The 57671-nt window shown below is 52.0% G+C and carries 38 protein-coding genes, 2 rRNA genes and 1 pseudogene (2 of these 41 cut by a window edge); 24 read left to right on the top strand and 17 right to left on the bottom strand.

Annotated elements, in window-relative coordinates; genetic code table 11:
- From IMY23_RS16260 to mscL, 4 genes are all read left to right on the top strand, one after another.
- A protein-coding gene (locus IMY23_RS16260) for a glycosyl hydrolase (RefSeq protein ID WP_192823097.1) crosses the window boundary here: on the top strand, positions 1 to 3011 show its 3' portion. 178 nt of this gene lie to the left of the window's left edge; 3011 of the gene's 3189 nt are visible here — the last part of the coding sequence; its start codon lies beyond the left edge, outside the window; its stop codon occupies positions 3009 to 3011.
- A gap of 548 nt (positions 3012 to 3559) precedes the next feature.
- Positions 3560 to 5086, top strand: a complete 1527-nt coding sequence (locus tag IMY23_RS16255; RefSeq protein WP_192823096.1) for an N-acetylmuramoyl-L-alanine amidase — start codon at positions 3560 to 3562, stop codon at positions 5084 to 5086.
- 77 nt (positions 5087 to 5163) lie between these two features.
- Complete coding sequence (locus tag IMY23_RS16250; protein WP_225986527.1) at positions 5164 to 5661, top strand: RDD family protein; 498 nt, start codon at positions 5164 to 5166, stop codon at positions 5659 to 5661.
- Between the two features lie 76 nt (positions 5662 to 5737).
- A complete protein-coding gene (mscL, locus tag IMY23_RS16245) occupies positions 5738 to 6148 on the top strand; it encodes a large-conductance mechanosensitive channel protein MscL (protein ID WP_192823095.1) in 411 nt (136 codons plus the stop codon).
- Between the two features lie 161 nt (positions 6149 to 6309).
- Here the strand turns inward: mscL and rlmN are convergent, their stop codons facing one another.
- The 5 genes from rlmN to IMY23_RS16220 all read right to left on the bottom strand — a co-directional run bounded on the left by rlmN (position 6310) and on the right by IMY23_RS16220 (position 14494).
- Positions 6310 to 7395 (bottom strand): 23S rRNA (adenine(2503)-C(2))-methyltransferase RlmN, encoded by a 1086-nt coding sequence (gene rlmN, locus IMY23_RS16240; protein WP_192823094.1) that lies wholly within the window; start codon positions 7393 to 7395, stop codon positions 6310 to 6312.
- A gap of 21 nt (positions 7396 to 7416) precedes the next feature.
- Positions 7417 to 7845, bottom strand: coding sequence for a thioesterase family protein (locus IMY23_RS16235; RefSeq protein WP_192823093.1), 429 nt, complete (start codon positions 7843 to 7845; stop codon positions 7417 to 7419).
- Between the two features lie 212 nt (positions 7846 to 8057).
- Positions 8058 to 10994, bottom strand: coding sequence for an SBBP repeat-containing protein (locus IMY23_RS16230; RefSeq protein ID WP_192823092.1), 2937 nt, complete (start codon positions 10992 to 10994; stop codon positions 8058 to 8060).
- Between the two features lie 441 nt (positions 10995 to 11435).
- Positions 11436 to 12857, bottom strand: a complete 1422-nt coding sequence (locus tag IMY23_RS16225; protein WP_192823091.1) for a T9SS type A sorting domain-containing protein — start codon at positions 12855 to 12857, stop codon at positions 11436 to 11438.
- Between the two features lie 227 nt (positions 12858 to 13084).
- Complete coding sequence (locus IMY23_RS16220) at positions 13085 to 14494, bottom strand: T9SS type A sorting domain-containing protein (RefSeq protein WP_192823090.1); 1410 nt, start codon at positions 14492 to 14494, stop codon at positions 13085 to 13087.
- 327 nt (positions 14495 to 14821) lie between these two features.
- On the opposite strand from IMY23_RS16220, the gene IMY23_RS16215 reads away from it, so the two are divergent.
- Positions 14822 to 15760 (top strand): LD-carboxypeptidase, encoded by a 939-nt coding sequence (locus IMY23_RS16215; RefSeq protein ID WP_192823089.1) that lies wholly within the window; start codon positions 14822 to 14824, stop codon positions 15758 to 15760.
- Between the two features lie 98 nt (positions 15761 to 15858).
- Here IMY23_RS16215 and arsM read toward each other — a convergent pair whose 3' ends face one another.
- The 6 genes from arsM to IMY23_RS16185 all read right to left on the bottom strand — a co-directional run bounded on the left by arsM (position 15859) and on the right by IMY23_RS16185 (position 21394).
- On the bottom strand, positions 15859 to 16827 hold the full coding sequence (arsM, locus tag IMY23_RS16210) for an arsenosugar biosynthesis arsenite methyltransferase ArsM (protein WP_192823088.1): 969 nt from the start codon (positions 16825 to 16827) through the stop codon (positions 15859 to 15861).
- Positions 16828 to 16975: 148 nt separating this feature from the next.
- Entirely contained in the window at positions 16976 to 17317 is a 342-nt protein-coding gene (locus IMY23_RS16205; RefSeq protein ID WP_192823087.1) for a DUF5615 family PIN-like protein, read from the bottom strand.
- 6 nt (positions 17318 to 17323) lie between these two features.
- Positions 17324 to 17557: a DUF433 domain-containing protein gene (locus IMY23_RS16200; protein WP_192823086.1), complete on the bottom strand. Its 234-nt coding sequence runs from the start codon at positions 17555 to 17557 to the stop codon at positions 17324 to 17326.
- A gap of 122 nt (positions 17558 to 17679) precedes the next feature.
- A complete protein-coding gene (locus IMY23_RS16195; protein ID WP_192823085.1) occupies positions 17680 to 18666 on the bottom strand; it encodes a M28 family peptidase in 987 nt (328 codons plus the stop codon).
- Positions 18656 to 20149: a cysteine--tRNA ligase gene (gene cysS / locus IMY23_RS16190; protein WP_192823084.1), complete on the bottom strand. Its 1494-nt coding sequence runs from the start codon at positions 20147 to 20149 to the stop codon at positions 18656 to 18658. Before cysS ends, IMY23_RS16195 begins: the two co-directional genes overlap by 11 nt.
- Before the next feature lie 144 nt (positions 20150 to 20293).
- Entirely contained in the window at positions 20294 to 21394 is a 1101-nt protein-coding gene (locus IMY23_RS16185; RefSeq protein WP_192823083.1) for an endonuclease/exonuclease/phosphatase family protein, read from the bottom strand.
- Between the two features lie 223 nt (positions 21395 to 21617).
- On the opposite strand from IMY23_RS16185, the pseudogene IMY23_RS20055 reads away from it, so the two are divergent.
- The 10 genes and pseudogenes from IMY23_RS20055 to IMY23_RS16135 form a co-directional block, all read left to right on the top strand.
- Positions 21618 to 21806 (top strand): annotated as a pseudogene (locus IMY23_RS20055) (twin-arginine translocase TatA/TatE family subunit); the annotation flags it as partial.
- 150 nt (positions 21807 to 21956) lie between these two features.
- The gene (gene gatA / locus IMY23_RS16175; RefSeq protein ID WP_192823081.1) at positions 21957 to 23393 is read left to right on the top strand and encodes an Asp-tRNA(Asn)/Glu-tRNA(Gln) amidotransferase subunit GatA; all 1437 of its coding nucleotides are present in this window, start codon (positions 21957 to 21959) and stop codon (positions 23391 to 23393) included.
- Entirely contained in the window at positions 23394 to 24962 is a 1569-nt protein-coding gene (locus IMY23_RS16170) for a lytic transglycosylase domain-containing protein (protein WP_192823080.1), read from the top strand.
- A 265-nt stretch (positions 24963 to 25227) separates the two neighbouring features.
- Positions 25228 to 27498 (top strand): NADP-dependent malic enzyme, encoded by a 2271-nt coding sequence (locus tag IMY23_RS16165; RefSeq protein ID WP_192823079.1) that lies wholly within the window; start codon positions 25228 to 25230, stop codon positions 27496 to 27498.
- 138 nt (positions 27499 to 27636) lie between these two features.
- Complete coding sequence (gene ruvA / locus IMY23_RS16160) at positions 27637 to 28227, top strand: Holliday junction branch migration protein RuvA (protein ID WP_192823078.1); 591 nt, start codon at positions 27637 to 27639, stop codon at positions 28225 to 28227.
- A 21-nt stretch (positions 28228 to 28248) separates the two neighbouring features.
- Complete coding sequence (gene sprA, locus IMY23_RS16155; RefSeq protein ID WP_370589879.1) at positions 28249 to 35442, top strand: cell surface protein SprA; 7194 nt, start codon at positions 28249 to 28251, stop codon at positions 35440 to 35442.
- A 98-nt stretch (positions 35443 to 35540) separates the two neighbouring features.
- Positions 35541 to 35960 (top strand): hypothetical protein, encoded by a 420-nt coding sequence (locus tag IMY23_RS16150; protein WP_192823077.1) that lies wholly within the window; start codon positions 35541 to 35543, stop codon positions 35958 to 35960.
- A 261-nt stretch (positions 35961 to 36221) separates the two neighbouring features.
- Entirely contained in the window at positions 36222 to 36602 is a 381-nt protein-coding gene (gene gcvH / locus IMY23_RS16145; RefSeq protein WP_192823076.1) for a glycine cleavage system protein GcvH, read from the top strand.
- Positions 36603 to 36611: 9 nt separating this feature from the next.
- Positions 36612 to 36980 (top strand): VanZ family protein, encoded by a 369-nt coding sequence (locus IMY23_RS16140; RefSeq protein ID WP_192823075.1) that lies wholly within the window; start codon positions 36612 to 36614, stop codon positions 36978 to 36980.
- A gap of 131 nt (positions 36981 to 37111) precedes the next feature.
- Positions 37112 to 38317, top strand: coding sequence for a M28 family metallopeptidase (locus IMY23_RS16135; protein WP_192823074.1), 1206 nt, complete (start codon positions 37112 to 37114; stop codon positions 38315 to 38317).
- Positions 38318 to 38696: 379 nt separating this feature from the next.
- Here IMY23_RS16135 and IMY23_RS20050 read toward each other — a convergent pair whose 3' ends face one another.
- Both IMY23_RS20050 and IMY23_RS16125 read right to left on the bottom strand, forming a co-directional pair.
- Positions 38697 to 40802: a M43 family zinc metalloprotease gene (locus IMY23_RS20050; protein WP_192823073.1), complete on the bottom strand. Its 2106-nt coding sequence runs from the start codon at positions 40800 to 40802 to the stop codon at positions 38697 to 38699.
- A gap of 52 nt (positions 40803 to 40854) precedes the next feature.
- Positions 40855 to 41736 (bottom strand): YicC/YloC family endoribonuclease, encoded by an 882-nt coding sequence (locus tag IMY23_RS16125; protein WP_192823072.1) that lies wholly within the window; start codon positions 41734 to 41736, stop codon positions 40855 to 40857.
- 114 nt (positions 41737 to 41850) lie between these two features.
- On the opposite strand from IMY23_RS16125, the gene purQ reads away from it, so the two are divergent.
- Positions 41851 to 42543, top strand: coding sequence for a phosphoribosylformylglycinamidine synthase subunit PurQ (gene purQ / locus IMY23_RS16120; protein ID WP_192823071.1), 693 nt, complete (start codon positions 41851 to 41853; stop codon positions 42541 to 42543).
- A 403-nt stretch (positions 42544 to 42946) separates the two neighbouring features.
- On the opposite strand, the gene IMY23_RS16115 is transcribed toward purQ, so the two are convergent.
- Complete coding sequence (locus tag IMY23_RS16115) at positions 42947 to 46126, bottom strand: hypothetical protein (RefSeq protein WP_192823070.1); 3180 nt, start codon at positions 46124 to 46126, stop codon at positions 42947 to 42949.
- Positions 46127 to 46132: 6 nt separating this feature from the next.
- Positions 46133 to 47224, bottom strand: coding sequence for an FAD-binding oxidoreductase (locus IMY23_RS16110; protein ID WP_225986526.1), 1092 nt, complete (start codon positions 47222 to 47224; stop codon positions 46133 to 46135).
- Positions 47225 to 47268: 44 nt separating this feature from the next.
- Here IMY23_RS16110 and IMY23_RS16105 point away from each other — a divergent pair, with 44 nt between their 5' ends.
- The 8 genes from IMY23_RS16105 (at position 47269) to IMY23_RS16070 (ending at position 56629) form a co-directional block, all read left to right on the top strand.
- Entirely contained in the window at positions 47269 to 47919 is a 651-nt protein-coding gene (locus tag IMY23_RS16105; protein WP_192823069.1) for an MBL fold metallo-hydrolase, read from the top strand.
- Positions 47920 to 47956: 37 nt separating this feature from the next.
- The gene (gene pssA / locus IMY23_RS16100) at positions 47957 to 48664 is read left to right on the top strand and encodes a CDP-diacylglycerol--serine O-phosphatidyltransferase (protein WP_192823068.1); all 708 of its coding nucleotides are present in this window, start codon (positions 47957 to 47959) and stop codon (positions 48662 to 48664) included.
- Complete coding sequence (gene purS / locus IMY23_RS16095) at positions 48661 to 48912, top strand: phosphoribosylformylglycinamidine synthase subunit PurS (protein ID WP_192823067.1); 252 nt, start codon at positions 48661 to 48663, stop codon at positions 48910 to 48912. The genes pssA and purS overlap by 4 nt, the downstream gene beginning before the upstream one ends.
- Positions 48913 to 49007: 95 nt before the next feature.
- Positions 49008 to 52871 carry a type IX secretion system sortase PorU gene (gene porU, locus IMY23_RS16090; RefSeq protein ID WP_192823066.1) on the top strand — a complete coding sequence of 1288 codons (3864 nt, stop codon included), beginning with the start codon at positions 49008 to 49010 and terminating at the stop codon, positions 52869 to 52871.
- Positions 52872 to 52896: 25 nt separating this feature from the next.
- Complete coding sequence (porV, locus tag IMY23_RS16085; RefSeq protein WP_192823065.1) at positions 52897 to 54060, top strand: type IX secretion system outer membrane channel protein PorV; 1164 nt, start codon at positions 52897 to 52899, stop codon at positions 54058 to 54060.
- A 3-nt stretch (positions 54061 to 54063) separates the two neighbouring features.
- Positions 54064 to 55344, top strand: coding sequence for a pitrilysin family protein (locus tag IMY23_RS16080; protein ID WP_192823064.1), 1281 nt, complete (start codon positions 54064 to 54066; stop codon positions 55342 to 55344).
- Between the two features lie 341 nt (positions 55345 to 55685).
- Entirely contained in the window at positions 55686 to 55976 is a 291-nt protein-coding gene (locus tag IMY23_RS16075) for a transposase (RefSeq protein WP_192823063.1), read from the top strand.
- Positions 55977 to 55984: 8 nt separating this feature from the next.
- Positions 55985 to 56629 (top strand): IS3 family transposase, encoded by a 645-nt coding sequence (locus tag IMY23_RS16070; RefSeq protein ID WP_192823062.1) that lies wholly within the window; start codon positions 55985 to 55987, stop codon positions 56627 to 56629.
- Between the two features lie 50 nt (positions 56630 to 56679).
- On the opposite strand, the gene rrf is transcribed toward IMY23_RS16070, so the two are convergent.
- Positions 56680 to 56791 (bottom strand): 5S ribosomal RNA (rrf, locus tag IMY23_RS16065).
- Between the two features lie 89 nt (positions 56792 to 56880).
- Positions 56881 to 57671 (bottom strand): 23S ribosomal RNA (locus IMY23_RS16060) (it continues 2102 nt past the right edge of the window).

The raw sequence follows: 57671 nt of genomic DNA, 5'->3' as shown, positions 1-57671 counted from the left end.
GGCGTTCCATTGGGCCTTACCGCGGCGGGCGCTCAGCAGCGGTGGCAGGCGTGCCGGGCAAGCCTAATCTGTACTATTTTGGGGCGACCGGCGGCGGCGTGTGGCGCACCAAAGACGGCGGCTCCAGCTGGGAGAATATCTCTGACAAGTTCTTCGGGGGTTCTATTGGCGCGGTGACCGTGAGCGAGGCCGACCCTAACGTGATTTATGTGGGCGAAGGCGAGAAAACCGTGCGCGGCAACGTGTCCTCAGGCTTCGGTATGTGGAAGTCGGTGGACGCGGGGCAGACCTGGCAATCCATCGGGCTAAAGGATTCCAAGCACATCACGCGGGTGCGGGTGCATCCCAAAGACGCCAACTTGGTGTACGCCTCGGTGCTGGGGAACATCTACGCGCCTAATGACACGCGCGGCATTTACCGCTCCAAAGACGGCGGCAAGAACTGGGAACGCGTGCTGCACGTGAACAATGAAGTGGGCATGGTGGACTTAATCATCGACCCCGTGAACCCACGCCATCTGTACGCCACCAGCTGGCGGTTGCAGCGCACGCCGTACAGCCTCAGCAGCGGCGGCCCTGGCTCCGGTATCTGGAAAAGCATTGACGGCGGCGACACCTGGAAAGAAATCTCCCGCAACAACGGCTTGCCGAAAGGCACGCTCGGCATCATAGGCATCACGGTGTCGCCGGTGAACAACCAGCGCGTGTGGGCCATGGTGGAAGCCGAAGACGGCGGGCTGTTCCGGTCGGAAGACGGTGGCCAGAATTGGACGAAGGTAAACGATGATAGAAGTCTGCGTCAGCGTGCCTGGTATTACACCCGCGTGTACGCTGACCCGCAGAACGAGAACGGCGTGTACGTGCTCAACGTGGGGCATCACCACTCTACTGATGGCGGCCGCACGTTCAGGAGTATCAGAACCCCGCACTCAGACCACCACGACCTCTGGATTGCGCCTGAAGACCCCAAGCGCATGATTCTAGCCGATGACGGCGGTGCCCAAGTGAGTTTTGACGGCGGCGAGAATTGGAGCACGCCGGACAATCAGCCTACTGGTCAGTTTTACCGCGTGGTGACAGACAACGCGTTCCCGTACCGCATTTATGGCGCGCAGCAAGACAACAGCGCCATCAGAATTGCCCACCGCACTACCTCTAGGAGCATCGGGATTCATGACTGGGAAGAAACCGCCGGTTCAGAAAGCGCGCACATCGCGGTGAACCCCGATGACCCCGAGATTGTGTACGGCGGAAACTACGGGGGCTTCATCGGTCGCATTGACCACAAAACCGGCTTCGAGCGCACCATCAACGTGTGGCCAGACAACCCCATGGGCCACGGCGCCGAAGGCATGAAATACCGCTTCCAGTGGAATTTCCCCATTTTCTTTTCGCCGCACACCTCTAGCCGCTTGTACACCACGTCTAACCACGTGCACGTGACCACCAACGAGGGCCAGAGCTGGCAAATCATCAGCCCAGATTTAACGCGCAATGACAAGAGTAAATTAGGCCCGTCGGGCGGGCCCATCACCAAGGACAACACCAGCGTGGAGTACTACGGCACCATCTTCGCGGCCATGGAATCTCCGGCGGAGGAAGGCGTGATTTGGGCTGGTTCAGACGATGGCTTGGTACACGTCACCCGTGACGCCGGCAAAACCTGGACGAACGTGACGCCTAAAAACCTGCCCGAGTGGAGCATGATTAACAGCGTGGACCCGCACCCAACCCAAAAAGGTGTGATGTACATGGCAGCCACACTCTACAAAACCGGCGACTTCCAACCGCTGTTGTTCAAAACCGCCGACTACGGAAAAACGTGGACTAAAATCACGAACGGCATCGCGCCTACACACTTCACCCGCGTAGTGCGTGTAGACCCTAAACGCGCTGGTTTGCTGTACGCTGGAACTGAGTATGGCATGTATGTGTCGTTCAATGATGGCGCTACGTGGCAACCGTTCCAGCTGAATATGCCGCAGGTGTCTGTCACCGATTTGACCATCAAGAATGACAACCTGATTGCCGCTACCCAAGGCCGTGGTTTCTGGCTGATAGATGACATCACGCCGCTGCACCAACTCAACGAGCAGGTAGCCAACAGCAAATTCCATCTCTACAAGCCGCTGGCCACCTACAAAATGAACGGCGGAAATGCGGCTAATACTAAACTAGAGGGCCAGAACCACCCGGGCGGCGTGATGATGCACTTCTACTTGCCTACTGCGCCAGATTCTACTTCTAAAATCGCGCTGGAGATTCTGCAGCAAGACGGCAAGCTGATCAAGAAGTACGAGAACTCCGCCAAGGAAAACGCCAGCAAACTGGAAGCAAAGGAAGGCATGAACCGGTTTGTCTGGAACATGAGTTATCCAGAGGCGTCTCGGTTTGAAGGCATGATTCTATGGGGTGGCGGCACCCAAGGCCCTAAAGCAGTACCGGGCACGTACAAAGCGCGCCTCACGGTGAATGGGCAGCCCCAAGAAACCACCTTTGAGATTCTGCAGGACCCGCGCAGCAAAACCCCAGCGGCAGATTTGCAGGCGCAGCATGCATTCCTCCTTTCGGTGCGCGACAAACTCACCGAAACACATGACGCCATCAGCAAAATACGCGAAGCCCGCACGCAAATCAACAGCGTGACCGCACGTTTCCAGGGCAAAGCTGAGATGAAAGACGTGCTGGAGGCGGCCAAAGCGCTGAACAAGAAAATGACCGAAGTGGAGGAAACGCTTTACCAAACCAAAAACCGCAGCGGCCAGGACCCGTTGAACTACCCCATCCGGTTGAACAACAAACTGGCCAACCTCGCCTCACAGGCCGGCGCCGGTGACTACCGCCCTACCGACCAGATGTATGCGTTCCAGAAAGAAGTAACCGCCCAGATTGACGAGCAGCTGCAGAAACTGAACCAGGTGTTCTCCACTGATTTACCGGCCCTAAACGCTTTGATCAAAACCAAAAACATAGATGCCATTCAGTTGAAGGAGAAGAAAGAGACGAAGTAATCTATTTCACGAATGCACGAAAAAACCCGTTACAGCAAAGTAACGGGTTTTTCTGTTTTTGGCCCCGTTTCCAGAAATGAGCCCGAAAACGCAAAAACCTATCACAAACCAAAAGTCCAGTCCCTTCTCCCTCTGGGAGAAGGTTAGGATGAGGGTGAATTGTTTGTTGAATGCTCAACTCCTTTCACACAACCGGGGATTCTATAATACAACTTTACGGTATATCACGCATTCCGTCCCCCTTTGAAGGGGGTAGGGGGATGATTTTGGTCAGTTGAAGAACCTACTGCTAAATTGTGTAATATGGAATTTTGAATCTCGGCAATTTTATAAAATCTAGCATGCGCATATCATCCCCCAACCCCCTTCAAAGGGGGACGAAATACGTGACTACTCCCTCACCCTAGCCCTCTCCCAGAAGGAGAGGGGATTCTGAGTTCCATTTTCGGGCTCAATTCTGTAAATGAGCCGAAAACGGAGGCGCTAATTTTAATTGTGGCGCTGCGCTGGCAGAAACCTTATCTTGGCCTCCGCAAAACAGTAAATTCATGAACAAACTTCTTCCCCTTCTCGCTTTCTTGTTAATCACGCAGGCAAGCTTCGGCCAGACCTCCCAACCAAAACCTCTTGCTGCCAAACCAAGCCCAGACACGCTGCTGGTAGAATACGTGCGCACAGAGCCTAACCAAGAACTCTGGCTACAGCCCGGCGACCGGCTCAATGTCCGGGTTAAGGCAAAATCTGGCTACCGCGTAAGCCTTTGGAACAAGCATCCGTTGCAGGAGCTGCAGGCGGCGCAGAACAAAGGCGTGGCGGGGCTGTTTGTGGGAAGTTACATTGTGCAGCCAGGCGATAAATTGACTGACCAGTTTTTGCCCGTTTTGGTAGATGACGCCACCGATGCGCAGCCCTACACGGTGTACGGCACCAAAACCAAGGTCACCATTCTCAATCCGGCACAACCAATGTACGGGTTTACCAAGACCAGCAGCGCCTACATGAACTATGGTTTGGGCGAAGACCGGCTGGGCGGCGCGAAGATGGGTTTTCTGGACTCACTGGTGCGCGTGCAAATCACAGGGAAAATTGGCCGGGATTACCGGATTAAACTCAGCAACACGCTCAGCGCTTATATTCCTGTGCAGCAAGTGCAACTGGAGGAAAGCCCCAGCACGTTCACCGGCGAAAGCCTCACCAGTTCTTGGAGCGCCACCGGCGATAAACCCGACGGCAACTATGATTACGTGCGCGTGGCCGTGGGTCAGCGGTTGCCTTACACCTCGTATCTGGACATCGACCCCAACCGGCTTATTGTGGACATTTACGGCGCCGTTTCTAATACCAATTGGATTACGCTGCACCGCACGCTCAAAGAAGTCAAAAATGTGCAGTACCAGCAGGTAGCCTCAGATATTTTTAGGGTGATTATTGACCTCAAGCATCCGCAGGCCTGGGGCTACGGCATCAGTTACCAAGGCAATTCGCTGGTCATCAAAATCAAACGTCAGCCCGAAAAACTGAAACTCAAGCACTTGACTATTGCCGTAGACGCGGGCCACGGCGGCACCAACAAAGGCACCATTGGCAAAAGCGGCATTCCAGAGAAAGACATCACGCTGCAGATTGCCAAGCTGTTGCAGAAAGAACTCCAGAAGAAAGGCGCCACCGTGGTCATGACCCGCGAGGAAGACGTGACCGTGGACAACTCGGTGCGGGTAAAAAAACTGCGGGAGTCCCAGCCAGATTTGCTGGTGAGCGTGCATGTGAACTCAGCGGGCCGCGCAGAGGTGCAGGGCACCAGTACCTATTACCGGCACGTGGCGTTCCGGCCGTTGAGCCAGGCGTTGTATGAAGAAGTGCTGGAGTTAGGGCTGAAGGAATTCGGAAACATTGGCGGGTTTAACTTCGCGCTGAACGCGCCCACAGAATTCCCCAACGCGCTGGTGGAGACGGCTTTCTCTTCTAACCCTGAAGACGAGCAGAAACTGATAAACCCAGAATTTCAGGAAGACATGGCCGAGCAGATAAGAAAAGGGTTGGAGCGGTTCTTAAGAGAAACAAAAAGAAGAAAATAGGACCCTGCACGTCAAATATTCTCTGAATACTCCTATCTTAACTTCAAAATAAACCTACTAACAAACAAAACAACTTTATGGAAACTTCTACCCCTTATTCCTTCATGGATGAATTTGCGACTGATGCGGCGCCGCCCGTGTACGCCGGCTTCTGGATCAGGTTTGCGGCCTTTATCATTGATGGCTTCGTGCTCATGATCCCCAATTGGATTCTCTCTATGTTCATGGTGGGCGGCATGGCATATATGAACCCAGAAGAGATAGAGGCCAACCCGTTCGCCATTATTGCGGCGGCTTCTTCCTACATGGCGGCTAGCGCACTGCTTTCTATCTTGTACAAGACGGTGATGGAAAGCTCTTCTTGGCAGGCTACGTTGGGCAAGCGTGCCCTGGACCTGAAAGTGACCACTGAAAACGGCGAGCGCCTCTCCTTCCTTCGGTCTTTGGGCCGAACCTTGGCCTCGTATCTTTCTTATTTCATCCTTTTCATTGGCTACATCATGGCCGCCTTCACCTCGCGCAAACAAGCCCTGCATGACAAGATTGCCAGCACATTGGTAGTGAAAACCCGATAATTCTGGTACCTTTAAAAAATAGCAACCGCCCTTGTCACCCGCAAGGGCCGTTGCGTTTTCACCCAACCCTACCACTATGTTAAAAGACTTCAAAGAATTTGCCATGCGTGGCAACGTAATGGACCTGGCCGTGGGCGTGGTCATCGGGGCCGCCTTCGGCAAGATTGTGACTTCGTTTGTGAATGATATACTCATGCCGCCGCTGGGTATTCTCATTGGCGGCGTGAGTTTCAAAGACCTGAAACTGGTGCTCAAGCAGAACGTGATGGACGCCGAAGGAAAGATTGCCGATGTGACGCTCAACTACGGTAATTTCATCCAGAGCCTGGTAGATTTTCTCATCATCGCGTTCGCTATTTTTCTGGTGGTAAAGGTCATGAACAGCCTTAAACGCAAGAAAGCTGCTTCGCCGGATGTACCGCCCGCGCCTACCAAAGAAGAAGTGCTGCTCACCGAAATACGGGACGCGCTCCGGGCGAAGATGTAAAAAAGTTGAGGCGAAGAGGCGGTGCCGTTTGCACTCCCTGGCTATGCTGAAAGACTCTGAAATCTTCCGTTTTCGGCTTCATTTTCAGAAATGAGCCCGAAAACGCAAAAAGCCTTGGCTATAAACGCCAAGGCTTTTTTTATGCTTTCCGAAGATGAAGTCTACGCCTCTACTTCCTTGTTTTCTTTGAGGGCCAATTGTCCGCAGGCGGCGTCAATGTCTTTGCCGCGGCTCCGGCGCACGTTCACTTGCACACCTCTATCAGCTAAATAACGCATGAACGGCTCCAGGCGGTCATCCTCAGACTTCTGGAAGAGGCCATCACCGATGGGGTTGTATTCAATGATGTTCACCTTGCACGGGATTAGTTTGGAGAATTGCAGGAGTTCCTGCGCGTCTTCAATATTATCATTGAAATGGCTGAGCAAGATGTATTCATAGGTGACCTTGCGGCCGGTTTTTTCATGGTAATACACCAGCGCGTCTTTGAGAGCCTCCAACGAGTTGGTCTCATTGATGGGCATGATCTCGTTGCGTTTGGTGTCATTGGCGGCGTGCAGACTCAGGGCCAAATTGGCTTTAATGCCGTCATCGGCCATTTTCTTGATCATCTTGGCAATGCCGGCGGTGCTCACCGTGATTCTGCGGGCCGCCATGTTCAGGCCGTCTGGCGCGGTGATGCGCTCAATGCTTTTCATCACGTTGGCGTAGTTGAGCAATGGTTCGCCCATGCCCATGTATACAATGTTGGTGAGCGGTCTATTGTAATTGCCTTCGGTCTGTTCTTTGATGCGGACTACCTGGTCATAGATTTCATCAGCGTTGAGGTTGCGTATGCGGTCCATTTTGCCGGTGGCACAGAACGAGCACGTCAAGGAGCAACCTACCTGGCTGCTCACGCAGGCGGTCATGCGCTTGGGGTGCGGAATGAGCACGCCCTCCACAATGTTGCCGTCATAGAGCTTGAAGATGGATTTGATGGTGTAATCTTCGCTCATCTGGCTGGTTTCCACGGCCACCGTATTAATGGTGAAGTGGCGTTCCATTTTCTCGCGCAGCGGCAAGGCAATATTGTTCATCTCTGAGAAAGACGTAGCCGTGAGTTTCCAGATCCATTCATAGACCTGCTTGGCCCGGAACGGTTTCTCGCCTTGGGTTACCATCCAGGCCTTGAGTTGGTCCAATGACAGCTTTCTGATGTCTTGCCGGTTCAGGATTTCTATGTCTGGGATCAAAGTTGTGCTCATACCACAAAGGTACAAAATATCTTACGCTTTAGTTTCCAGACGCTCCCGGGCTTCTGCGGGCACCGTTCTGAGCTTGCGCGCGCCGTAGTCAAAACAGAGCATACCGGTCTTGGCGTAGGCTATTTCTTTCCCGTTCTGGTTGGTGAGCCGGTACACCAGATCAAAGCCGTATTTGTTGAACTCGGTGGCTTGCACCTGCACGGTGAGCACATCGCCGTAAAAACCTTCGCCTTTGTAGACAATGCCCACGTCACTCATGATCAGCCCGGTTCCACCGAAATCCAGCTCAGAAGCTCCATTTTCATGCAGGTATTGCAACCGCGCCTCATGCAACAGACTCAGCAGCGCGTCATTGCCCAGGTGTCCGCCGTAGTTGAGGTCGGTGATTCTGATGGGCAGCTCGGTTTTAAACGAATAACTGGCAGGGAGGTCAATGGTAATACGGGCCACTTTGTAGAATTAAGAATGGGGAATTAGGAATTGAGAATGGGCAAGTTAGGATTTTGGCGGAAATAGGTTTGCGTTTTCGGGCTCATTTCTGGAAACGAGCCCGAAAACAGAAACAGGAAAGCCGCTCAAGTGAGCGGCTTTCCTGTTTCTGTTGGAGAAATATAATTCAGCTGAGAATGCAGGGAATGATCTGGTTTGCCTCTTGTAACCAGCTATTGTTTCACTACCCGCCTGGTGATTACTTCGCCGTTGGTGATAATTTGCAGGAAGTACACGCCGGCAGCCTGGTCTTTCAGGGTCAAGGTCTGCTGGAAATCACCGGAACCTGCGGTGAACCGCTGGCTTTGCAGCACCTGCCCTTTACTATCTAGCAGCCTGGTCTCTACCACAGTGCGCCCAGACAATGGCAAGGTGAAGCTAATCTGCCCTCTGGTGGGGTTGGGGTAAACCAAAAGGCTGGCCGCCAACTGAGATTCTTTCACGCTGGTAGGGCCGTTACCTAGTTTCGCCACAAAAATATCATAGCCGTTGCCATTTTTGGAGAGCGTAGTAGCCCCGAAGGTAACCGGTTGCTGAATATAACCTGTTATATAAACGCTGCCCAGGCCATCAACGGCAATGCCGCGGCTTTCATCTAAGCCTGCGCCACCGGCTTTCTGTGCCCACTGGGCAACCCCTGCGGCATCATACTTGGCAATAAACATGTCATAGCCACCGGCACTGGTGAGGGTAGTATTGCCAAAAACGGCCGAGCCCTGAAAAGTACCCGTCACGAACACGCTGCCGGCACCATCTACCGCAACCCCCAGACCGTCATCATAGCTGGTGCCACCTGCTCTGCGGGCCCAGAGTAAATTGCCCGCGCTGTTATATTTCAGAAGGAACACATCAAAGCTGCCGCTGCCTGTGAGCGTAGTAGCACCAAAGGTGGCGGTGCTCTGGAAAACGCCTGTTACGTAAGTATTTCCGGAATTATCTAAGGCAACGCCGTACCCTGCATCTCCAAAGGCTCCCCCGCCATTGTGTGCCCACAAGGCATTCCCGTTGGCATCATATCTAGCCACAAAGATATCTTGAGCACCTACGCTGGTGAGGGTGGTGGCGCCAAAAGTGGCGGCACCGCTAAAATAACCTGTTACAGACAAATTCCCAGCGCCATCTACCGCGAAACCACGGGTATAGTCATCTTCTGCACCACCGGCACTCTTGGCCCAAACTGCGGTGCCAGCTGCATTGTATTTCACAACCAGTACATCCCTATTGCCTGCGCTGGTTACCGTGGTGTTACCAATAGTAGCTGAGCCTTGAAAACCACCTGCCACGTAAATGTTACCAGTGCCGTCCAAGCCTATCCCATTGCCATACATACTACCGGTACCACCGGCATCCTTCGCCCACAAGGCATTTCCATTGGTATCATACTTGGCCACAAACAGATTCCAGTTTCCATTGCTGTTGAGTGTGGTACTTCCGAAAGATGCAGTGCCGCTGTATTCTCCCGCTACGTAGGCATTCCCGGCGCCGTCCACGACAATGCTGTAGCTATAACCACTGCCATTGGCTAGCATTTTTTTGGCCCAGAGTAAATTCCCAGTGGCATCATACTTGGCGATGTAGCCATCATAACCCTCGCCGCCACTGGTCAATACTGTGTTCCCGAAAGTAATGGAACCTGTGAAATAGCCCGTCACATATGAGTTTCTGTTTCCGTCCACGGCTATGCTTCGGCCGTAGTTGAAATTTCCGCCGCCGGCGTTCTGTACCCACTGCACGGTGCCAGAAGCATTATACTTGGCCAGGAACAGATCCTGACGGCCGCCGCTGGTAATTCTGGTGGTGCCAAATGTGGCCTCCTCTTCAAAGTTACCTGTCACATAAGCATTGCCAGTCCCATCCAGGGTGATACCATTTCCATAGGTGTCCTTCCCGCCTCCGGCTTTGCGAGCCCACAGCACGTTGCCTGCCGCGTCATACTTTACCACAAACATGTCAGCCTCTCCCGCATTGCCGATAGGGAGGGTGGTGCTCCCGAAAGTGGCGGCTCCATAGTATTCACCGGTCACGTACACATTGCCTGAGCCGTCAACGGCTATGCCTTCGCCATATTCAGAATCCGTACCCCCAGCTTTACGCGCCCAAAGCACCGTACCTGCCGCGTCATATTTGACTACGAAAACGTCTTCGTCCCCAATGCTTGTGAGTGTGGTACTTCCAAAAGTGACGTTTCCTTCCATTTCTCCGGTCAGGTACACATTGCCGGCCCCGTCCACGGCTATGGCACGGCCAGAATCATCACTTATGTTTCCTGCTCTGCGGGCCCATTGCATAGTACCGGAGGCGTCATACTTGGCTATGAAAATATCTTCTTCGCCGTTGCTGGTAAGCGTGGTGCTGCCAAAGGTGGCATTGCCTTGAAATTCACCGGTCACATAAGCATTTCCAGTACCGTCAACCGCTATGGCATTACCATAATCGCCGCTTGCGCCTCCTGCCCGGCGTGCCCATAGCGCAGTACCGGTGTTATTAAACTTGGCCACGAAGATGTCGCTGCTTCCGGCCTCACTGGTGATGTTGGAACTCCCGAAGGCGGCCGTGCCCTGGAATTCCCCTATCACGTACACATTGCCTGAACCGTCTACGTCAATACCGTACCCAGCATCATACTCACCTACCCCGCCGGCTCTCTGTGCCCATTGCACCGTACCAGAAACGTCATATTTGGCGATGAATATGTCTTCGCCGCCGCTGCTGGTGAGGGTGGTGGTTCCTAAGGTAAGGGAGCCCTGAAAACCGCCGGTAATGTGGGGGTTGCCTGCGCCGTCTACCGCCACATCATACACCCCGGCTCCTATTCTGCGCGCCCACAGCACGTTGCCGGCGGTGTTATATTTCACCAGAAATGAATTGTTCGCGCCGCTGACGTTGGTGAGGGTGGTAGTGCCAAAGGTGGTACTCCCATCAAAACTGCCTGTAACATAGGTATTGCCGGCGGCATCAATGGCAATGGCGTTGCCAGAGGTGCTGCTCTGTGTGGGGTTGCCCAACGCTTGTTTGGCCCAGGCAAAATTGGGTGCCTGCGCCTGGACTGGTAGGCCATTAAAAACGAGGTAAAAAAAACAACTGCAAACAATCTGGTAGAGTTTTTTCATATAGAAGATAGATTAGTTTTCAACGTTTTTTCGTGCCTTTAAAGCATTAGTGCTTTCTGCAGGTACACGCCCAAGCAGAAGGCGGGATGGTCTTGTAGCAGGTCATTGCCTGCCAAACCTTCCACCTGCAAAAGAACATAAACCGCCAGCAGGCGACAATACTCATATGTAGGTAATTCCCACTCCCTTAACATTCTCATTCTTACTGAAATTATGGCCTGGCCTCCGCACAGGGCTATGGGTAGTTTGGTAGTCAATCATGAAAAGGCAAACGACGGAAGCACCCTCAATTCATCCCTTTTGGACGTCATGCCCAGGAATGCCGTTTCCCATTGACGAGGGTTCTTCCCGTTTTCGGGCTCATTTCTGGAAACGAAGCCAAAAACGCAAAATCCCCGGCTCTTGGCAGAACCGGGGATTTTGCGTAGAGGGAAAATCTATCTACAGCTTCACTATTTTCTGCGTTCTTATGCCTGCCTTTGACTGAAGCTGCAGAATGTAAGTGCCGGCCGGAAGATGTGAGAGATCGAATTCCTGCCCAGTAATTTTCAGTTGGGTGTCCAGCAACGGTTGGCCGCCCAAAGTCAATACGCGCACAGTGGCGCCCGCCGCTTGGTCTGTTTTAATGGCGAATTTACTTGTAACTGGGTTTGGATATACTTCTACTTGGCGGGCCAGGAATTCTTTGGAAGAGGTGATGGTATGGTAATTGTCATATACCCAGCGCTCAGCATTTTGGAAGGTGCCCGCCGTGGCACTCTCGGGGTTGGTGTCATAGCGTTGAATAAGGCGCTCTGTTATGTCACCGTCTGTGTTTGTTACATAGGTTATTTTTTCACCGGAGATGATGGACCAGCGGTTATTTGCCCATACTTCCAATAGGTCCTGCGTCAGTTTTCCTTCGGCATCATATAACAGCACCTTACGCGTAGAATTCTGCCACGCGGCGTTTACCCAGGCATCACTGGTCACCGTGGAGCTTCCGTTGGCCTGATACACCGTGGCCGTTCTACTGGCATTTACCCAGGCCCCGTTTCGCCACTCTTGTATGGTGCGCCCGTCTAGTTTATGTTGCCCGGTCTGTAAGGCGGCTGCGTTCCAGAAAAGGTCACTATGTCTGGTCTTGTTCACCCAGGCATCTGTTTGCCGCTCCTGCACCACCATGGAAATGGGCAGGTTGCTGTCTGGGGCGTATTCTCTTATGGTTCTTGAAATTTCAACCCAGGCACCATCCTTAAATTGGTATTGCACGTGCTCCGCCAGCTTTCCGGAGGAATGATAGGTATACTTATTCTTCTCCACATCTAGCCAAGCCTGCCCTTCATGGCGTTGACTAATCTCCTGGGTCAGGACGCCATTGGTGTAGGTGGGCAGAATTCTTTTGCCGTAGCCAATTTCCCATTTCCATTTGTATTCGCCGTCAAAATAATATCTGACAAAGTAACTGGTGTAGCCGGTTCTGTTATTGAACTGGTCATACTCATAGATCACACGCTCTGGCGTAATACTGCATCGTTTATTGGCGGAGGTGCTGTCATCTCCTCCCATGGGGCAGGGCGGGCTAATCAACTCCTCTATGACAAACCCAGCCGCATTATACTGGTAAGAATAGTGGTTATATCCATGCCAGCGGTTGTTGTTCCAATAGAAATTGCTCCCAGACCCGGGCCGCCTGATTGTCTTGCCACCTAGTGGGCTCTGTTCCCAAAAAGCGCCGCTCACCTGTCTGTCACCCGCTGCGGTTCCATTGGCTTTACTGGCAAGTACGGTAGGCTCCGGCTGTGCCCAGGCAGATAGCAGCGTTACCCACCAAACTGAAAAGAGCAGGCAGATTTTAGCCGAGTTTCTGGAAAGGTTTCGCATATAAAATATTGATAGTATTCTAAGTATAGATCTGAAAGATAAGGTATATATAAAAGTTGAACCTTGGGCAGGTATTGGCATTTACCTCTTTCTCAAAACCATTAGCTCACCCTTTTTACCTTTTTGCAAATCTGTTTTCGGGCTCATTTCTGGAAACGAAGCCAAAAACGGAAAATCCCCGGCTCTTGGGAGAACCGGGGATTTTTTATCAGGTTGATTTAGATTTTTTACAGCTTCACCACTTTCTGCGTACGCAGGCCCGCTTTGGACTGAATCTGCAGAATGTAGGTGCCCGCCGGAAGATGCGCGATATCAAATTCCTGGGCTGTGGTTTTCAAGGTGGTGCTCAGCAGGGTTTGCCCAGAAAGGTTGGTCACGCGCACGTGGGCGCCCGCGGCCTGGTCTGTCTTAATGGCGAACTTGCCGGCCACGGGGTTGGGGTACACTTCCACGTTGCGGGCCAGCGTTTCTTTAGAAGAGGTGATGGTCTGGAAGTTGCTGTAGACAATACGCTCATCATTGACATAGGCGCCCGCCGTGCCGGCTTCCTCATCCCATTCCTGCACAATGTCTTCAGTGAGGTTATCGCCGGTGTAGGTGAAAATGTGTTTCTCGCCGTCCTCAATAACCCAGGCGGTTTCGTCATATTCAGCTATTTCATAAAGCGTCCGGTTGCCGTGGCTGTCATAGGTCACGGTGGTTTTCATGTCGGGGTCCCAGGTAAACCCGTTGAATTCTTCAGTGGTGGCCACAAAGCTGCCATTGGCCCCAGAGGTGATTTTCTGCCTGAACACCGGAAACCAGGCCGTGCCCAGCCCCATTTCAGCGGTGTAGGTTACGGGCAGGGCTTCTTCGCCTAAGACAATGTCTTTGTATTGGGTGATAGGTACCCCCCCGGCGGGCCAGGTAATGCTTCCTATCCTGAACAGCGTCTCCCAGCTTTCTGAGTCCCAGGTTTGCACCAGCATGGAGGTAGGTGGCTGGTTGGCCGCCTCAAACGTGTAGAGCACCTTGAAATTGGGTACCATCTCCGTTCCGTTCCAAAAAGAAGAGGTCTCTGACTCCAGCACGCCGGTGGCGCTGTACGTGAAGGTAAACTTCTGGCCAGTCTCCCAGCCGGAGCTGTTGTAGAACTGTTCATTTATTTCGGTCAAGCGCCCGTTCTCAAACGTCTCCACGGTTCTATCCCCGAAGGTGAGTTCCCACGCGTTGCCGCTCCAGTAGTATTCCAGTTCTTCGGTCACCTCCCCGTGGGTATTGTATTTGTAGGTGACGCGCTCCAGCGGTGTGTTGGAGGTGGCATCTGAGACTACTTCCTCTTTCACGCGCCCGTCAAGGTAATACGTCAGGTCTACTTTTTCTTCTAGCTGCCAGGTGCTGCCGTCGGCGCTGTACACCTGCGCCAGGGCGGGGCGCACCGGCCCACCTGCCCGGAAGGTGATGCCTTTTCTGGCCTTGGTCAATCTGGCGGTAGCAGCCTGGCCTTTCTGGGCGTTTTTCTTGGCTTTCAAGATGGACAAAGCGCGGGTTCTGTCCTGGGCCATGGCACCTACGCTCACCAGCAGCAGCAGACAGAGAATCAGGGCTGACTTGGGGAGCCACTGCTTACTTTTTGATGAATTGTAATGTTTATTCATAATAAATGGGTTTAAAAACAGAGACACGGCAAGCCACGGTTTCCCCTAAAAGCGCCTAAATAAAAATGGAATTTTAACATTTCATTTTATTGGCGAAACGCAGAAGTTGCGTTTTCGGGCTCAATTCTGGAATTGAGCCCGAAAACGGAAAAACCCCGGCTCCTGGCAGAACCGGGGCCTGGTTAGCGTGTGATTCGCGCTTTAAAATTTCATTGCATTCTGGGGCGAAGGGCTTTCTCTCATCAGAACCTATTCATTTTTTTAGCCGAAAAATCTTGCCATACATGACACCCTTGCCAGATTTTGGCTACTTTAGAAGCTTCTGTTATGAAAACAATCCCCGTGACCCCACCCTACCTGCAACCCGGCGATACCGTGGGCATTTGCTGCCTGGCCTACAAACTCACCTATGACGACATTGCCGCCGGCGTAAAACTGCTGGAAAGCTGGGGACTGCGTGTGCTCATTGGCGAAACCGTGGGCGCCGAGGACCGGCAATTTGGCGGCTCAGACGCGCTCCGGATCCAGGATTTTCAGCAGATGCTGGACAACCCGCAGGTGAAGGCCATTTTCTCGGCGCGCGGCGGTTATGGCACCACCAGAATCTTAGACAAAATTGATTTCGCCGGGCTTCAGCGAAACCCCAAATGGATCATTGGCTACAGTGACATTACCGCGCTGCTCTGCCATTTACTCTACCTGGGCCATGAAAGCCTGCACGCCACCATGCCCAAACTCATGGGCCAGCCAGACACCCAGGAAGCCGATGAAACTTTGCGCCGCGCCTTGTTTGGCGAGGAACTGAAGTACCAGGAACCATCGCACCCCATGAACCGATTGGGCGCTGCCACCGGCGTTTTGGCCGGTGGAAACCTGATTCTGCTGGACACCTTAGTGAATACCGCCTCTGACCTGGACTACACCGGCAAAATTCTGTTCCTGGAAGACGTGGGCGAAAATTTCTACAACCTGGACCGCGTGCTGGTGCACCTGCGCCGCATGGGAAGGCTGCAGAAACTGGCGGGATTGGTGCTGGGTCAGTTCACCGAGATGAAGGATAACACCGTACCCTTCGGCCGTACAGTGGAGGAAATAGTGTTAGAGCATTGTGCTGGCACAGATTTCCCTATCTGCTTTGATTTCCCGGTGGGCCATGTGCCGCGCAATGTAGCCATGATTGTAGGCCGCGAAGCCCGGTTAGAAGTGTCTGGCACTGGAACTTCGCTCACCTTTAGCCAAGGCCGAGATTCAGAAATAGTCAGTTAACTCTCTACCTCAAACTTTACATCAAGCCAAAATTCCCGTTTTCGGGCTCATTTCTGAAAATGAAGCCGAAAACGGGAATTTCAAGGTAGCAGCTTTTCTCAGCAGCAACCGCCGCCGTCATAGAAGAACGTGGAGTTGGTGATTAGCAGGTCTTCTTTCCCTAAACTGGCTAGCGCGGCTGCTGTTTTATCACACACCGCCAAGGGTTGGTTCTGGAGCAGCACGTGGCCTTTGTGGTCATCAAAGTATTCCTGGTCGCCGTAGTAAATGGCGGTTTTGCCCGTGAAAATGCAGGGACCGTCTTCCGGCATGGGATCTTTGATGGCGCAGACTTCCACGCTTTCAATGAAAATCAGTTCTGAGGTGTCATACTGACCTGGCGCTAGCACGCGGTACGGCCTGCGCGCCCGCACTTCCACCGTCCCGAAACCAACTTCCGTGATAGCATCTAAATACGCTTGTAAGGGCAACGAACCACTCAAACACAAAGCTCTGAGGCGGGCATCTTCCTGGAGTTGCGCGGGCATGCCACCGTCACAGATGGGGTCGCTGAGCACCAAGCGGCCGTGTGGTTTCAAGACGCGGTACATTTCAGCCAAAGCTTTTTTCAGGTCCTCTGTCTTGAAGATGTTGAAGAGGCAGTTCTGGGCGGCTACATCCACGGTTTCATCTTCCAATGGCAAATTCAAGGCATCGCCCTGGCGAAGGTCTACAAATTCAGATTTGAACCAGTCGTTCTCTTCTTCGGCCAGTTGGAAATTGTCACGGCTGGCCTGCAGCATTTCGGGTACTACGTCTACCCCTATCACGCCGCCCGGCTGCCGGTTGAAATACGAGAATTGCAGCAACTCCATGCCGCCGCCCACGCCCACGTACAGAATAGCCGGGTTGTTGAGCAAATCCCGCGGGTTCACCGTGCTGCCGCAGCCGTAATTCATCTCCTGCATGCGCTTGGGAATAGACAAACCGGGCAGCTGCCAGATAGGCGTGGTAGTACAGCAAAGCCCCACATCTGGCGTGAGGGCCGCGTTTTTATATAAGTCTTGGGTAGCGTCTAGGTAAGACATGGCAGTGAATTTAAGGGCTGTACGCAGGAAACGCAGCAGCCGGATTTAAGACGAAGTTAACGCCGGTAAAACTGTAGAGTGCTGGTTTTGTTTGGAAACAAAATTCCCGTTTTCGGCTTCATTTCTGAAAACGGAGCCGAAAACGGGATTAATTGATTCCTTCCAGATGGTCTTTGAAAACGTTCACCAGTTTGTGTGTCTGGTTTAGGGCTAGCACTTGTTCCCAAACTTTGGTGGTCGTCAAGAAGAATTCGCGCATTTTCATGTTGCCGTACCGGATATGAATCACTTTTGGAGGAGGCTGCTTTAAAAGAATTCGGTTGGAGAAATCTGCGTCCTTTGAGATAATAGTCAGGTTATTTTCCTGGGCATAACGCCAAATCTGACTGTCTGACCAAGTATCATCAATGTCCTGCTGATGAATGTAATCCTCACTCTTCCAAAGGGAAAAGTAATAAGGCAGATTGACGTCTATTAGAAACTTGGCCATAGTGGGCTACGCCACGGTTTTTAGGACATAGTTTCGGTTCATGAGGTCAGTAGCGAACTGCAGGCAGGCCGTAATATCTTCTGGTTCCAAGGCTGGGTATTGCTGAAGAATCTCGCCTGGCGTCTCTCCTGCTGACAGGAACTCCAAAATAGTTTGCACAGCAATTCGTTTGCCCCGAATAGTGGGCTTGCCGTTGCAGATTTGTTCATCTAGCGTAATTCTTTCTGTGAGCTGCTCCATGGTTTAAGAACCTATTCTTCTTTGGCACTTAGGTGTTTACGCAAAATAGAGAAACTGAACTTAAAATTCCCGTTTTAAGCTCCGTTTCTCAAAATGAAGCCGAAAACGGGATCCTTGTCTGCTTACTGTTCCGTCAATACCACGTGCAGCACGGTCTGCCCCACGGCTTTCAGGGTGTTGCGGTCAATGATGTCCATGTTGTCTGTGTGCCGATGGTGATACTCGCCGAAGAAGCCGTCTGGACTGGTGGGGTCATAGGCAATGATGTCGGCCATTCTGATGTTGGTGTACTGAATCACGAACACGTGGTCATCTGTAATACCGGGCGCATCTATCATGGGGAAGTAGTCTGAATAGCCAATTTTATGGGCCGTCCGCCAGATTTTCTCCACCACATCACCGGCGTAGGTGCGGCTGGTTTCTTCTTTTCCGAAGCGAGCGTTTTTAGCGCCTACCATGTCCAGTAGAATACCATATTGCGCGTTGTAGCCAGAGGGCACTAAGTTCTTACCCCAATGCTGCGATCCCAAACACCAAGTTTCGGCCGCATCTTGGCCATAGTCTTCGCCGTCAAAGAGCATTAAATCGATGCCCACGTTCTGGGAACCGGGGTTGGACTGCAACTGCCGAGCGATTTCCAACAAAACGGCCACGCCGCTGGCCCCGTCATTAGCGCCGTCGTTGGGTTTGGTGGGGTTCTTCGGGTCTTTGTCGGCCATGTGGCGGGTGTCCCAGTGGGCGGCCAGCAGAATGCGCTTAGAAGCTTTAGGGTTGAACTGCGCCATGATGTTGCGCAAACTCAGAACGGTGCCGTCATAGGCCTTCGCGGTGAAGGTCTGCTCTATCACATTGGCGCCGTAGCCTTTGAATTTGCTTACCAGATAATCGCCGCAGGCACGGTGGGCAGCTGTATTGGGCACGCGCGGCCCAAAGGACACCTGCTTGGCCACAAAGGCGTACGCCGAGTCTGCGTTGAACGCGGGCACGTTAACCGTGGCCACCGTCGGTTGGTCTACCGTGGCGGTCTCGGAGGTCGGTTTTTTATCACAGGCAGGAAAACCGGCAGCCAATAGCAGCCCGAAGGCCCACATTTTCATATTATTCTTCATAGGCCCAGTCAATACCGGTTTTCATGTCTTTGATTACAATGCCCTGCCCTTTCAGCTGCGCCCTGATCTGGTCAACTTTTGCGTAATCTTTGGCTTCCTTGGCTTCTTTGTAAAAACCGAGCACCACGTGGAGTAATTCCTGAGCATCGGCGGTTTGTTCCATTTTGAGGCCCAGCACGTCTTGCACCAATAGACGGTACTGTGCGCGCATCTGCTCAAAAGTTTCTTGCGAAATGGTTTCCAGCTTGAAGCCGCCGGTGTGCATGCTGTTTATCTTCTTGAGCAGGTTGAACAGGCTGGCAATGGCTTTGGCGGTATTCAAATCATCATGCAACGGCGTGAGCAACTCTGCTGTGAGCTTTTTGATTTCGTCTTCAGCCTTGGCGTCTATGGCTTCTGCGCCGGTTGGATAGTTCAACTGGTCCAGAATTCTCAAGCCGTTCATCACTTTCAGGTAGCCTTTGCGGGCGGCCTGCAAACCATCATTGCTGAAGTCAAGCGTGCTGCGGTAGTGCGCCTGAAGAATGAAGAAACGCACCGTCATAGGGCTGTAGGCTTGCTGCAACTCGGCATGGTCTCCGTTGAAGAACTGCCCCAACGTGATAAAATTGCCCAGCGACTTGCCCATCTTCTTGCCGTTAATGGTAATCAGGTTGTTGTGCACCCAGAACCTGGCGGCGTCTGACTTGTTGTGGCTGGCCTGGCTCTGCGCAATCTCGCATTCATGGTGCGGGAACATCAGATCCAACCCGCCGCCGTGTATGTCAAACTGCGTGCCCAGGTACTTTCTGCTCATGGCCGAGCACTCCAAATGCCAACCCGGAAACCCGTCTGACCACGGCGACGGCCAGCGCATGATGTGGCTAGGCGAGGCTTTCTTCCACAGCGCAAAATCCAGCGGTGAGCGCTTCTCCTCCTGCCCTTCCAGGTTGTCACGGGTGTTAGACAGCAACTCTTCCACCACGCGGCCGGAGAGCTTTCCGTAGTTATGTTCTTTGTTATAAGCGGGCACGTCAAAATAGACAGAACCGTTAGACTCGTAGGCCAGGCCGTTTTCCAGAATCTCCTGGATCATCTGAATCTGCTCAATAATATGGCCCGAGGCGCGGGGTTCAATGTCCGGCGGCAATACGTTCAAACGCGCCATATCCTGGTGGAAGCTGTGGGTGTACTTTTCCACCACTTCCATGGGCTCCAGCTGCGCGGCTTTGGCTAATTTCTGAATCTTGTCCTCACCGTGGTCGGCGTCGTTCTGCAAGTGGCCTACATCTGTGATGTTGCGCACATAGCGCACTTTGTAACCCACGTGCTGCAGGTAGCGGCGCATGACGTCAAAGGTGATGTAGGGGCGCGCGTGGCCTAAATGCGCATCACCGTACACAGTTGGCCCGCAGACATAAAGGCCTACAAACGGCGGCTGCAGCGGCTCAAACGGTTCCTTGGTTCTGGTGAGGGTATTATATAGAGCTAACGGATGATTCATTCGGCAAAATTATAAAACTAAACGGGACTTGGTGCAGGTGTACGAGGGAAGCGCGCCGGCGTGCATATTTTCCGTCATCAATCAGAAAAGGACTTGCGTTTTCGGGCTCATTTTCAGAAATGAAGCCGAAAACGGAAAAAATGTTTACTCCGCCGCCGAAGATTTTTCCAACACATAGGTGGCTTCCACCGGGAAATGGTCGGTGAAGGTGATGTTCCGGAGCACGTCAAATTGGAGCAGTTGCAGGTCTGGGCTGAAGAAGTGGTTGTCAATGCGCAGGGGCAGCTTGCCGTTATAGGTAAACCCGAAGCCGCTTCCGCCTTCCTCAAACCCGTTCTGCAACTGCTTTCTAAGTTGTTGGTAGGTGTACGAGCTGGGCAAATCGTTCAAATCGCCGCAGAGTAAAACAGGGTACGGACTGGCCTGAATGTGCTCCAATAATTTGCCAACCTGGTGGCTGCGCGCAATGAAACCGCCTTTTAACCGCCGGGCAATGCTTCGGCCTTTGGTTTGAAAAGCGTCTTTGCTTTCTACGGCTTCGCCCACTTCGCGCTCCTCAATGGCCATAGACTCCAGGTGCATGTTGTAGACGCGCAGCGTGTCTTGGCTGGGTAGTTTCACATCCACAAAAATGACCTGGTTCTTGGTGGGGCGGTCAAACTTCACGCGGCCTTTGTCAATAATCGGGAACCGTGAAAAGATGGCCAGACCAAATTCATCGCCATTTTTATTGACCAGGGAATTATCTGAATACACTTCGCGGTCCTGGTCTTTGCCAACGCGTTTACGGCTGTTGAAGGGGGAACTTCCCTTTTCATTGTAGAATTCCTGCAGGCACAGAATATCGGCGGGGTGCTCAGAAACCCAGGTCATTTCTTTTTCGGGGAGTTCTGGGTCCTGGGCGTGCAGGTGCTTATAGGCGTTGAACACGCGCACATTGTAACTGAGCACCTGTATGCGCTGAGCACTAGGCGTGGGGTCTGCGTCTGGCGTGTTTAACGTGAAATAACGCGTATGCTGCCCCCAGAAAAGCACCACCAGCAATCCTGGCCACACCGCCCACAACGGCCTCACCCAGAGCCACATCAACACCAGAACCGCGTTCATCAGCAGCGCCCCGGGCAGAGACATGGCCACAAAGCCGGCCGGCCAGAAGGCATGCGGCGGTATGTATTGGCAGGCCACGCCCAGCAGAAGCCAGAGCGTAGACAATGCGGTTAAGAAAGAGAGTAGCTTGCGGCGCACAGGTGAAATTTAAATCGCAGAGGTAAACCTACGCAAAAAACCAGAGAACAGGGTTACAACGTAGGTCAGCGCGTACTTTCACCGCTATTTACAAAACGGAGCCCGAAAACGGAGCCTTGGCCAGGTCCCGCGCAGAGGGCTTACCCGTTTAAAGTTAGCGGCGCGTGCACGTATTTTGAAATTATACCTTAATTTTACATTCTTAACACCTTATTTTAAAGCTATGTCAACTACCTTATTATTTCTAGGAAACTTCGGCACCGGTGAGATCATTGTCCTTGTTTTGATCGTGTTGCTGTTGTTTGGCGCTAAGAGAATCCCGGAGCTGGCCCGCGGCATGGGCAAAGGCATACGGGAGTTCAAAGACGCCACCAAAGAAATCAAGAACGATATTGAGAACTCTGCCAACGAGAACCCAACGGCTCAAAGACCGCAGGGAGGTGCTTACAATCCTAACCCCGCGGCCCCAACCTATACCCAAACACCTACGCAGCCCCCGTACACGGAGCCCGGCGTGAACCCCAACCCAACCAATACTCCCCACAACCCCAACGTTTAATTCATGCGGTACACATCCCTTGACGCTATCCGGGAGGAGATAGGCCGTGGTGCCCTTACGTGCCAAGCCTTAGTAGAACAGTATCTACAGAATATCTCGGAGAAACGCCACCTGAATGCTTTTTTAGAGGTTTTTGAAGAGGAAGCCCGCCAACAGGCAGCAGAAGTGGATGCCAAATTACAGGCCGGCACCGCCGGCAAACTGGCCGGTATGGTCATCGGGATCAAAGACGTGCTGGCCTATGAGGGGCACACCCTGCAGGCGGCCAGCCAAATCCTGAACGGTTTCAAATCTCTGTTCACCGCCACGGCTGTGCAGCGCCTGCGCGCCGAGGATGCCATCATCATCGGGCGGCAGAACTGTGACGAATTTGCCATGGGCGGCTCTAACGAGAATTCCTCCTTCGGCCCTACCCTGAATGACCTAGACAATACCCGCGTGCCGGGCGGTTCCTCCGGGGGCTCAGCGGCGGCGGTGCAGGCGAATCTATGTTTGGCGTCAATTGGCTCAGACACGGGTGGTTCAGTGCGCCAGCCGGCGGCGTATTGCGGCGTGGTGGGCATGAAACCTACCTATTCCCGCATTTCGCGCTATGGTTTGGTCGCGTACGCTTCTTCGTTTGACCAGATTGGCGTGATGACCCACAGCGTGGAAGATGCCGCACTTTTATTAGAAGTGATGGCTGGCCAGGATGAATTTGACGCCACCGTGAGCCAACGACCTGTGCCTGCGTACAGCCAAAACCTTTCGTTTGAAGGCAAGGCCCGCATCGGGTTCATCAAAGATTCTTTTGACAGCCCCGGCTTGAACCCAGAAATAAAAGCCGCCACGCAAGCCGTTTTAGATGCCTTGCAAGCTGAAGGCCATACCGTGGAAGGTGTTGATTTCCCGTTTTTAGACTATATTGTTCCCACCTATTACATCCTGACCACCGCCGAAGCCAGTTCTAACCTGGGCCGGTATGACGGGGTGCGGTACGGGTTCCGGAGCGAGAACGCCACGGATTTGGCGTCTATGTACAAGAAAACCCGCGCTGAAGGCTTCGGGAAGGAAGTGCAGCGCCGCATTTTGTTGGGAACTTTTGTGCTGAGCGCCGATTATTACGATGCCTATTACACCAAAGCCCAGCAGGTACGCCGGTTAATCAAAGAGAAAACCGATGAGCTCCTGAGCCAATATGATTTCCTGATTGTGCCTACCACGCCCACCACAGCGTTCAAGATAGGTGAAAATACCAAAGACCCGCTAGCCATGTACTTAGAGGATATCTACACGGTACAGGCAAACCTGGCAGGCATTCCGGCTATTTCGTTACCAATGGGCCATGACTCACAAGGGTTGCCGATTGGGGTGCAAGTGATGACCAAAGCGTTTGGCGAGGAGCAATTGTTTGCCTTCTCCAAACACCTGATGACCCATCAACCACAAGAAACCGTCTAAATGCGCATTTCTACCTTTTTCACCGGTGTTGTTCTTTCTATAGGTCTTGGCTTCGCGGCGCAGGCCCGTCAATTTACGGTGCCAGCAGCACCGCTGGAGCTGAAAGACACCACCAAAGTGCTTATTGATTCCGTGGAATTTATTCCCGTGGAAACCGATGAACTGATTCAGGATCGCTTGAGCTGTCTGGAGCAGGAAATTCCGTTAGAATTCAACAAGCAAGTGAGAGGGTTGATTGACTATTTCACCATTAGAAACCGGAAATACACGCGCCGGGTGCTGGAGCGCCAAACCCTGTACTTCCCTATGTTTGAGAAGTGCCTGGCCAAGCACAACATGCCCGACGAGTTGAAATACCTGGCTGTGGTGGAGTCTGCGCTGTTGCCCAAAGCGGTATCCTCGGCCAAGGCTGTTGGTCTGTGGCAGTTCATGACGCCTACGGCCAATGATTTTAGGCTGGTACAGAACCATTTCCTGGACGAGCGCATGGACCCCGAGAAATCCACGGAGGCAGCCTGCAAGTTTCTGAAACAGCTGTACCGCATCTTCGGGAGTTGGGAAATGGCCTTGGCGGCGTATAACTGCGGCCCCGGCAACGTAAAGAAAGCCATTGCTCGCTCCGGCGGCAAAACCACGTTCTGGGGAATCTATCCTTATCTGCCGAAGGAAACCCGCGCCTACGTGCCGTCTTTCACCGCTTTGGTGTACGCTATGAACCACGCCGAGGACCACAACCTCCGCCCACTGAACCCGCAGTTCCCTATTGCCCTAGATACCATTTTGGTAAGCCAGCCGCTGGACCTGAAACTGTTGGCTAAGCAATTAAACCTGCCTGAAGACCAGATTGCCAGCCTGAACCCAGCGGTGAAAAAACAATTCATCCCGGAAGGTGTGCAAAACTTCGCGCTGCGCATACCGGCAGACGCCAGACCGTTTCTGGCGGAGAATAGAATGGCTATCTTAGATTCGGCCCGCTACAGAGCGCCGGTGAAAATCAAAATGCCCGTGGCACCTGCCGCTGCCACCATGTTAGCCAAGGCTGAAACAAAAAAGGCTGAACCGGTTGCAACGTCGGCATCGCTTACCACCGACAGCCTGCAAGCTTCTACCTACATAGTGCGCCGCGGCGATAACCTGACCAAGATTGCCCGCGAGCATAACGTAACCATAGAGCAGCTCCAGAACTGGAACAAATTGTCGGCCACGGGGGTGCAAGCCAATCAGAAATTGGTGGTGTTCAAACCTTCGGATAAGAAAAGCACGGAGCAACCAACGCCGGACCAAACCTTGCTGGCCTCTGCAGAGGAGCCATCCAACAGCAAAGTAGCCGGGCCCAACGCCGAGAACACGCCCAAAGAAAACGCCGCCGTGGTAGCCGTGGCCGCCAAGAAAAACCCATCGGTTAAAAAAGCCAGCGTTCCCAAGCCACAGGTACACCACGTACAGCCCGGCGACACCCTCTGGAACATCTCCAAGCGCTACAACAACGTGAGCGTGGAACAACTCAGAAAATCAAACAAACTCAAAGGAGACGAACTCAAGCCTGGCATGAAACTGATTGTAGGCTGATTTTTCACTGCTTCTATCCATAGCATCTCTGGTCTTGGCCGGAGATGCTATTTGTTTTTGGGCGCGTTTGGGATTTGGAGGCCAAAAACGGAAAACAAGGGAGAATCAGGAGTATCTTTGTGATTGATCTGGCCAGCAAACCGTGAACTAACGCGGTATTTCTTGCCCATCCCAAAAAATCTTATCAATTTGTAATCTTTACCCGCGCCCAACGGTTGGCAAGCCGCCGGGGCCGGCACACAGACAACACAGGAGACAGAAGGAAATGATTAAAATAAACAAGGAAGACGCGCTCAATTACCATAGCCAAGGCCAACCCGGGAAAATAGAAGTAGTGCCCACCAAAATGGTGAGTACCCAACTGGACCTTGCCCTCGCCTATTCCCCCGGCGTAGCGGAGCCTTGTAAAGAAATTGCCGCCAACCCTGAGGACGTTTATAAATACACCGCCAAAGGCAACTTGGTGGGTGTGATTACCAACGGAACCGCCGTGTTGGGCTTGGGAAACATCGGACCGGAAGCGTCTAAACCCGTGATGGAAGGAAAAGGTGTACTCTTCAAGAAATTTGCCGGCATTGACGTCTTTGACATTGAAATCAACGAAACCGACCCAGACAAATTCATCCAGATTGTAAAGTCGCTGGAGCCCACGTTTGGCGGCATTAACCTGGAGGACATTAAAGCCCCGGAAAGCTTCAAGATAGAGAATGCGCTGCGCGAGCAGATGAACATCCCCTTGATGCATGATGACCAGCATGGCACGGCCATCATTTCCAGCGCGGCTTTATTGAACGCGTTGGAGTTAGTCGGCAAAGACATCCAAAAGATTCAGATGGTGATCAACGGCGCCGGGGCCGCCGCCATTGCCTGCGCCAAGTTGTACCTGGCCCTGGGCGTGGACATTGACAACATTGTCATGTTTGACAAAGACGGCATCATCAACCCAGAGCGCAACGACCTGGACATTTACCGCGCCCAGTTTGTGACCATGCGCAAGATCACCACGCTGGCCGAAGCCATGCAGGACGCCGATGTGTTTGTAGGCCTGAGCGCCGGCAACGTGTTGGCCCCTGAACTGGTGAAACTGATGGCCAAAGACCCCATTATTTTCGCGCTGGCGAATCCAGACCCCGAGATTCCGTATGACATGGCCATGGCCACCCGTGATGATTTGATTATGGCCACCGGCCGCTCTGACCATCCTAACCAGGTGAACAACGTGCTGGGCTTCCCTTACATTTTTAGGGGCGCTTTGGATGTGCGCGCCACCGAAATCAACGAGGCCATGAAACTGGCTGCCGTGTATGCGCTGGCCAAACTCGCCAAGGAAACTGTGCCAGATATTGTGCACAAAGCCTACGGCGACAACAGCATTTCCTTCGGGCGCACGTATTTGATTCCCAAACCCTTAGACCCGCGTTTGATCACCACCATTAGTCCAGCGGTGGCCCGGGCGGCCATGGAATCTGGCGTGGCCAAGAACCCCATCAAGAACTGGGAACGCTATGACCATGAACTGCAGGCCCGCATTGGCATTGACCAGAAACTGATGAACCGCATTCTGTCGCAGGCACGGCAAGACCCGCAGAAAGTGGTCTTTGCGGAGGCCGATAATTACAAGATTCTAAAGGCGGCGCAAACCGTGCTGGAGCAGAAAATGGCTTATCCAATTCTGTTGGGCGAGCGCGCGCGCATTCAGGAACTGATAGAAGAATTCAACCTGGAACTGGACGGCTGCCAGATCATAGACCCGCGCGAGGAAGACGCCAAATGCGAGAAATACGCCCACCTGCTCTATGAAAAACGCAAGCGCAAAGGCATGACCTTGTTTGACTGCCGCAAGCTGGTGCGCATCAGAAACTACTTCGGGTGTATGATGGTGGAAACCGGGGAGGCCGATGCGCTGATCTCTGGCTTGACGCGCGAGTATTCCTCTACCATTCTGCCGGCGCTGCACGTGATTGGCGTGGCCGAGGGCGTGAACAAGGTGGCGGGCATGTACATTGTACAGAACAAAAAAGGCCCGTACTTTTTGTCAGACACTACCGTGAACCTGCACCCCACCGCCGAGGAACTGGTGGATATTATTGGCCTCACGGCGCGCTACGTACGGTTCTTTGACCAGGAGCCCCGCATGGCCGTGTTGTCATACTCTAACTTCGGGTCCAGCGGCGGTATTATTCCCACCAAAACCCGCGAGGCCACGCGTTTGGCTAAACTTCGCTACCCAGATCTGTTGATTGACGGCGAGATGCAGGCCAACACCGCCTTGAACATTGAACTCTTGCAGGAGCATTATCCGTTCAGTGAGTTGGCTACCAAAGGCGCGAACACTTTAATTTTTCCGGCACTGTCGGCGGGGAACATTGCCTATAAATTGTTGCAGGAAATCGGCGGAGCCGAAACCATTGGCCCGGTGCTGATGGGCATGCGCAAGCCGGTGCACATTCTGCAGTTGGGTTCATCGGTTAGGGAGATCATCAACATGGTGGCCATTGCGGTGGTAGACGCGCAGGTGTGCAAGGCAAAACTTTAAATAATGCCATGCCGTACGCACGGAAAAATTAAGCTACTTACCTTCCGTTTTCGGGCTCATTTCTGAAAATGAGCCCGAAAACGGAAATTTTTCACTTCTTTACAGCAGCACAGCTTTCAGTTCTGACCTTCTCTTTCTATGATAGCATACTTAGACGGCCGCCTCACCTACAAAGACCCTTCTTTTGTGATCATTGACGTGGGCGGCATGGGCTATGAACTCAGGATTTCCCTGAACACCTACACGGCCCTGCCAGACGGTGAGCGCTGCAAACTGTTCACCTACCTGCACATCAAGGAAGACGCCCACACGCTTTATGGCTTTGTGAACCCCGCCGAGAAAAGCGCCTTTCTGCATCTTATCTCTATTTCAGGCGTGGGGCCTAACACTGGGCTCATGATTCTTTCTTCGCTCACTGTGGCAGAGGTGCAGCAGGCCATTGTGCGTGAAGATGTGCGCACCATACAGCAGGTGAAAGGCATAGGCGCCAAAACGGCTCAGCGCATCATTCTTGAACTGCGTGACAAGTTCAGGAAAGGCTTGGGCGCAGACAGCATAAATGTCTCATTTGATGCGCACAATACGTCCCGTGACGAGGCGTTATCTGCATTAGTTACCTTAGGTTTTGCCAAGAATGTGGCCGAAAAAACCTTAGATGCCATCATTAAACGCGAAGGCACTGCCCTAACCGTGGAAGATCTCATCAAGTTTGCCCTTAAGTCATCTTAAGCTACTTCTCTCTTATTATTTGTGTTTACTAAAAAGAAGCCTCAGATTCTTGCAGCCGCGGTAGGGTTGGTGTCGTTGATGGCTTGGCTCACGCAGGCCGAGCCCGGTAAGTTTTCCATAGCAGACGCAGGCGTCCGCTTTTTGGCTTTTTCTGCTGCCCAGCAGCCGGCACAAGACACCACCAAGAAAATAGACTACATTCCGTCCCGTCGGCCAAAAATTCAGTTTGATGACCGGCGCGGCGACCCGTTTTCTAACCGCACCTCCCAGTCGCCGCTGCTGTTGCCGCTGCCCAAGAACATCACCTTAGATGTGCAGCCAGATGACAGCCTGAAGCGCTATGAGATACGGGAGCAGATTGGCGATTTTGACTACCGCGACCCCAGCACCATGAGCTTTGAGGAGTATAGCCGCTACCAGCAACGGCAGGCCATACGCGAATACTGGCGCACCAAATCACAGAGCTTAGACGAACAGAACCCCGCCGCCACCAGCCGCCGCCTGGTACCTACCATTGATGTGGGCGGCCGCACCTTTGACCGTCTGTTTGGCGGCAATACCGTTGACATCAGGCCAAACGGGTTGGCCACGCTCAAATTTGGGGCGCTGTTCAACCGCAATGAAAACCCAGCCATTCCTTTACGTCAGCAGAGCACCGGTGACTTTGAGTTTGACCAGAGCATTGCCTTAAACATTGATGGCCGCATAGGCGAGAAAATGCGCATCACCGCTAACTGGGATACCAAAGCCAACTTCGATTTTGAGAACAACCTAAAGCTGGAATACACCGGCTACCCAGAGGAAATCATCAGAAAGATTGAGGCCGGTAACGTAAGCCTTCCGCTGAACAACTCCTTGATTTCCGGCGGGCAGAATTTGTTCGGTTTAAAAACCCAGTTGCAGTTAGGCAGACTCTCTGTGACCGCCATTGCCGCCAACCAACGCGGTAGCATTGACGCGGTAGACATTCAGAACGGGGCGCAGAACCGCCGGTTTGAGATACGGGCCGATGAATATGACGCCAACCGCCACTTCTTCCTGTCGCAGTTCTTTAGAGACAGATATGACCAGTCGCTCAGAAATTTGCCGTTGGTGAATTCAGGCATTGTAATTAGAAGGCTGGAAGTGTACATCACCAATGACAACCGCACCACCCAGAACCTGAGAAACATTGTGGCCCTCATGGATTTGGGCGAACCGAACCCGTATAGAAACCAGTTCAGCAATGGCTTGCCTCCCAACGCCGCCGCCGGAAACGGACAGAACCGTTTGTATGGGTCGCTCACGGCCAACAATGTACGGGGCAATAACCAGGTAGATAACTTTTTGGAGTCTTTGGGCCTGCGCAAAACCGTTGACTTTGAACGCGTGCGCGCCCGCCGCCTGGACCAACGCGAATACAAATTCAACCCGCAGCTGGGTTATATCTCCTTGAATTCCACATTGTTGCCAGAGCAAGTGTTGGGCGTGGCGTTCGAATACACCTTGAACGGCCGTACCTACAAAGTGGGCGAATTGCAGGATGATTACCAGAACGTACAGGAAGACCAGGTGATTTTCCTGAAGTTGCTGCGTGCCACCAACCCCGGCCTCAACACCCCCACCTGGGACCTGATGATGAAGAACGTGTACGCGCTCAACGCCAACCAGATTGAACGCAACAACTTCCAACTCAACGTAGTCTACAAAGACGATGAAACGGGCGGGGACCTGACCAGTTTGCAAGACGAATCTCGGTTAAAAGGCATTCCGTTGGTGCAGGTCTTCAACCTGGACAAAGTCAACACCAACAATGACCGCCCTGCAGACGGTAACTTTGACTTCTTGTCTGGTATTACCATTGACCCAGAGACCGGCCGTATTTTCTTCCCGCAGGTAGAACCGTTCGGCTCTTATCTGCGCTCCAGGTTTGACCCGGTGAGTGAGAATCAATTGATTCAGAAATACGTGTACCAGGAGTTGTATGACTCCATTCAGACAGACGCCCAGCAGTTTTCCCAAAAGAACAAGTTCTTCTTAACCGGTCGGTACCAAGCCTCCAGCACAGATGAAATTATGCTACCGGGCATCAGAATTGCCGAAGGCTCGGTGGCGGTTTTCTCGGGTGGCACCAAACTGGTGGAAGGCCAGGATTACCAGGTGTTCTATGATTTGGGCCGCGTTAAAATTCTGAACCCCAGCTACCTCAACAGCGCCAGTAACCTGCGCGTGACGTTTGAAAAAGCCGACATTCTTAACATTCAACCCCGCACTTTGCTGGGCGCACGGTTTGACTACAAAGTTGACAATGACCTCATTTTAGGCGCCACCGTCCTGCACCAGGGCGAGCGACCTTTTATTAACCGCGTGAGCATTGGCGATGAGCCCAGCAACAATACCGTCTATGGGTTTGATGTGAACTACCGTCGTGATTCCAGGTTTCTGACCCGCATGACCGACAAGTTGCCCTTCCTGGAGACCAAAGCCCCGTCTTCTATTACCTTAGGCGCTGAAATTGCCCAGTTGGTACCGCAGAAAACTGAGTTTGTAGGGGAGAACGGCGTGTCTTACATTGATGACTTTGAAAACTCCAAAACCCCGTACACCCTGGGCGGCTTTAACACCAACGCCTGGCGCGTGGCGGCAACGCCTTTCCCGCTAGCGGCCAACAGAACGGGTTTGGAGTACGCGTACAACCGGGCTAAACTGGCGTGGTACACCATTGACCAGATTTACTATTCCGCTAACAACCTTAGACCCAGCAACATTACGCGGGAGGAGCTGGAAAACCACTACATTCGGGGCGTGCAGCGCCGTGAGATCTTCCCGAACCGGGACCCGGAGACCAACAACACCTTTGAGTACACCTTTGACCTAGCCTATTACCCAGAGGAACGCGGCCAGTATAACTACAACCCCAACGTAAGTGCAGACGGAATTAGGTTGCTCAACAGTTCTTTCAACAATAACAGCATCCGGAATAACTGGGCCGGTATCAGCCGGGACATTTCGTTTGACAACAACTTTGACAACGCCAACATTGAGTACCTGGAGTTCTGGATGATGGACCCGTTCATTAAGGGCGAGCGTGGAAGAAAGATTATCACCGGCCAAGATGATGCGGAGAACAGCCGGGATGAAAACGGAAAACTGGTGTTTAACTTGGGTAACATCTCTGAAGACCTGCTCAAAGACCAACGGTACGCATTTGAGAACGGCCTCCCCACCGACGGCAACCTGCAAGCCGTAGAAGATACCCCCTGGGGCCGTGTGACCCGTAACCAGTTCCTCACAGACGCCTTTGACAACAACCCCGGCTCGCGCCAGTTTCAGGACATAGGTCTGGAAGGATTGAATGACTCAGATGAAAAGGCTTTCTTCCAACGGATTCATGCCCAGTACGGCACGTTCGCTGACCCTTCAGCAGATAACTTCCGGCACCACTTAGACCCTGTGTATGACGCTGGCAATACCAATGTCTTGAGAAGATATAAGGATTTCAACGGCATGGAAGGCAACTCGCCGGTGAACAGCAACCTTTCCAGCTACGCCTACCCAGACAAAGAAGACCTGAACCGTGACAACGTGATCAGTGACCTGGAGCAGTACTATGAATATGGTATTGACCTGCGGCCGTCACGCATGAACGTGGGCGAAAACTACATTGTAGACCGCGTAGACACGCTGGATGCCGGCGGTGAGCAAGTGCGCTGGTACCAATTCCGGATTCCCATCAGAAAGCCTACGGGCAACGTGAACAACATGCAGGGCTTTAAGTCCATCCGGTTCATGCGTATGTACATGACCCAGTTTGAGAAACCGGTGGTGTTGCGTATGGTGCAGATGCAGTTTGTGGCCAACCAATGGCGTACCTACAACACGGTTCTGTCTAACGGCGTGCCGTGCCAGGGCTGTGATTCAGACGCAGACAACTTCAACGTATCTACGGTGAGCATTGAGGAAAACGGCGAAGTAGACCAGGGCACTATTCCGTACACCTTGCCGCCGGGCGTAGAGCGCCAGCGCGACTATTCTTCATCTAACAACCGCCGCCAGAACGAGCAAGCCCTGCAGTTGTGCGTGGAGAACTTACGTGATTCTTTCAGCAAGGCGGTGTACAAAAACGTGTCACAGGACATGCTGATTTACAAGCGCCTGAAAATGTACATTCACGCGCAGAGTGCCAGCGGCACGCAGAATGATGAAGTAAGAGCATTCATTAGAATTGGCACAGACTACACCCAAAACTATTACGAGTATTCCATCCCGTTAAAAATCACGCCGCAGGGCAGCACAGACCCTAACCAGATTTGGGACCCGGGCAATACCGTGGACCTGGCCTTTGATGAACTAGTGCGCATTAAATCTCTCCGGAACCGGGCCAATCATCCTTTGAATACTTTGTTCTCTGAAACCGTAGATGGCAAAATCATCAGTGTGATGGGAAATCCAGATTTCAGTGAAGTGCAGAGCATCATGATTGGTTTGCAGAACCCAGCCACCGCTGACCGGTCCTCGCAGTCAGTGTGTATCTGGGTGAATGAATTGCGCGTGTCTGACTTTGACCGCACCGCTGGTTGGGCTGCCACCGCACGTGCCAACGTAAAACTCGCAGACTTTGCCAACCTGACCGCAACCGGTAGCTATACCACCGTAGGCTTTGGCGGCATTCAGCAGCGCGCCGCGCAACGGGCTCGGGAAAATACTGGTCAGTTTGACATCACGGCCAACATTGCCGCTGAGAAACTCTTGCCTAAGTCTTTGGGCCTGGTAGTGCCGTTGTCTGTGCAGTACGGCAAAACAGTGGTAGAACCGCGCTATGACCCGCTGGACCGAGACACCGAAATGGACCTCTCCTTACAGAAATTTGAGAACGAGGGGGAACGCGAGGCCTATAGGCAGGAAATAGTCAGCCAGACCACTACCAAGAGCATTAACTTACTCAACGTACGCAAGGAAAAAACAGACCCCGAGGCTAAGAGTCGCATCTATGACATAGAGAACCTCTCGGTGTCTTATGCCTACACAGAGGTCTTGCACACAGATATTCAGACAGACCGAAACTACACCAAGTCCTACACGGGCGGCATTGCCTACACGTTTAACAACACGCCCAAGAGCTACCAACCGTTCTCTGAGGCCAAAATTGCGCAGTCACCGTACCTGCGCTGGTTAAAAGAGTTCAACTTTACGTTGATGCCGGCCCGTATTGCCGTGCGCGCCGATTTGGACCGCCGGTACAATGAAACGTTTATGCAGGGCCGCACATCGCCGTACAGTTTGCCAGACACCGCGGGCTACCGGCCAACGTTCCAGAAATCGTTCTTCTTCAACCGTATTTATGATGTGAAGTGGGATTTGACCAAGAGTTTGTCCTTGGACTACACCGCCACCAACCGCTCAGTCATTGACGAGCCGGACGGCCGCATTAACGGTGATGTGGACTCGCTTCGCTGGAAAAACAAGCAGATCTGGCACAACCTGCAGCGCTTCGGAAGAAATACCAACTTCAACCAACTGGTTGCCCTCACCTACCGCTTGCCGCTGGACAAATTCCCGCTCACTGACTGGCTTTCTGCGGATGCCCGGTACGAGGCTGGCTTCACCTGGACCTCGGCGTCTACGGCCTTGAGCAACAATGACACGCTGCAACTGGGGAACACCATTGAAAACAAGACCGAAAAGAGCCTCAGCGGAAAAGTAGATTTAGTGCGCTTGTACAACAAAGTCAAGATTCTGAAAGCCGTGAATGATGCCACGCCGCAACCCAGCGTAAAACAGGCGCAGAACGGAAGACTTGCCTCCGGAACTCCCGGTGCAGCTGCCGCAGACTCTACCCAGAAACGCGAGAACAAAGCCCTCAAAGCCGTGTTGCGCACCTTAATGTCAGCGAGGTCCGTCAATTTCACGTTCGCCCAGACCGAAGGCACGTTATTGCCAGGCTTCTTGCCAACGGCGCAGAACTTTGGCTTGGCAGACGGGTTTGGCGCGCCAGGCATGGGCTTTGTGCTGGGGAAACAATATCCGTTGAATGAATTGTATGAAAGGGCTAACAATGAAGGCTGGTACACCGACAGCAGCCAGTACCTGAACACGCCGTTGAGCGCCCTGAACTCCATCAATTTAACCGCCAGAGCCACCATAGAACCGTTCAGAAACTTCATCATCACCTTAGACGCGGCCATGAACAAGTCTGAGATTGAGGAAGTGTTTTACCGCCGTGACACCGAGGATTTGGTGGTGAAACGCCAGAATCCGTTCACTACGGGCGCGTACCGCGTGTCGTTCATTACGGTGCAGACCATGTTTGAGTCCAAGGCAGGAAATCAGTCGGCGGCGTTTGAGACCTTCATCAGAAACCGTTCGGCCATTGCCAGCCAGTTGAACGCAGCCAACAACGGCCCCGGCGTGTATGCCATGAACTCGCAGGATGTCTTGATTCCGGCGTTCATACGCGCGTACCAGGGCAAAGGCGTGGAAGGCTACGAAGCCAAACCCGCCAAACCGTTTGACGCCGTGCCGCTGCCCAACTGGAACATTGTGTACAACGGTCTGTCATCGTTGCCGCTGTTCCAGAAATATTTCAGCTCGTTTACCCTGAACCACGCCTACCAGTCCAACCTGGCGGTGGCCAACTTCAGCACGTCCCTGGAATATAACTTTGAACCGTCAGGCTTCCCAGACATCACCAACCAGCAGGGCGAAATCATTCCATATTACATTGTAAACCAGGTAGCCATCACCGAGAGCATGTCGCCGCTGATTGGGGTGAACTTCAGAACCAAAGGCCAGATCACCGGCCGTCTGGAATACAAAACCCAACGCAATCTCTTGCTGAACATGACCAACGCCCAAGTAACCGAAAACGGCGTGAAGGACATTGTGGTCGGCTTAGGCTACACTACCACCAACTTTAAGGTGCCGTTCAGAATTGGCGGCGAGCGCAAGACCCTGCAGAATGAACTCACCATGCGCCTGGACCTGACCATTAGAGACAATGAGACCGTGCAGCGCACCATTGCCGTAGACAACAACGGCGTGGAATACCAGAACAACCTCACCACCGCCGGCAGCCTGCAGATGCAGCTCAGACCCACCATTGACTATGTGGTGAGCCAGCGCCTGAACGTGCAACTCTATTTCACGCAGAACATCAATGAACCCAAGGTGGCCAACTCCTTCCGGAACACCGTGACCGAGGGCGGCGTGCAGATACGGTTCAGTCTGTCTGACTAAGAATTTCCTGTTTTCGGGCTCATTTTCAGAAATGAGCCCGAAAACAGGGAAATATTGAACCAGCGTTTAAAAGATTTCAAGCATGGGGAGTCATAACTATGTCTAAAAAAGTCAAAACACTCCTTATTCTATTGATACTATTTTTTGGGGGAAGAAAATCTTATTGCCAAGATTATACTACTGAAAAACAGAAAATACTGAATGTTGTAATAAACAGCGTGCAATTTGATAGTATATACTTCTCAAAAAGAGTTTATATACAAACCAATGAACTGCTTTCTATTAAGAGTGGCTTTGATTTGAAAAGGGAAGAATACAAAGTCCGTTTCGTCAATCGTGTCGGTGCAGGCCTTGTAAAGCAATACATTGTCTTAGGAGATTTTACTATGGCTAGGGAAAATCCCCAAGCTGTCAGAGTCCAAATTGAAGTCATGCCCCAAAATATCCTCCTAAATATGCGCCTCACAAAGAATGACTCTGAATGGAAAATAGCAAACCATCTTATCATGTATGATTAACCCCGCTGTTTGTAGTCTTCCGAAGGGTGGCTGCAAACATTGAATGAATAAAGAGGAACTCTGTTCCGGCCAAGCCGATGGAAGGTGAATGAAAGGAAAGGCCGTGGCCTAGGCTAAAAATTCCCGTTTTCGGCTTCATTTCCGGAAATGAGCCCGAAAACAGGAAAACGACCACGGCACCAGCTTCGTAAATTTGCGAGGCGCGGCGTCTGCCACATCAAAAAAAGAATGTAATTTTGAACAACAACTAAAACACAAACTATGAACTTCCCAGAAGAACTGAAATACACCAAAGACCATGAGTGGGTACGCATTGAAGGCAATGAGGCTTTTGTAGGCATCACAGAATTCGCGCAGCGCGAACTGGGCGATATTGTGTACGTGGACATTGACACGCTGGACAAAACCGTGGCCAAAGACGAAGTGTTTGGTACCGTGGAGGCCGTGAAAACCGTGTCTGACCTGTTCTGCCCCGTGACCGGCACTGTACTGGAAATCAACGAAAAACTGGATGGCAACCCAGAACTGGTGAACTCTGACCCTTACGGCGATGGCTGGATGATCAGAATGTCAGTAGACAATGAAAGCGAAGTAGCCGAGCTCATGACGGCTGCCGCATACCGCGAACTGGTAGGCGCTTAAGTTCATTTGGTGCGTTTTTTAACCTATGCACCGGCGCTGGGGTGGGCAGTACTGATCCTGATCGGGACGCTGCTGCCTGCCCAGGCGTTACCTTCCGCCCCGCAATGGGAACTCCTCACCTTTGATTCCCTGGTCCATGCTGTGCTCTTCGGGGGCCAACTTTTGCTGGCGCTGTATGCCTTGCGCAAAGACCGCAACCTGACTTCTCTTTCTTTCACGGTGGCGTTTCTGCTGGTGGTGCTGTTTGGAGGCCTGGTAGAAGTGCTGCAGGGCTCCATGGGCTACGGCCGGTCTGCAGACATAGGCGATGCCATCAGTAACACCGTGGGCTGCCTTCTGGGGCTGGTGCTCTGGTTTGCGGTGGTGCGCCGTTTTTAGGCTCATTTCTGAAAATGAGGCCGAAAACGCATTTTTCCCATCCTCTCCACTTCTTTCATTATCCTATGCGGCTGAGATTTTTGTGTTGCTTTCTTCTGTTGCTTTCTGGTTTCACAGCCCTGAGTCAAGATATGGCCCGCGTCCGGAAGACCATTGCGGCGTTGGCTTCTGAAGAAATGCACGGCCGCGGCTACGCGTTCAAAGGCGACAGCTTGGCCGCCAATTACCTGGAACAAAGGTACGCAAGCATGGGGCTACAATCTTTTACGGCTGGGTTTCGGCAGAACTTCACGCTTCCCATCAACATTCTGGATAACCGCCTGCTCCTGGAAGTGAACGGCCAAACACTGCAGCCCGGCGTAGATTTCATTGCCCACGGCGCCACGGGCGCAGGTGCCGGTGACGGGCGCGTGTACCAGTTAGACACCACTTTGCTGCTAGACGTAGATGCCGCCCAAAACTTTTTGGCCACCAAACTCAGGAACACGGTGCTGGTGGTGCGGCAGCGGCATTTCCAAAATCTGTTGTCATTGCCTGAGCCTTTCCGGGCTCAGCTGGCCACGGTGAAGGCGGTAGTGGTGCTGCAACCCGGCGCCAAGGTGATGGCCACGGTGCGCACTGAGCAATTGCCGTTCCCGGTGCTGGAAGTGCTGGAGAAAAGCTGGCCCGCCCACGCCAAGAAAGTGAAATTTGCCGTGGATGCCCGCCTGGAACAAGCCTACAAAAGCCAGAATCTCATTGGCTTTATCCCCGGCAAGCTGCAACCAGACTCGTTTGTGGTGATCACGGCGCATTATGACCACCTGGGCCGCCAAGGCAAAACCCTCATGTTCCCGGGCGCCCATGACAACGCCAGCGGCACGGCTTTTCTGCTGGAACTGGCCCATTGGTACGCGCAGCCGCAGAACACACCAGACTATTCCATCGCGTTTATGGCCTTCGCCGCCGAAGAAGCCGGTTTGCTGGGCTCCAAATTCTACACAGAGAACCCGCTGTTCCCGCTGGCCAAGATTAAATTCCTGCTGAACCTGGACTTAATGAGCACCGGCGAAGAAGGCATGATGGCCGTGAACGGTTCTGTTTTTCCAAAGCAGTTTTCCCTCTTACAACAGCTCAACCGACAGCACCAGTTTTTACCGCAGATTAAAAGTCGGGGAAAAGCGGCCAACTCAGACCATTACTATTTCACCGAGCAAGGCGTGCCTTCATTTTTCTTTTACACGCTGGGCGGCACCACCACCGAGTACCACCACCCTAATGACAAAGCCGAAACCTTGCCCCTGACCAAATTCCCGCAGGTGTTTGCCCTGATCAAGGCCTTTATTGCAGCGTTGTAAAAGCGATTTATTTGTGATGTGTTGGGCCACAAAACTTTAACCAAGCGCATTTTTTGGTCGTGCCACACCTTAAACAAGATATGTTTAGTATCAGCTTGTCTAGTTCGCCACCAAGATCCTTCCAGGATGACAAAGGAGAATGATAAGGGGTTGAATGGTCTGATGCGGGAAAGAGTATGTAGTTAGGTCCACCTCTTCGCAAGTTCAAGGCAAAGATTTCTTTTCTTTCAATCTCAATTCGGCTGAAATAAAAATCCCGTTTTCGGGCTCATTTCTGAAAACGAGCCCGAAAACGGGAAATGCAAATGCGCTAAAAAAGAGAAGGCGACCTGAATGATCAAGTCGCCTTTTCTTTTGGGTGAAATCTGAGGTCTACAATCTATTTGGCCAGGACAATTCTTCTGATGACCACGCCTTTGTCTGTCTGCACGCGCACCAGGTACAGTCCGTTGGCCTGGTTTTGCAAAGACAACGTGATGGGCTGACCTGCGACTCTGTTCGCTGGCGTAAGTTCCTGCACTACTTTGCCCACGGCGTCAAAGACCTGAATGCTTTTCACGGCCGCTTCGGGTGACTCTATTTGAATGTTGCCTGTGGTTGGATTAGGGGCCACCTGCACGGCGCGCTGGGCACTTTCTTCCTGGGCGCTGAGCGGCTGGCCCTCTACTTTCACATCGTCTAGGTACAGGTTGTTCTCAAAGTCTGTGACGTGGCGGAATTTGATTCTGGCCGTGGCCGAACTGGCAAACTGGCTCAAGTCAATAGTTTCCTGGCGCCATTGGCCGTTGGTGGGCACAAACTCAATTTCGCGGTAAATAGGCGAAACCGTCACCAAATCTCTTCCGGCCTTTTTATACACCTGCTGGTACGTAGCGCCGCAGTCTGTGGACACCAACACTTCCAGCGTGTCTGAATACCCCGTGGCGGAGTACAAAGAATACGCCATCTGGAACGTGAGTTTAGGCGAAGTTTGCGAGGTCAGGTCCAATGGAGGCAAAACCAGTTCATCGGCTTGGCCGGTGTCTTCATAGTTCAGGTTGTCCATAACCGCCGAGAACGTGCCCGACTTAGCCGCCCGGTTGGTTTTTTGCCAGGTAATGCTGAAATCTGGGTTGTTCACCTGCCAGCCCGCCGGCGGGAACACGTTTCCTTCAAAGCCTTCAACCAGCGGCAAGCCAACGCCCTGTGACTGGAACGAGAACGTAAGCGCGTCATTGGTGGCATCACCGTCTGTGGCGCTGTTGTTTCTGCTCACAATGGAAAACGTCACGGCATGGGTTCCCGCGGCTACATTCTGTTCTGGCAAAGTAAGGTTAATTCCCTGGAAAGAAGGAAGGTTCCCGGTCCAGGTATAGGTTTGGGCCGGCCCGTTGTCAATCTTGAACTGAATCTGGGCAGTGGTCAAGGCTTGTGAACCACGGTTGCGGAGTTGCAGGGTGGGCGTAAACGCGCTGGTGCAGAAAACTTTGGAGGCCGTTTCTATTTCTACCAACGCGGCATCAAGCGCCGGTACCTGTATGGGTTGGCAACCTTTGGAGGTGAGCAAACCCGGCCGCCATCTGCTAATGGCGCCTTGCATCACATTTTTCTGGCCCTTGGTGAACAGGTTCATGCAGGCATCATTGGTGTAGTCCATGTAGTTCATGAACATGTCACCGGAGTTGGAGCAGCTGGCGCTGGGGAACGTGGGGCAACCCGTGTTCTCGGCTTCCTGGGTGGGCGTGTCCTCTACCTGGTCATCGCCGCACTCGTCATCGCCCCAGATATGGAACAGGTTGAGCCAGTGACCAACTTCGTGGGTGGTGGTACGTCCCAGGTTGTACGGGCGCACGGTGTTCTGCGTCCCGAAGTAGCGGTAGTCAATCACTACGCCGTCTGTAGTGGCGGGACCGGAATTTGGGAACTGCGCGAAACCCAGCAATTCTTCGTCTGCATTGAATTTCACTACCCAGATGTTGAGGTATTGTTTGGTGTCCCAGGCATTTTTACCACCGCTGGAATTGAATTTCATCTGCTCCCCAAAGGCAAAATCTGCCTTGTTGGTCTGGGTGCGGGTAATGCCGTTGGTGGGCGCGCCTTCCGGGGTGCGCTGGGCCAGGCAGAACTCTATCTCGGCATCGGCGGCCAGGCCGCTGAACATGGCCGGGGTGTTGCCGGCGTCTGTGTTGGCTCTCCGGAAGTCTTTGTTAAGCACTGCAATCTGTGACTGAATCTGGGCGTCTGAAATGTTTTGGCCAGAGGTATTGTACAGCACATGCACCACCACTGAAATGGTAACCACCGACGACAACGTTTTGGCCTGGGAAAGGTCTTTCACGTCACGGCGCTGGGCTAGGCGGGCCTGCTCCTGCAACTGCCGCCGCAAGTTGGGGCGCTGCTTTTCCAGCTGTTTTACCTGCGCCATGGTGCCGCAACGCTCCTGCGCAAAACTTGAAAACGCGCTCAGGCCTATCAGCAACAAAACGGCTATTACTTGACGAAACATGAAGGTACTTCTAAAGGGTAAAGGTAAAAGGACATAGATTGACCGGCGTGGGTTACAGAATGTTGTTGAGCTGCTCTTTGATTTTCTCCAGCTCTTCTTTCATCTCCACCACCAACCGCTGAATGGTGGCATCATTGGCTTTGGACCCGATGGTATTGATCTCGCGGCCAATCTCTTGCGCTATAAAACCCAGCTTCTTGCCGGTTGGTTCAGGCAGGTACACGGTTTCTGTGAAATAGTGCAGGTGGTTCACCAGACGAACTTTTTCCTCGGCAATGTCCAGCTTTTCAATAAAGTAGATCATCTCCTGCTCAAAGCGGTTCTGGTTGAACGTCTCTGAGCTGCTGATTTCCTGCAAATGCCCCTGTATGCGCTGCCTGATGTGCTCCACCCGGGCCGGGTCATGCTTGTCCACTTCGGCCAGCAGAATTCTGATGCGGTCAATGTACGAGATAATCTCTGTGGTCAAGGCCTTGCCTTCATCTGCCCTGAACGTGTTGAAGTTGTCAATGGCCTCCTGCAAAAGTGGGCCTACCTGTTCCCAGGTCACGTCTTCGGTTCTGTCATCGGTGCTTTCGGTCTGCAGCACTTCTGGCATGTGCAGCGCCAGCCGGAACAGATCTGGCGAGTTGGCGCCCAGGTTGAAGGCGGCGTCTTGCAGGTCTTTGTAATAAGCGTTGAGCAATTCCACGTTGATGCGGCTGCGGGTGCCCGAGGTTTTGTTTCGGCCTACCTCAATGGTAAGGTTCACTTTGCCGCGCACCAGGCTGCGGGTAATCATGTTCCTGATCTCCAGTTCCTTGTCTGAGAGGCTGCGCGGCATGCGCAAACTCAGGTCCATAGATTTGGAGTTCAATGATTTCAGTTCAATGCTGATGGCGGAAGTTTCTGTGTCTACTTTCGCAGACCCAAAACCGGTCATGGATAATAACATGGGTAGAAGGGAATTACAAAACGTAAAATTAAGAAAAAAGCCCCACTCTGCGGCGCTGTTCTTTGCAAGGTGGAATTAGGTAGCACCAAAAGGGTTTTTGTCTATCTTTGGGCTATGAAATTTGGCGTAGTCGTTTTCCCGGGGTCCAACTGTGACCAAGATGTTATTGATGCCCTGCAGCACACCACCCAGCAAGAAGTGGTGCGGCTTTGGCACAAAGACCATGACCTGCAGAACTGTGATTTCATAGTGCTGCCTGGCGGTTTCTCTTATGGTGATTACCTGCGGTCTGGGGCCATTGCGCGCTTCTCGCCTATTATGCAGGAAGTGGTGAAGTTTGCCAACAGCGGCGGTTACGTGTGGGGCATCTGCAACGGTTTCCAGATTCTCACCGAGGCCGGTCTGTTGCCCGGTGCCCTGCTCCGGAACACCACCCAAAAATTCATCTGCCAGAACGTGTACATCACGCCTGAGAACACAGATTTGCTGCCCACAGCCCTGCTGGAGCCCGGCAAACCCTACAAAATTCCGATTGCGCACGGCGAAGGACGTTTCTACGCCGACGCTGACACAATCAAAAGCCTGGAAGACAACGGCCAGATCATGTTCCGGTACTGCAACAGCCAAGGCCAGGTAGATGACCAAAGCAATTGCAACGGCAGCCTTCTCAACATTGCCGGCGTGGCCAACAAAAACAAGAACGTATTTGGCATGATGCCGCACCCGGAGCGCGCCGTGGACCCAGAACTGGGCAACACAGACGGCCGCCGCATGTTTGAGGCCTTGCTCCAGACGGTACAGGCGTAATCTCAGAAAGTAGCTTTCTCTATAAAAATCGGGCGCAGCCTTCTTTCTTTCCAAGGAAAAGGCTGCGCCCGATTTCCGTTTTCGGGCTCATTTCTGGAAATGAGCCCGAAAACGGAAAGTTTGAGGATTTTTTCAGGCTCTAGAGTAAATGGAGATGGGTTGAAAGATTTGGTTGTAGAGACGTACTACCTTGCGTCTCTCACGCATTCCAACACTTCTGTTTCATAGGACCAAGACGCAAGGTAGTACGTCTCTACATTGGCAACATCATCGTTTCTACCCAATTAGGTGACATTATAAAAGCAGAAGCGCCGCTATCTTATGACAGCGGCGCTTCTGCTTTTGCGTTTTCGGGCTCATTTCTGAAAATGAAGCCGAAAACAGGAATCAACTAAATTTTAAATTAGAAATCGTAGCCCATGGAGAAGTAGAACTTGGGGCCTTCCTTTCTGAGGTCTTTCTCGCCCCAGGCCATGTCAAAGCGGCCGTACACGCCCAGCAATGTGGTGCGCACGCCCCAGCCGTAGCCATACATGAACGGGTTGCGGAAGTTGCGGACCACCACCTCAAACGGCGGCTGCGGCACCGGTTGGGTGTTCACAGAGTTGTCCTCGGAGAACGGGTTGCCTTTGTCATAGGCGGTACCGGCGTCAAAGAAGCCCACCATCTGTAGATTCCGGAAGAAGCCCGAGTTGATGGGGCCTTCAAACAGATACTGGAACAAGGGCAGGCGCAGCTCAGAATTCCAGAGCACATACCGGTACCCGTTGCGGGCGTTGTAGTTGAACCCGCGCAACGGCGTGGCAAACTCCAGGTACAGCACATCGGCGGGCGAATTGAAAGGCTTGATGTAATCCTGTTCGGCGTTCAGCCAGTTGTCTACCCCACCCAGCAAGTGTTTCTTAGGCGCCGGCCCGAAGGATTGGCTGTAGCTCACGCGGTTGGCCCAGATAAACTCTTTGTGTATTTTCTGGTAATGCCGCAGGTCAATGTAGAATTTCCCGAACCCGTTTTCCTTGGCGCCAATCCCGTACATGCGCGTGATGCCCACTTTCATACGCGTTCCCTCGCGCATGTTCATGCCTGTCACCACCGAGTTGTCAAACACCAGTTCGCCGCCAATGCCGGCAAAGTCCATGACAATGTCTGGGGTGGAGAAGTTTTCAATGAAGGTGTACCTGATGTTGGAAAAGCGCGGCAGCACGCGTACGCTCCAGGCATTGGTCAACGGATAACTGAACACCGGCAGAATCTCATGCTTGCCCATTCTGCGCACCGACACGCTGTCCAGGAAGAAGATGCTCTGTTTCTGGTAGCCCACGCGGTAGTCATAGCGGTTCTTGAGGTTGGCGTACTCCACGTAGAAATTGGTGGTTTTCAGGTCTGTGAGCGCGAACACCCCGCCCCGTATGCGGTAATCCTCAAACAGATCGGCCATGCCCACCTCCATCACCAACCCAAAGCCCAGCAACGGATCTGCGTATACAGATGAAATCAAGTTATTCACGCCAAAGCGCAAATCATAGGGCCGGGGCCGCAGCAGCCCCACGGAGTCTGGCGTGGCCATGGCAATGACCGTCTTGGGTTTGGGTGCCACTACCGTTGACTTCACCACCGTGGAATCTGTGCCTTGGCCTGCCAGCTGTGAAGGCTGCAACGCGGCCAGGGAATCTGCCCGGGCTTTTTGAGCCAAGGCCGTCACTGCCCGCACGCTGTCTTGCTGAATGCGGCGCAGCAAATGCCCTTCCAGCACTTGCTGGCGTTTGGTCTTGAAATTGGCCACGCCCGCAGGGGCCATCGCGAAGCCATTATACAGGTATGGGTATTCCTTGGCTTTGTCAATGGATATAAAGGCCAGATTGCCCGTACCTGCGTGGTAGTCAAAAGCTTTTATGTTCTGCCGGAAATTGGTCACCTTGGCCACCGCCCCGGTCTTAATGTTCTGCCGGTACAAAGCCCGTATGCCAGATTCTTCGCCCACATACACTATTTCATCTCCTGACAGGCCAATGGGTTTGCTTTCATTTGACGGCGAGGAAGTCAGTTGCCAGAAACGGCTCTGCGCATTGGCCGGGTCATACAGAAACACGTCAAAGTTGTTGACCACATGGGTGAACGAAGCTTTGGCAGCCTGCAAAGAATCTGGCACGCGGTTAGAACTGAACAGTACTTTGTCAGAGCCCGGCAAGAAGATAGGCTCCAGGTCATCATAGATGTCATTGGTCAGCTGGCGGGCCAGGCGCGCGCCGCGGTACAGGAACAGATCACTCTGCCCCCCCTTCACGGCGCTCAACACCATTTGCTGCCCATCGTCTGAATAGTCAAATCCGGTTACCTGGCTGTACGTGCCCAGTGAAATGACGCCGGGCGCTTTGCCCAGCAGGCGCTTCACAGATTCCACGGCGGGAATATACCGGCGGTTGGCGGCGTGCTGGCGTAACTGCAGTTTGCCTCTTCGGTAATCTGAGATTCCCAGCACGTTTTCTGAGCGCCAGGCCAGCAACGGCACCGTGCGGTCCATGGCCTGGTTGGGCATCTTGAAGCCGCCTCTATAAATAATCTTCTGGCTGTTCTTGGCCAGATTGCGCACAATCACTTTGTAGCTGCCGCGGTCATACATCACATAGGCCAACTGCTGCCCGCTTGGGCTGAACACCGGCTCAGAGAACAGGTAGTTGCGGGCGTTGACTTTGCGGAGTTTGCTGTCTTTGTCTGGGGCGGGCAATTCTGCCTCAGCGAAGGTATTGGCCTGCACGTAATACGCAAACCAGTCGCGCATGAATCGTTTGTAGGGCATGTTGAGGCTGCTGGCAATGCCAATCTCAATGTCACGGGTAATGCGGGTGAGGTTGAGGATGTTCTGGATGGCGCTGGGCCCGTGCCGCTCGGCAATGTACGCCCAGATGGCCTGGCCCGTAAGCCGCTGGTTGCGCGCAAACATGGGGTCTGACCGCTTTCCGCCGGTTTTCTGGATCATGTCGCGAACAAAGTTGTCCATCTCCACGCTCCAGCCTTCGGAAATATAAGCAGCGGCGCCCGACACAAACCAATCTGGCAAACGCAGCAGGTAGTTGCTCTGGATCACTTCCTTCAGGCTTCCGCCGTACATCATGTCTGAGAGCAGCAGTTCTGAGATGCGGTAGGTCATCTGGCGCTTGAACTCAGACTGTGAACCTTCAAAGGGCAACTCAATCTTGCTTTTCACAAACAACACATCATTGCCGCCTTTGTACGGGTCATCAATGAGGCCCACGTTGCTCTGCTTTAAATCTGAGACCGAGTTGTAGATGATCAGCGTGATTTTGGCATAAGGGTAATAGCCAATAAGCGTGGTGATTCTCTTAAGTTCTTTCTCTGCGTGCTCCGCGGTGTTCCGGGCCAATTCCTGCCCGCCCTGGGAGTAGTAGACGTTGAAGTTCTGCGTGCTGTAATACTGCCAGACAAAACGCTTGTACTGGATGCGGTTCTGCCCAAAATCATCTGGCGCCGTGATCTGGCCAAAAGACAGGGTTGGCAGCCCGGCCAGAAACAGCAGGAACAGAAACCGATACAGAAGTATGAAACGGGTAGAAGATGTACTCATCTGTGTTTACCTAGATGCTAAATATAATGAAAAATAGCGGGCAATGTTCACCTCGGGCCAAAGGGCAGTCTTGCCTTCTAACGCTGCCAGAAACTGCTCTGCCAGCAAGGGCGCCATCAAGACGCCTTTAGAGCCCATGCCGTTGAAAATGGCCACCTGCGGCAGTTCTGGGTGCAGACCAACCAGCGGTTTGCGGTCCCGCACGGCCGGCCTAATGCCCACATACTGGGCCGTGACCTGCACGGGTTTCCTGACAATGTCCTGCAATTTGGCGGTCAGTTCTTCCCGGGCCTGGGGCGTGGTTTCCTCGTTCACCTCGCGCCAATTGTACGTAGCCCCCACCCGGTAGTGGTTTTGCCCTAATGGCACAACGTAAACAGCTTTATTATAGATATATGACGCCTCAAAATTGGGCACTTTTATGTCTAAAATCTCGCCTTTGTTCAGGGAAAACGGTAACCAGTGGAAGTACGGATTTTCTGCCCCGGCGGCTCCCTCACAGAAAATTATTTTTTTAGCCTCAGATTCCCCATAGCGCACGCCGTCTGGCAAGAGCTCCAATTGGTTGACATCAAAGGCTTCTGTCTGCAACAAACCTTTACTAAAAAGCTCCTGTTCGCGGCATTTCAGAAAATCTTTAAGCGCCACGTAGCCGCCTTTCTGGATCAACAAACCGCCCAGTTCCTGGTAAATGTCTTCTGAGGGCGGCAGTTGCAGGTGCGTGGTTTCAATGTAGTCTTGCCAGGAAGCATCGGTGCTTTTGCCCATCCAGTTGTTCTGCTCCTCAGGCGTGGAAAAGAGTTTGAGAATGGGTTTCTGGTGGAAAAACGGCGTCTGGTAATGGGCTTCCATGGTTTGGTAGAACGCGGCGGCAGCAGGCAGGAACTCATCCACGCGCCAGCTTTTGGCGAAGCGTTTTCCGGCCACGGGATTGATCAAGCCGGCGGCCACACGGGAAGCGGCGTTGGCTTTGGCCACGTCAAAGACCCTAAACGTTTTACCGCTCATTTCCAGTTTAGAGGCCAAAATCGCACCGGCCAGGCCGTGGCCCACTACCAAGTAATCATAAATCATGCTGTAAGGTACGGCTTGTGCCATTGAATTCTGTAACTTAGAGCCATCAAATTCACACCTTACCGTTTATGGCGTCTGTTGGTCTGCACATTGAAAGCTTCACGTTCAACCCGTTTCAGGAAAATACCTACGTTCTGTATGATGACTCCCAGCAATGCGTGGTCATTGACCCGGGCTGCTCCAACAAACAGGAAGAACAAGAACTGCAGGCGTTTATAGAAGCCAAAGGCCTGACCGTGGCGCGCCTGCTCAACACGCATTGCCACATTGACCACGTGCTGGGCAATAAGTTTGTAGCCGATACCTTTGGCGTTCCCCTGGAAATTCATGAAGACGATTTGGCGGTGCTGCGGTCGGTGCCCACGTATTCGGCGGCTTACGGGTTTCCGCAGTACCAGGAGCAATTGCCCGAGAAATTCCTGAAGGAAGGCGAGAACGTGACCTTTGGGAACACAGAACTGGAGGTTTTGTTCACACCCGGCCATGCGCCCGGCCACGTGGTCTTTTATCACCTGGCTTCTAAAACCGTGATTGGCGGCGATGTCTTGTTCCAGCGCAGCATTGGCCGCACAGATTTGCCCGGCGGAAATTTTGAGACGCTCTTGGAAAGCATCAGGACGAAATTGTTCACCTTGCCCGAGGATGTGACCGTCTATCCTGGCCACGGCCCCAGCACCACCATTGGCGAAGAAAAAACCAGCAACCCGTTTTTGGCCTGATTTCCGGAAATGAGCCCGAAAACGGCTTTACAGCTTTATGAAAAGACACATCCCCAATTTTATCACCTGCCTGAACCTGCTCTGCGGCTGCATTGCCATTTACTATGTGTTCCAGCAGGAGTTGGTGAACGCGGCTTATCTGGTTATTCTGGCGGCTATCCTTGATTTTATGGACGGCATGGTGGCCCGCGTGCTCCACGCCTACTCTGAGATTGGCAAGCAACTGGACTCCCTCGCCGACATGGTTTCTTTTGGCGTGGTGCCCGGCGTGATGATGTTCCATTTGCTTTCGCGCAGCGTGGAACTGTCTGACTTTGGACCAACCACGGCCATTGTGCTGCCTTTCATGGGCTTTTTGATGACCATTTTCTCTGCGTTGCGGTTGGCCAAGTTCAACATTGATACGCGCCAGACCACGTCTTTTATTGGGGTGCCCACGCCGGCCAACACGCTGTTTGTGATTTCCATGCCCTTGATTCTGGCCAATGACACCTTCGGGCTTGCCCCGTACATTTTGAACCCGTTTGTGTTACTGGTAATTACCGTGGTATTTTCTTATTTGCTGGTGGCCGAGCTGCCGCTGTTCGCGCTTAAGTTCAAGAGTTTTAAATGGCAGGGAAACCAGATCAGGTTTATTTTTCTAGGCCTGTCGGTGGCCTTGCTGGCGCTCTTGAATGTGACCGCCATACCGGTCATTATTGTATTGTATATCCTTCTTTCGTTTTTAAAACCTTCTACCCTATGAAATTCACCGCCGAAATTGACATCATGCCCCACGCTGAGCTGTTAGACCCCCAAGGAAAAGCCGTGATGCTTGGTCTTGAACATTTAGGCTTACAGCAAGTTGCCGATGTACGAATTGGCAAACACATACGTTTACTCCTGGAAGCGGAGAACGAAGCTGCCGCTGCCCAGAAAGTGGAGGAGGCGTGTAAAAAGCTTTTGGCAAACATGATTATGGAATCTTTCACGTACCGTCTCACAGCTAATTAGTTAACCGGCCTGGGTAAGTTCGGCCTGGTCATGGGCTTGGCTGAACCTACCGGCGCCTAGCTGTGTTGCGGAGTGAATACCTTTACCCCACCTACATGCATCTGTTCAGAAAAATTTTAGTGGCGTTTGCCCTCTGCGCAACGGCGACCGCTGCTTGGGCCCAGTCTGAAGGCTCACGTACCATTCAATGGCGCACTGTCGCGGGGCCGGCCACCAGCCCGGGTGCTAGCCGCACGGCTGTGGTACCCACGTTTGAGGAGGCCTCTTACCTGGGCCAGGAAGATGTACCTTATTACCTGCTGGTGTTTCAGGGGGTAGAAGTGGGTTCCTTTGAGTTTACCCAAACGGAGTTTGCCCCGCTCACAGACGCAGAATCGCGCTCATTTCCAAAACAGAGCCAAAAAACGGAAATCGTCCCCATCATTTCTTCCGGTGAGGCCAACCGTGTGCCCATTTCCCAGGTATATTTCCAGCCGTTTAGGTTGAATCCGCAGACGGGTGCCCTGGAGCGCCTGGTTAAATTCAGCTACCGGTATAGAACCGGCAACAAAGCTGCCCGCGCAGCAACTAGCAACAGTAATAATAGGAGATCCTTCACCACTAACTCTGTGCTGCGCACCGGTGATTGGTATAAAATTGGTGTGCCGGCCACGGGCATTTTCAAGATTGACCGCGGCTTGTTGGGTGCCATGGGTGTGAATCTAGGGTCAGTTAATCCTAAAAACATCAAGATTTACGGCAACGGCGGTGGCATGCTGCCCCAGCCTAACAACATTCCCAGGCCAGATGATTTAACAGAGAACGCCATTTGGGTGGAAGGCGAACAAGACGGCACTTTTGACGCCAATGACTACATCTTGTTCTACGCCCAAGGCCCCCATACCTGGACGGCCAACCCAACGGCCAATGTTCCTTTCAAGCACAACACCAATCTGTACAGTGACACCACGTATTACTTTCTAACGGTTGGGTCTACGCCTGGCTTGCGGGTGACAGAACAAGCCTCAGTAGCGGGCATTTACCCAACCGTTTCCAGCTTTGAGGAGCGTTTCCACCATGAGCAGGACCTCAAGAACATGCAGCACTCTGGCCGTGAGTGGTACGGGGAGGAATTCAACGCCTTTGGTTTGGAGCGTTCGTTCACCTTCAATGTTTCAGATTTATTGCCTACGGGTACTGTTAAAATCACCTCGGCGGTGATGGCCAACTCCCCAGAGGCATCATCTTTTCTGGTGAAGTTGAACAGCAGAGACATTGCCACGCACAGCGTGGGTGGCAGAGGTACTGGTCAATACCATTCGGCCGGCATAGATCATGTTCTGCCGCTGGCTGTTCCGGTAAGTTCTATTTCCGTTGCCAACAGTCTTTCCCTTTCTTATACCTATAGACCTGGCATTAGCTCCTCAGCCTTAGGCTATCTGAATTACATCACGGTGGTGGCGCCCCGGCAGTTGAAATTGTATGGCAGTCAAACCAGTTTTAGGTCCTTGGCTAGCTTACAGCAACCTGTGAGCACCTACCAGGTAGATGGCGTTACTACCACTGGGTCCCATATCTGGAATGTCACTAACCCCCTGAAGCCATTCAGGCAACAATATAGTGTCTCAAACGGCTCGGCTGTTTTCTCGGCCCCCAGCCAGGAATTGCAAGAGTATATGGCCTTCCATGGAAATAGCTTTCCTGCTCCCGTTTTTGTGCGCAAAGTCATCAACCAGAATTTGCACAGCCTGGCTGGCAATATTGACCTGGTGATTATTACGCCTCCTGAATTTTTAGCGCAGGCTAACCGACTGGCCCAACACCGCCGCACCAAAACCAATTTACAGGTAGAAGTAGTGTTGCTTCCGCAGATTTATGAAGAATTCTCTTCTGGTCGGCAAGATATTACGGCCATCAGGGACTTCATGCGCATGTTGTACCAACGCAGCACCAAGAGCGGCGATGACCTTTTGAAACTTCTCTTATTGGGTGATGCCTCAGTAGATCCCAAAAGAAGATTGCCGGGCAATACCAACTTTATTCCCATTTATGAATCAAGGGAGTCCTTAAACGCTATTACCTCCCATTCATCAGATGATTATATTGGGTTTCTTTCTGATACTGAAGGTGAATGGTCTGAATTGGATTTGACAGTTTCCACAGACCATTACTTAGATATTGCCATTGGGCGATTACCTGCTAAAACTGCAGCTGAGGCAGATGTCATGATTGACAAAATCATTCGATATGAAAGTGAATCTTCCATGGGCAACTGGCGAAAAAGATTAGTATTCTTTTCTGATGACGGTGATAGAAATGAACATTTACAGGATGGTGAACATTTAGCGGAGTTTGTTCATGATAATCACCCAGAATACCTTCAACAGAAAAATTACCTTGACCTATTTCCACAGGTTTCTGTCCCTAACGGTCAGCGCGCACCAGAAGCAAATAAGAGCCTGCGGGAAGCAGTAGAAAAAGGTGCACTGGTGGTTAACTACACTGGCCACGGAAACGCAGTTAGTCTAGCAGATGAGCAAGTGCTTACCATTAGTGAGATCCAAAGCTGGAATAATCCCAACCGGTTAAATTTTCTCTTAATTGCTACCTGTGACTTCGGGCGGTATGATGACCCCAGACGTACGTCTGGCGCAGAAGTAGCCCTCTTACATGCGGGAGGTGGTTCTGTTGGTGCCCTTATCACTACCCGTTTGGTTTATTCTTTCGGCAGCAAAGCCCTTAATAGAGCTTTTTTCAATGACTTGTTCATACCTAAAGCTAATGGCAATATGCCTGAGCTTGGGTATTTGATTACTAAATCAAAAAACACAAGTATTACAGGTGTAAACAACCGCAATTTTGCGCTGCTCGGGGATCCTTCCATGACCTTGGCTTACCCTAAGTTGAAGGTGAATGTCACATCCATAAATGGCAAACCTTTCTCATCTGCTGCTGCAGATACCCTTAAGGCCTTGTCTAAAATAGAATTGACTGGAACTGTCACAGATGGCCAACAGCTTGCCTCTGATTTTACTGGGCAAGTACACATTACTGTGTTTGACAAACGTAGCACGGTCATGACATTTGGCAATGAACAATATGATTCTAGGGTACCCGTGCAAGTCAGGAACAATATTCTCTATGATGGCTTGGCCTCTGTGAGAAATGGCTTGTTTGAAGTGTCTTTTGTTGTGCCCAAAGACATTAACTACCAATTGGGGCTAGGACTTATTCAATTGTATGTCTCCAACAGTACCATTGATGGCCATGGCGTGGCTGAAATCAAAGTAGGCAGCGCAGATCCCTCTGCCCTGGCAGACAACGCGCCCCCGCAGGTAACCATGTTCATGAATGATGAGTCCTTTGTCACAGGCGGCACTGTTCCTGCAGACGCTACCTTGATAGCCCACCTATTTGATGACAACGGCATCAACACCGCCGGTGCTGGCATTGGCCATGAGATTACCGCCATTTTAGACGGTAAAACATCTGAGCCGTTCATCTTGAATGATTTCTATACCGCTGATGTAGACTCTTATCAGTCTGGCAAGGTACGCTATCCTCTTAAAGGTCTTACGGCCGGCCCGCACACCCTGGAACTTAAGGCTTGGGATACGCACAACAATTCAGCCACGGCAAAAATAGAGTTCATTGTGGCCTCTTCTGAAAAGCTTGCCCTCAACCACGTCTACAACATTCCTAACCCCTTTTTGAACAAAACAACGTTCCACTTTGACCACAACAGACCCGGTCAGGAACTTGACGTCCAAATCCAGATTTTTACCGTATCTGGTAAATTAATAAAGACCTTGCAGACCATTAGTAATGGCCAGGCGCATTTCTCTGATTTAACCTGGGATGGCAAAGATGACAGCAATGATAATTTAGCCAAAGGCGTATATATTTATCAGGTGAAAGTGCGTTCTCGTCAAGACGGTTCTAGCATCTCTCGCTATGAAAAACTAGTTTTACTTAAATAACTTATTGCATAACTAAATCCACCGCATGAACGGCACACTCTTACGCACCTCTGTACTTGGTATCCTTCTTCTATCCTTTACCGGTATCACAGCTTCTGCACAAACTGTTGATGGTAGGGACCAGACCTACAGACCCATTACCACCGCGGTTCCTATCTTAACAGTTGCCCCAGACGCACGTGCAGCAGGCATGGGTGATGCCGGTGTAGCTACTACGCCAGATGTGAATTCCACCCACTGGAACCCGGCTAAACTTGGTTTCCTGGAAAATGATTTAGGGGCTTCCCTTTCGGTGACGCCTTGGCTCCAGAAGATTGTGAACGACATGTACTTGGCTTATTTATCTGGTCACAAACGCCTCACGCCTAACTCTTCTATTGCGGTTTCCCTTTTATATTTTGATTTAGGTGACATCCAGTTCAGAGATATCAACGGTCTCCAAACCGATTACTTTAACCCGAAGGAATATAGCCTCAGTGTTTCATATGGCCAGAGACTTAGTGAAAATCTTAGCTTGGGCGTATCGGCACGTTATATTAGGTCTAACCTGGCCGGAAATGTGAACGTTTCTGGCTCTGGCCAAGGAAGCGTAGAATCACAGCCTGCCAACTCTGCAGCCGTGGATCTGGGCATTTACTATACCAAAGATTTGACTATTGGCGCCAGAAACTACAACCTGGCTTTGGGCGGAAACCTGTCTAATGTGGGCGGCAAGGTAAGTTACACCACGGCAGGAAGGAAAGATTTTCTGCCCACTAACCTACGCATAGGAACGGCCATCACCATGGAATTGGACCCTTACAACAAAATTACCCTGGCTGTAGACGGAAACAAACTGCTGGTACCCTATTCACCACCAGATGATGCAGCCGCTAATGACAACACCAACGTGTTCTCTGGTATCTTCAAATCCTTTAATGATGCCGAAGACGGTTTCAAAGAAGAATTGCAGGAAATCACTGTCTCTACTGGTCTGGAGTATTGGTATGATGATTTGTTTGCTGCTCGGGCTGGTTATTTCTATGAGAGCGATATGAAAGGTGGCCGTAAGTACTATACCATGGGCTTAGGCATCAGGTATCAGAAATTTGGGGTAGATGCCGCGTATCTTATTCCTAATGAACAAAACAACCCCTTATCTCAGACACTGCGTTTCTCCCTGCATTTCCGGTTAGACGGTAATGAATAATTTATGATAATAAACCGCTTAGTTCCTCCTCTCATCAATGCCCCTTCAGTTGTGGAGGGTATTGAACCAACTTTACTTCAAACTGGCTCTGGTGCCAAGGTGCATGTCTATCAAAACACTGTTCAACCCGTGGTGCGGGTTGAATTTGTTTTTAAGGCCGGTAAGTGGTACCAGCCTAAAGCTGCCGTTGCATCTTTAACCGCTAAAATGTTAAAGGAAGGTACCGCAACACACACCGCCAAAGGTATTGCAGATTTTATAGACTTCTACGGAGCTTCCTTAGAGGTGACCCACGGTTTTGACAGGTCAACGGTCACTTTGTATTGTCTTAGCAAATACCTACCTGCATTGTTACCATTGGCATTTGAACTCATCCTTAGTCCCTCTTTCCCAGAAGAAGAATTTGAGTTGACTAAGAAAAGGATTGCCCAAAGCTTAACAGTAGACAAGCAAAAGAACAGTTATATAGCAACGGAGCACTTCACTACCACTATCTATGGGAAGGGCCACCCCTATGCTACGTTCATCTCAGAAGAAGAAATTGAGAAGGTATGCTTGCAGGATGTTAAAGATTTCCATAAGAGCTCTTACTCTTTTTCAGAAGCTGAAGTCTTTATTTGTGGGGATATTGGGTCTGGGGATTTAGAATTGATTTTAAAGAAACTTGAAGTAGATTCATTCCCCTTTAGCGCTGCGCCTTATTCGAGTCCGTTTAAATCTGAATCTAACCCTGCCTATTTAAAAGTGTCTAGCAGCAACCAAATGCAGGCTGCTGTTAGGGTAGGCAAAGTATCCATCTCCCCCCAATCAGAGTATTATTCTGCGCTATTTTTTCTAAACCATGTTTTAGGTGGATACTTTGGATCCAGGTTAATGACCAACATAAGAGAGGATAAAGGTTTCACATATGGCATTCATTCATCTATATCTGCGAAAGAACACTCTACTCTCTTCTCAATTGGTACAGATATTAAAGGAGACAAAATTGAAGAAACACTCAAAGAAATTGAGGCGGAATTACAGCAATTGATTGAAGCATCTTTAACAGAGGAAGAACTGGAAACCGTTAAGAAACACATCCTTGGCAAGTTTCTAAATGATCAATCCACTGTATTTGACAAGATGGATAGGTATAAGCAAAATATACTGTTAGGTCTTCCATCTGACTCCCTCACAATATTATCAAGAAATATTGAGGAGATGTCAATAGATGAATTATCAAAAGTGGCAGCCAACTATCTAAAGCCAGATTCAATGTATAGAATCGTTGTTGGAGGAGTTTGATAAGGTCTCAGCTATCAATTAAACTAAGTTACTAGAAAGAAAATTCTACAGCTTTAGGTTAAATTGAATTCTGTTTTCGGGCTCAATTTTAGAAATGAACCTAAAACAAGCTGTAAATTTTAAGAGACTGATTGTTCATCAGATATAATGACACAACATGCTTTCTTAAATTTATCTTTATTACTAACTTTTTGGAATCCATTTTAATGAATAAGGCCGTCCTAAATTAACAGGACGGCCTTATTCATTAAATCTTTTTGCTCCTGTAAGTATTGTAAGTATCCCTAAAACCGAGACAGTTTAAAAGTAGACAGAAAGTGTTTAGTTTTAAACTGAAAAAGATGAGAAAGAGCAGAATCAGTGAAAGCCAGATAGTGAAGTCTATCAAGGAAAATGAGTCTGGTCGGAAGACCGAGGATATTTGCCGGGAGCTGGAAATAAGCCGGGCCACGTTTTACAAATGGAAAAGCCGGTATGGAGGTTTGGAAGCCTCGGATGTCAAGCGGCTGGAAGAGCTGGAAGAAGAAAATGCCCGGCTGAAGAAGATGTTCGCTGATCTGAGCCTGGACCACTCCATTCTAAAGGAAGTAATAACAAAAAAAGGCTGGGGCCTTGGCAACAAAAGCAATTAGCCGAAGAATTGGTTTCGGACTATGGCTTACCGGTTACCAGGGCCTGCGGGCTGAGCAGCCTGGCCCGCTCCCAGTTTTATTACAAGAGCTGCAAGGATGACACGGAAGTAACAAGCGCTCTACAGGCATTGGCCGACGAGCATCCGGTGTATGGCTTCCGCAAGCTGCTGGCCTGCCTGAAAAGGGACGGGAAGGCGTGGAACCACAAGCGGGTGTACCGGGTTTACAGGCTCTTAAAGCTCAATAAAAAGAAAAGGGGTAAGAGAAGGTTGCCGGCCCGGGTAAAACAGCCCCTGCAAGCGCAAGAAGTGCTGAACAACAGCTGGAGCATGGATTTCATGAGCGACAGCCTGGCCTCGGGCAACAAATTCCGGACGTTGAATATAATTGATGACTGCAACAGGGAAGCATTGGCGATAGAGATTGCCACTTCCATCACGGCCAAAAGAGTCGTGCGCACCTTGGAACAGCTCATTGACTGGAGGGGTAAGCCAGCTGCCATCCGGGTGGACAATGGCCCGGAGTTTACCAGTGCTGATTTCAGTTCCTGGTGCAAGAAGGAGGAAATCACTATCCAATATACCCAGCCGGGAAAGCCCATCCAGGCTACATTTTGGCCCACGCCACGGTTCCTTCATCTGCAAGCCTATTAAACGCGGACAGCCCACCGTGTCTCCAGGGTGGGCTGTCGCTTGAAAAAGGGGGTTGGCGGCTACCTACTCTCCCGCGTGTGACCGCAGTACCATCGGCTCGGCGGGGCTTAACTTCTCTGTTCGGAATGGGAAGAGGTGGACACCCGCGACATAGCCACCATTATCTTGGGCCTTTCGGCTCGAATGATGCCGGGGGGTGCTCTGACATACGTGGGAAGAGAGAGAAAGAGGGGAGGGCACGCGCCTTTGGGGCGGCGAAGCCCTCGGGCAATTAGTACGGCTCGGCTGTGTCGTTTCCGACTTTACACCTGCCGCCTATCGACGTGGTCGTCTACCACGGCCCTTGAAGGGATGTCTCATCTTGGGGTGAGTTTCGCACTTAGATGCTTTCAGCGCTTATCTCATCCGAGCGTAGCTACCCTGCGCTGCAGCTGGCGCCACAACAGGTCCACCAGAGGCTCGTCCATCCCGGTCCTCTCGTACTAAGGACAGGTCCCCTCAAACATCCAACGCCCACTACAGATAGGGACCGAACTGTCTCACGACGTTCTGAACCCAGCTCGCGTGCCACTTTAATGAGCGAACAGCTCAACCCTTGGGACCTTCTCCAGCCCCAGGACGTGACGAGCCGACATCGAGGTGCCAAACCTCCCCGTCGATATGAGCTCTTGGGGGAGATCAGCCTGTTATCCCCGGCGTACCTTTTATCCTTTGAGCGATGGCCCTTCCATGCGGAACCACCGGATCACTATATCCGCCTTTCGGCCCTGCTCGGCTTGTGGGCCTCACAGTCAAGCACCCTTCTGCTATTGCGCTCTGCGCACGGTTACCAAGCGTGCTGAGGGTACCTTTGAAAGCCTCCGTTACTCTTTTGGAGGCGACCACCCCAGTCAAACTACCCACCAAACAATGTCTCCCACTCAAGGGGATTAGGCTCCAAGCAACTGAAGGGTGGTATTTCAACGTTGCCTAACCGACGCCTAGCGACGCCGGATCAGAGGCTCCCACCTATCCTACACATCAGTTACCCAGAGTCAATGTT

This window comes from Rufibacter sp. LB8, assembly GCF_014876185.1.
Taxonomy (GTDB): domain Bacteria; phylum Bacteroidota; class Bacteroidia; order Cytophagales; family Hymenobacteraceae; genus Nibribacter.
The sequence above is the reverse complement of the archived record's forward strand: the minus strand, read 5'-3'. Positions and strand labels throughout refer to the sequence as shown.

Coding starts and splice junctions, on each gene's coding strand:
- rlmN (WP_192823094.1), bottom strand. CDS start 7,395: ATGAGCACAACTTTGATCCCAGACATAGAAATCCTGAACCGGCAAGAC.
- IMY23_RS16220 (WP_192823090.1), bottom strand. CDS start 14,494: ATGAATAAACATTACAATTCATCAAAAAGTAAGCAGTGGCTCCCCAAG.
- IMY23_RS16250 (WP_225986527.1), top strand. CDS start 5,164: ATGGAAACTTCTACCCCTTATTCCTTCATGGATGAATTTGCGACTGAT.
- purS (WP_192823067.1), top strand. CDS start 48,661: ATGAAATTCACCGCCGAAATTGACATCATGCCCCACGCTGAGCTGTTA.
- IMY23_RS16150 (WP_192823077.1), top strand. CDS start 35,541: ATGTCTAAAAAAGTCAAAACACTCCTTATTCTATTGATACTATTTTTT.
- IMY23_RS16170 (WP_192823080.1), top strand. CDS start 23,394: ATGCGCATTTCTACCTTTTTCACCGGTGTTGTTCTTTCTATAGGTCTT.
- IMY23_RS16135 (WP_192823074.1), top strand. CDS start 37,112: ATGGCCCGCGTCCGGAAGACCATTGCGGCGTTGGCTTCTGAAGAAATG.
- pssA (WP_192823068.1), top strand. CDS start 47,957: ATGAAAAGACACATCCCCAATTTTATCACCTGCCTGAACCTGCTCTGC.
- IMY23_RS16195 (WP_192823085.1), bottom strand. CDS start 18,666: ATGAAGAATAATATGAAAATGTGGGCCTTCGGGCTGCTATTGGCTGCC.
- gcvH (WP_192823076.1), top strand. CDS start 36,222: ATGAACTTCCCAGAAGAACTGAAATACACCAAAGACCATGAGTGGGTA.
- IMY23_RS16205 (WP_192823087.1), bottom strand. CDS start 17,317: ATGGCCAAGTTTCTAATAGACGTCAATCTGCCTTATTACTTTTCCCTT.
- purQ (WP_192823071.1), top strand. CDS start 41,851: ATGAAATTTGGCGTAGTCGTTTTCCCGGGGTCCAACTGTGACCAAGAT.
- IMY23_RS16080 (WP_192823064.1), top strand. CDS start 54,064: ATGATAATAAACCGCTTAGTTCCTCCTCTCATCAATGCCCCTTCAGTT.
- IMY23_RS16255 (WP_192823096.1), top strand. CDS start 3,560: ATGAACAAACTTCTTCCCCTTCTCGCTTTCTTGTTAATCACGCAGGCA.
- IMY23_RS16200 (WP_192823086.1), bottom strand. CDS start 17,557: ATGGAGCAGCTCACAGAAAGAATTACGCTAGATGAACAAATCTGCAAC.
- mscL (WP_192823095.1), top strand. CDS start 5,738: ATGTTAAAAGACTTCAAAGAATTTGCCATGCGTGGCAACGTAATGGAC.
- IMY23_RS16165 (WP_192823079.1), top strand. CDS start 25,228: ATGATTAAAATAAACAAGGAAGACGCGCTCAATTACCATAGCCAAGGC.
- ruvA (WP_192823078.1), top strand. CDS start 27,637: ATGATAGCATACTTAGACGGCCGCCTCACCTACAAAGACCCTTCTTTT.
- IMY23_RS20050 (WP_192823073.1), bottom strand. CDS start 40,802: ATGTTTCGTCAAGTAATAGCCGTTTTGTTGCTGATAGGCCTGAGCGCG.
- porV (WP_192823065.1), top strand. CDS start 52,897: ATGAACGGCACACTCTTACGCACCTCTGTACTTGGTATCCTTCTTCTA.
- arsM (WP_192823088.1), bottom strand. CDS start 16,827: ATGTCTTACCTAGACGCTACCCAAGACTTATATAAAAACGCGGCCCTC.
- cysS (WP_192823084.1), bottom strand. CDS start 20,149: ATGAATCATCCGTTAGCTCTATATAATACCCTCACCAGAACCAAGGAA.
- IMY23_RS16215 (WP_192823089.1), top strand. CDS start 14,822: ATGAAAACAATCCCCGTGACCCCACCCTACCTGCAACCCGGCGATACC.
- IMY23_RS16230 (WP_192823092.1), bottom strand. CDS start 10,994: ATGAAAAAACTCTACCAGATTGTTTGCAGTTGTTTTTTTTACCTCGTT.
- porU (WP_192823066.1), top strand. CDS start 49,008: ATGCATCTGTTCAGAAAAATTTTAGTGGCGTTTGCCCTCTGCGCAACG.
- IMY23_RS16125 (WP_192823072.1), bottom strand. CDS start 41,736: ATGTTATTATCCATGACCGGTTTTGGGTCTGCGAAAGTAGACACAGAA.
- IMY23_RS16105 (WP_192823069.1), top strand. CDS start 47,269: ATGGCGTCTGTTGGTCTGCACATTGAAAGCTTCACGTTCAACCCGTTT.
- gatA (WP_192823081.1), top strand. CDS start 21,957: ATGCGGTACACATCCCTTGACGCTATCCGGGAGGAGATAGGCCGTGGT.
- IMY23_RS16225 (WP_192823091.1), bottom strand. CDS start 12,857: ATGCGAAACCTTTCCAGAAACTCGGCTAAAATCTGCCTGCTCTTTTCA.
- IMY23_RS16115 (WP_192823070.1), bottom strand. CDS start 46,126: ATGAGTACATCTTCTACCCGTTTCATACTTCTGTATCGGTTTCTGTTC.
- IMY23_RS16075 (WP_192823063.1), top strand. CDS start 55,686: ATGAGAAAGAGCAGAATCAGTGAAAGCCAGATAGTGAAGTCTATCAAG.
- IMY23_RS16110 (WP_225986526.1), bottom strand. CDS start 47,224: ATGGCACAAGCCGTACCTTACAGCATGATTTATGATTACTTGGTAGTG.